Consider the following 42,823-nt stretch of genomic DNA (forward strand, 5'->3'; position numbering starts at 1 on the left):
GGCGCAGGCCGAACTGCTCGCCCGCGACCGGCGACAGACCGTAGACCGCGATGCCGGGCCGGACCAGGTCGAAGTGCGTGTCCGGCCGGGTCAGCGTGGCGGCCGAGTTGGCCAGGTGGCGGTACCGAGGGCGCAGACCGGCGCGCGTCACCATCTCCAGCCCCTCGTGGAAGACGGCGAGCTGGCGGTCGGTGGTGGGGTGGCCGGGCGAGTCCGCGTACACGAAGTGGCTCCACACGCCGACCACCTCGACCAGGCCGTCGGCCTGGGCCTTCGCGGCGGCCTCCAGCAGCGCCGGCCAGTCGGCGACGGTGGCGCCGCCCCGCGCCAACCCGGTGTCGATCTTGAGGTGCAGCCGGGCCGGGCGGTCCGCCCGGCGGCTCGCCTCGATCATCTCGTCGAGCTGGGTGAGGCTGGCGCAGCCGAGGTCGACGCCGACGGTTATCCCGTCGTGCAGCGGCAGCCCGGGTGTGAGCAGCCAGGCCAGCACCGGCGCGGTGATGCCGTCCTGGCGCAGCCGCAGCGCCTCGTCCAGCGTGCAGACGCCGAGCTGGTCCGCCCCCGCGTCGAGCGCCGCGCGGGCGGCGGGCACCATGCCGTGGCCGTAGCCGTCGCCCTTGACCACCGCCATCAGCTCGGCGCTGGTGCCGGCCTTGAGCCGGGTCACGTTCTCCCGGATCGCGTCCAGGTCGACGCGCACCTCCGACTGCCACATGTCCCCAGCCTACTTCCGTCAGTGATCATCAGCGCCCTGAGCCGTGCGGGCGGTGCCCGTCGCCACCCGGGCGTCGCCGCCCGGATCAGCCCAGCCGGGCCAGTACCGGACGCAACGCCGCCGCCACGTCGGGCGCGGTGACCGGACCGCCGCGCGCCGCCTCCCGGCCGGCCAGCCCGTGCAGGTACGCCGCCGCGGCGGCCGCCCGCTCCGGGGCCAGCCCGGCGGCGAGCAGCGAACCGAGCAGCCCGGCCAGCACGTCGCCGGTGCCACCGGTGGCGAGCACCGGCGTGCCGGTCGGGTTCACGTACGCGCGGCCGTCGGGCGTGCCGATGATCGTGTGGTCACCCTTGAGCAGCACCACCGCGTTCATCCAGGCGGCCAGCCGCAGCGCGGCGGCGACCCGGTCCTCCCCCGGCATCTCGCCGCAGAGCCGGGCGTACTCCCGGTCGTGCGGCGTCACCACGATCGGCGCGTCCCGGCCGCGCAGCCGGTCGGCCAGCTTGCCGTCGACGAGCAGCGTCAGCGCGTCCGCGTCGAGCACCACCGGCACCGGCGCGGCAAGCACCGCGCGCAGCTCGGCGGCGGACTCCTCGCCCGTACCGAGGCCGGAGCCGCACACCCACGCCTGCACCCGGCCCGCGTCCGCGACCCGGCCGGTGGCGATCACCGACGGGTGCTGGTGCAGCACCTCGCCCTTGGCGCTCCCGGCGTAGCGGACCAGGCCGGTCGGGCCGGCGAGCGCCCCGGCGACCGAGAGCACCGCGGCGCCGGGGTAGGTGGCCGAGCCGGTGGCCACGCCGACCACACCCCTGGTGTACTTCTCCGACGACGCGCCCAGCTCCGGCCACCAGCCGACCACGTCCGTCTGCTCGATCACCTGGAGCGCCGGGGTGCCGCGCAGCCACGGCGTCAGCCCGATGTCGACCAGCTCGACCTCGCCGGCCAGCTCGGCGGCCGGGCCGACGACCAGCGCCGGTTTGAGCGCGCCGAACGCCACCGTCACGTCGGCGCGGACCGCGCGGGGCCGCCCGGCGTCGGTCAGCGGGACGTGGCCGGTGTCGACAGCGACGCCGCTCGGCACATCGACAGCGACCACCGTGGCGGGCCCACCGTCGCGCCCGCGCTGCCCGGTCAGGCTCGCGGCCAACTGCTCGGCGGTCTCCCGCAGCCCACCGGTGCCGCCGATGCCCACGATCCCGTCGAGCACCAGGTCGGCTCCGGCGGGCGGCCGGTCGACGACGCGCCCGCCGGCGGCACGCAGGGCCGCCAGCCCTTCCGCGTGCGCCCGCCCGGGGCTCAGCAGCAGCGCGGCCACCGCCGCGCCCCGGCGGGCCAGGTGCGCGCCCGCGAAGAGCGCGTCACCGCCGTTGTCGCCGGAGCCGATCAGCAGCAGCACCCGGGCGCCGTAGACCCCGCCCCGGTCACCGAGCAGCAGGGCGCAGCGCCGGGCCAGCCCGGCCGCGGCCCGCTGCATCAGCGCCCCGGGCGGAAGGGTGGCCATCAGGCCCGCCTCCGCCGCGCGAACGTCCGCGACGCGCCATACCGGTCTCATGCCACCCCGTCCCGTTCGTCGCGCCGGCTCAGCGCCCGCCCGCGGCTGTCCCGATCACGGCCTCACCCTACCGGCGGTACGAACCCGGGACCGGCTGACGGAAACGCCCTGTGGAAAACCCCGGCCGTTGTCCACAGGGGTCGGCGGCCGGGTCGCCGGGCGGCCTAGCGTCCCGGTGTCCGGGGCCGGTGGGTGGCGTCGGGCGACGTGGGGAGGTCATGTGGTGGAGAAACCGTTCGACGTCGACCCGGAGCTGCTGCGCGCGGTCGCCCGGGAGTTGGCCGACGACGCGTACCGGCTGGCCACCGGGCCGGGGGCGGCGCCGGAGGCGCTGCTGGTGGCGGCGCCGGACGGCTGGCGGGCCGGGGCGGCGCTGGCCGACCTGGAGTCCGCGGTACGGCGCTGGTCCGGCGCGCTCGGCGCCCGGGTGGCCGACACCGCCGGGGCGTTGCGCCGCGGGGCGGACGGCTACGAGGCGGTGGACGAGCGCGCCGCGCGCCGCCTCAGCGGGGTGCTCCGGTGACCGGCGGCGCTCCCGGGCGGCCCGATCCGAGCTCCGGAGGGCCCGGCGAGGGCCCGGCGGACGTCGGGTACGCGCAGCTCTGGCGGGCCGATCCGGGCGCCTGGTCCACGGCCGGGGTGGCCTGGCGAGGGCTCGCCGGGCCGGTGCGCCGTCGCGCCGACGCGCTGACCGCCCGGATCGGCACGCTCCGGCCCGGGTGGTCGGGTGCCGCCTCGGTCGCGGCCCAGCAGCGGATCGGGGACCTGCGCACCGACCTCACCGACGTGCTGCCCGCCCTGTTCGAGGTCGACCAGGTGCTGGCCGAGTTCGGCGCCCGGCTGGGGGCGGCGAAGGCCCGCCTCGGCGCGGAGGTGGCCCGCGCCGAGTCCGGCGGCCTGCTCGTCGACCGTGCCGGCGCGGTGCGGCCCGATCCGGCCCGCCCGGTGTCCCGGGCCGGTCCGGCGGTGGTGGACGCGCGGGCCGGGATCCGGGGCGCGCTGACACTCGCCGGCGCCGCCGACCGGGAGGCGGCTCGCCGCCTGGCGGAGCTGACCACCGCCACGGTGACCGGCTGGGTCAGCGTCCCGCCCGCGTGGCGGCCGGGCCCCGGCGCCGGGCCGGCCGAGGTGAGCCGCTGGTGGGCCGGTCTGAGCGCGGCCGAGCGGCGCTGGCTGGTCGGGCGGGAACCGGATCGGATCGGCCGCCTCGACGGCGTGCCGGCCGCCGCCCGGGACCAGGCCAACCGGCTGCTGCTCGGCGACCGGCGGGAGCAGTTGCTCGTCCGGCGGCTCGCGCTGCTGCGGCCGCTGCCGGCCGGACCGTTGGAGGCGTCCCGGCGGGTCCGGCTCGCCGGCGTCGAGGCGGCGCTGCGCGGGCTGAACCGGCTGAGCGAGCGGCTCGCCGCGCCCGGGCTGCCGCGGGCGTACCTGCTGGGGCTGGACCCGCGCGGCGACGGGCGCGCGGTGGTAGCGCTCGGCAACCCGGACCGGTCCGCCGCGGTGCTGACCTACGTCCCGGGCATGACCTCGGACCTCGCCGACGCGCCGGACGAGCTGGGCCGGGCCGCCCGGGTGCTGCAGCGGTGCGCGGCGCTGGGGCCGGGCGAGGAGGCGGCGGCGGTGCTCTGGCTGGACTACGACGCGCCCGACTTCCTCACCGAGGCGGCCGGCCCCCGGCAGGCCGAGGACGCCGGGCCGGCTCTGCACCGGTTCCAGGAAGGGCTACGCGCCGCACACGAGGGTTCGCCGGCCCGGCAGACGGTGCTCGGGCACAGCTACGGCTCACTGGTGGTCGGCACCGCCGCCCGGGACCACGGGCTGAGCGCGGACGCGCTGGTATTCGTCGGCTCGCCCGGCGTCGGCGTCGACCACGCCACCGAGCTGCGGATGCGCGCCGGCCAGGTCTGGTCGTCGACCGCGCCGGACGACGTGATCCGGCTGGCGCGTCCGCCGGACGAGCTGGCCCGCCGCGCCCTGCTCGCCGGCACGCCGCTCGGCCCGGCGCTGGCCGTGCTCGACCCGCACGCCGAGCGGCTCTGGTTCGGCGCCGACCCGAGCGCGCCGGGTTTCGGCGGGCGGCGGTTCCCGAGCGCCCCGCACGGTCACACCGGCTACTGGGACCCGGACAACCCGGCGCTGGACGGGATGGCCCGGATCGTGCTGGGCCGATGAGCCGCCCGATGCCGTCCGGCGGCCGTCCCAAAGGATCCGGGAGCCGCCCGGGGCGGGCCGGAGACGGCGCGGTCCCTCCCCCCGGCCGACGGGTGGAGGGACCGCTGGCGAAAAGCGGACTACTCGACGGTGACCGACTTGGCCAGGTTCCGGGGCTGGTCCACGTCGTGCCCGCGGGCGGCGGCGATCTCGGCGGCGAGCACCTGCAACGGCACGGTGGTCACCAGCGGCGCCAGCAGTGTCGGCGTACGCGGCACGTAGATCAGGTGGTCGGCGTAGCGGACCACCGCCTGGTCGCCCTCCTCCGCGATCACGATCGTGCGGGCGCCCCGGGCGCGTACCTCCTGGATGTTGGAGACGACCTTGTCGTGCAACATGCCCCGGCCGACCGGCGACGGCACGATGCAGATCACCGGGGTGCCCTGGTCGATCAGCGAGATCGGGCCGTGCTTCAGCTCACCGGCGGCGAAGCCCTCGGCGTGCATGTACGCCAGCTCCTTGAGCTTCAGCGCGCCCTCCAGCGCCACCGGGTAGCCCACGTGCCGGCCGATGAACAGCACTGTCGGCTCGGACTTCAGCTCGCGGCCCAGCTCACGGACCGGCTCGATCCGGTCCAGCAGCTCCCGCAGCTTGCCCGGCATCTCCTGGAGCTGGGCGACCACCGCGCCCACCTCGTCGGCGAACTTGATGCCGCGCACCTGGGCCAGGTGCAGGCCGATCAGGTAGCAGGCGACGACCTGGGTGAGGAACGCCTTGGTGGAGGCGACGGCGATCTCCGGGCCGCCGTGGGTGTAGAGCACGGCGTCGGACTCGCGCGGGATGGTCGAGCCGTTGGTGTTGCAGATGGCCAGCACGCGGGCCTTCTGCTCCTTGGCGTGGCGCAGCGCCATCAGCGTGTCCATCGTCTCGCCGGACTGCGAGATCACCACGATCAGCGTGGACCGGTCCAGCACCGGGTCGCGGTAGCGGAACTCGCTGGCCAGCTCCACCTCGCAGGGGATTCGGGTCCAGTGCTCGATGGCGTACTTGGCGACCAGGCCGGCGTGGTAGGAGGTGCCGCAGGCGACGATGAAGATCTTGTCGACGTCGCGCAGGTCCTGCTCGCTGAGGCGGACCTCGTCGAGGGCGATCTCGCCGGTCTCGGTGAGCCGGCCCAGCAGCGTGTCGGCGATGGCCTGCGGCTGTTCCTCGATCTCCTTGAGCATGAACCAGTCGTAGCCGCCCTTTTCGGCGGCCGACGAGTCCCAGTCGATGTGGAAGTCGGTGCCGCTGGCCGGCTGACCGTGGAAGTCGGTGATGTCGATGCTGTCCGGGGTGATCAGGACGATCTGGTCCTGCCCCAGCTCGACCGCGTCCCGGGTGTGCTCGATGAACGCGGCGACGTCGCTGGCCAGGTAGTTCTCGCCGTCGCCCCGACCGACGACCAGCGGCGAGTTGCGCCGGGCGCCGACCACCGCGCCGGGGATGCCGGCGTCGACGGCGAGCAGCGTGAACGCGCCCTCCAGGCGCCCGCAGACCACGCGCATGGCGGCGGCGAGGAGCTGCGGGCTGTCGGTCTCGCCGGCCGCGCGCAGGTCGGCCAGCGCGCGGGCGATCAGGTGCGCGGCGCACTCGGTGTCGGTGTCGCTGGCGAACTCGACGCCCTCGTCCTCCAGCTCGGCGCGGAGCTTCGCGAAGTTCTCGATGATGCCGTTGTGGATCACCGCGACGCGGCCGTCCGGGGAGAGGTGCGGGTGGGCGTTGCGGTCGGTCGGGCCGCCGTGGGTGGCCCAGCGGGTGTGGCCGATGCCGGTGGTGCCGTCGCCGATGCCGATCGGGCTGGCGGCGCAGTCCTCGGGGTTGTCGGCCGCCCGCTCGGAGAGGACCTTCTCCAGGTTCGCGAGCTTGCCGGCCTTCTTCTCGGTCAGCAGCTCGTCCTCGCAGACCACGGCGACACCGGCCGAGTCGTAGCCGCGGTATTCGAGCCGCCGCAGTCCGTCAAGCACGATGCCGAGCGCCGGGCGGGCACCGGCGTAACCCACGATTCCACACATGGTCCGCAGCCTAACCGAGTTTCGCTCATCGCGCGTGCTCGGAAGGCCGGTTAACGATCACTGAATTTGAGCGAACCGAACACCGGGATTGCTATGTCGGACAACGCACCAGCCGGGCTCATCTGCCGTTTGCGTACCGGTTCGGGACGTGCCGCGCACCGGGCGGACCGGGTCCACGCGGGTGGGCGCCACGGCCTACATTGGGGCCGGGCTCCGCCCCCGGGCCCATCGTTCCGCGGGCGTCCGCGCCGTACCCCTGTGAGCTGAGCCGATGTCCGAGACGACCCCTTCCCCCGAGCCGACCTCCGGACCGGTCGACCCGACCGCCGCGCCGGTGACCCCGCAGCCCTCCACCTGGACCCCGCCGGACCCGCTGGCCGCTCCGCAGCCGTGGACGCCACCCGAGCCCTGGTCGCCGTCGTCGCCGTCGCCCTGGAGCGCCCCCGGCGCCGGTCACCCCGGTCAGGCGGGCGGCGCCGAGGGGCGGCCGGCGGGCGATCCGGGCCGGGCCGCTCCGGCCGACTCGCCGGGCGCCGGCGACCAGGGCCAGCCCGGGACGCCGGGCGGGCCCGCCAACCCGGACGCACCGCAGTGGCCGGCCCAGGCGGGAGCACCGGGCTGGCCGGCGCAGCCGGGCACCCCTGGCTCGTCCCCACCGCCGGGCGCCTACCAGCCCGGCACGTATCCGCCCGGGCCGTACCCGCCCACCGCGTACCCGCCGGGGCCCTACCCGCCGCCGTACGCGTACCCGGGGATGCCGCCGCGCCGCAGCGGCGGCGGTTGGGCGGTCGGGGTGGTGGTCGGCATCGTCACCGTCCTGGCGCTGATCGTCTGCGGCTGCGTCGGGCTGGCCTTCCTCGGCAGCACCATGGACGACGGGACCGCAGCCGGCACCGGGTACGAGGAGCCGATCTACGGCGAGCCCGGCGACTGGACCGACGACCCGAGCGCGCCCCCGGCGAGGCCGGCGACCACCCCGTCCGGCGGCCCCGGCAAGTACACAGTGCTGTACGAGGTGACCGGCTCCGAGGGCGACGCGGAGGTGCAGTACTACGACGCGAACGGCGACTTCCACCAGCTCAACCTGGTGGACTCGTCCTGGCGGCTGAGGTTCACCACGAACAACCGTGAGCGGGTCCAGATCGTCACCATGCCCGGAAGCGCTGCTGGGTTGACCTGCCGGATAACCATCGACGGCAAGGTCGTCTCCCAGAAGTCGGGAAGGTGGGGCGTGACCTGCTTCGGCTGGTGAGCCCGTGGTGGCGGGCCGTAGGCTCGCAGCCGTGACGACGACCGATCCCCTGGTGGCCCGGATGCGGCCGTTCGGCACCACCGTCTTCGCCGAGATGTCCGCGCTGGCCGTGCGTACCGGGGCGGTCAACCTCGGGCAGGGCTTCCCGGACACCGACGGCCCGCCGGAGATGCTCGCCGCCGCCGCCGAGGCGCTGCGTACCGGCCACAACCAGTACCCGCCCGGCCCGGGCATCCCCGCGCTGCGCGTCGCCGTCGCCGAGCACCAGCGACGGTTCTGGGACCTGGAGTACGACCCGGACGGCGAGATCGTCGTGACGGCCGGCGCGACCGAGGCGATCGCGGCGAGCATCCTCGCGCTGTGCGAGCCGGGTGACGAGGTGATCTGCTTCGAGCCGTACTACGACTCGTACGCCGCCTCGATCGCGCTCGCCGGAGCGGTGCGCCGCCCGGTGACGCTGCGGCCCGGCGCCGACGGCAGGTACGCGTTCGACCCGGGCGAGCTGCGCGCCGCGTTCGGGCCGCGTACCCGGCTGGTGCTGCTGAACTCGCCGCACAACCCGACCGGCAAGGTCTTCACCGCCGACGAGCTGACGACGGTCGCCGAGCTGTGCCGGGAACACGACGTGTACGCGGTCACCGACGAGGTGTACGAGCACCTGGTGTTCACCGACGCCGCCGCGCCGCACGTGCCGCTGGCCACGCTGCCCGGCATGCGGGAGCGGACGCTGCGCATCTCGTCGGCCGGCAAGACGTTCTCCTGCACCGGCTGGAAGGTCGGCTGGGTGAGCGGCCCGGCGCCGCTGGTGGCGGCGGTGCTGCGGGTGAAGCAGTTCCTGACGTTCGTCAACGCCGGGCCGCTGCAACCGGCGGTGGCGGTGGCGCTCGGGTTGCCGGACGCCTACTTCACCGAATTCCGGGACGACATGCAACGCCGGCGGGACCAGCTCGCCGCCGGGCTGGCCGACGCCGGGTTCGGCGTGCTCGCGCCGGAGGGCACCTACTTCGTCACCGCCGACGTCACGCCGCTGGGCGGCCGGGACGGGGTGGAGTTCTGCCGGGCGCTGCCGGAGCGCTGCGGCGTGGTGGCGGTGCCCACGCAGGTGTTCTACGACGACGTGGAGGCCGGCCGCCGGCTGGTCCGGTTCGCGTTCTGCAAGCGGCCGGAGGTGCTGGCCGAGGCGGTGACCCGGCTGCGCGGTCTGCGCGGAAACTGAACCGCCCGCTGGAGGGAGATCCCCAGCGGGCGGGCGGCGTGGCTCAGGCGACCGGGCTGGCGGTGCGGACCTGCTCGGCGATGCGCTCGGCGACCTCGCGCGCGGTGTCCTCGGTGGCCGCCTCGACCATGACCCGCACCAGCGGCTCGGTGCCCGACGGGCGCAGCAGCACCCGGCCGGTCTCGCCCAGCTCCGCCTCGGCGCGCTCGACCTCGGCCCGGACAGCCGGTGCGGCGGCACCGACGGTACGGTCGCCGACCGGCACGTTGATCAGCACCTGGGGCAGCTTGGTGACCACGGCGGCCAGCTCGGCCAGCGAGGTGCCGGTGGCGGCCATCCGCGCCATCAGGTGCAGGCCGGTCAGCACGCCGTCGCCGGTGGTCGCGTACGCGGGCAGCACGATGTGCCCGCTCTGCTCGCCACCGAGCGCCAGGCCGGAGGCGCGCAGCTCCTCCAGCACGTACCGGTCGCCGACCTTGGTCTCGACCAGCCGGATGCCGTGCTCGGACATGGCCAGCCGGAGACCGAGGTTGCTCATCACGGTGGCGACCAGCGTGTCCTGGGTCAGCTCGCCGGCGTCCCGCATGGCCAGCGCGAGGATCGCCATGACCTGGTCGCCGTCGACCTCGTCGCCGTCGGCGGTGACCGCGACGCAGCGGTCGGCGTCGCCGTCGTGGGCGATGCCCAGGTGCGCGCCGTGCTCGACCACTGCGGCGCGCAGCGCGTCGATGTGGTTGGAGCCGCACTCGTCGTTGATGTTGAGCCCGTCCGGCTCGGCGTGGATGGCGATGACCTCGGCGCCGGCCTCGCGGTAGGCGACCGGGGCGACGTCGGCCGCCGCGCCGTTGGCGCAGTCGACCACGACCTTGATCCCGTCGAGGCGGTGCGGCACGGTGCCGACCAGGTGCTGCACGTAGTGGTCGGCGCCGTCGAGCAGGTCGTGCACGCGGCCGACGCCGGCGCCGGTGGGGCGCTTCCAGGCGGTGGTGGCGTTCGCCTTCACCGCCTCCTCGATCCGCATCTCGATCTCGTCGGGCAGCTTGTGCCCGCCGGCGGCGAAGAGCTTGATGCCGTTGTCCGGCATCGGGTTGTGCGAGGCGGACAGCATCACGCCCAGGTCGGCCTTGGCCTCGGCGGTGAGGAACGCCACGGCCGGGGTGGGCAGCACGCCGACCCGGACCACGTTGGCGCCGGCGCTGGTGAGCCCGGCGACCACCGCCGCCTCCAGCATCTCGCCGCTGGCCCGGGTGTCCCGGCCGACCACCGCGAGCGGCGGATGGCTCTTGTCGGTCTCGGCCAGCGTGTGGGCCGCGGCCACCGCGACCGCAAGCGCCAACTCCGGGGTGAGATCCGCGTTCGCCCGCCCGCGTACGCCGTCCGTGCCGAACAACCGGCCCATACCCGCCAACCTCCGTGGAACTGCCGATGAGGAGAGAAACGCGGAACGGCCGGTCCGCCTCCCGGGAAGGGGAAGCGGACCGGCCGTCCGTCAGAAGTACAAGGCGCTTGTGGTGATCAGCGCTTCGAGTACTGAGGAGCCTTGCGGGCCTTCTTGAGGCCGTACTTCTTGCTCTCCTTGACCCGGGCGTCACGGGTCAGGAAGCCGGCCTTCTTCAGGGCCGGGCGGTCGTCGGGCTCGCTGACGATCAGCGCCCGGGCGATGGCGAGCCGCAGCGCGCCGGCCTGGCCGGTGGTGCCGCCGCCACGCAGGTTGGCGATCACGTCGAACGCCTCGGCCTTCTCGGCGGTGACCAGCGGGTCCTTGATGAGCTGCTGGTGCACCTTGCTCGGGAAGTAGGCCTCGAGGTCGCGGCCGTTGCAGGTGATCTTGCCGCTGCCCGGGACGATCCGGACCCGGACGATGGCTTCCTTGCGCCGACCCACGGTCTGGATCGGGCGGTCACCACGGGGCGCGCGCGCGACGGGCGCCGGCGCCTCGGTGGCCTCGGGGGCGACCTCGGTGGCGGTGATGTCGGTCATGCTGCTTCCTTCGCCCGCGCTCACTGCGCGATCTGCTTGATCTCGAACGGCACCGGCTGCTGCGCGGTGTGCGGGTGCTCGGCACCGGCGTAGACCTTCAGCTTCTTGAGAAGCTGACGGCCCAGCTTGTTGTGCGGGAGCATGCCCTTCACGGCCAGCTCGATGGCCCGCTCGGGCCGCTTGGTGAGCAGCTCGTCGTAGCCGACCCGCTTCAGACCACCCGGGTAACCGGAGTGGCGGTAAGCGACCTTGGTCTGGCGCTTGTTGCCGGTCAGCGCGACCTTGCCCGCGTTCACGATGACGACGAAGTCGCCCGTGTCGACGTGCGGCGCGAAAGTCGGCTTGTGCTTGCCACGCAGGAGCGTGGCGGCGTGGGTCGCCAGGCGGCCCAGCACGACATCAGAGGCGTCGATGACGTGCCACTGACGCTCGATCTCACCCGGCTTCGGGCTGTACGTACGCACAGGTCTACCTTGTCTCGTCGTCGGTCTGGGGTCGCGCGCCGAGGTGACCGGGAATACCCAGCCGGACCAGCGCGCACGAACGACCAAGCGTACCTGATGCGGCACGCCTAAGAATGTCGTACAACAGCAGGCAACGATACCCGGCCGCCCGGCGGCAGGTCAAAACGGGGTAGTACCCCGCGTGGCCTGCGCGTTCGCCATGGCGCAGCTCACACGCCGACCAGCGTACGCGGCCCGGGACGCAGGTAGACCACCCAGGTCACCAGGAAGCAGAGCGCGTACCAGGCGATGAATGCCAGGTAGGCGGCGTCAGCCGTGCCGGAGGTCAGGAACGACTGCCGGAACGCCACGTTCACCAGCACCCCGCCCGAGGCTCCGACCGCCCCGGCGATGCCGATCACCGCCCCGGACAGGCGCCGGGCCCGCCGCTGCGCCGCCTCCGGGTCGCCGGTCAGCTCGCTCTCCGCGACGGCCCGGGCCCGGAAGATCGCCGGGATCATCTTGTACGTCGAGCCGTTGCCGATGCCGGAGAAGACGAACAGCGCCAGGAACCCGGCCAGGTAGAGCGGGAACGAGCGCTCCCGGGCCGCGTACAGCACCAGCCCGGCGCCGGCGGCCATGGCCACGAAGTTCCAGAACGTGACCCGGGCCCCGCCCAGCCGGTCGGCGAGCTGGCCGCCCACCGGCCGGATGAGCGACCCGATCAGCGGCCCGAGAAAGGTCAGCCAGGCGGCGTCGACGGGCGTCGGGAACCGCTCGTGGAACTGGAGTTGGAGCACCTGGCCGAAGGCGAACCCGAAGCCGATGAACGAGCCGAACGTGCCCACGTAGAGCAGCGACATCACCCAGGTGTGCGGATCGCGGGCCGCCGCGCGCAGCGCGCCCGGCTCGTTGCGCGCCCCCGGAACGTTGTCCAGCCAGCGGGCCGCGGCCAGCGCGGCCAGCACGATCAGCGGCAGGTAGACCGCCGGCACCAGCCGGGGGTACGCGGCGCCGGCCGTCGCCAGCACCGCCAGCCCGACCAGTTGCACGGCAGGTACGCCCAAGTTGCCGCCACCGGCGTTGAGCCCCAGCGCCCGGCCCTTGAGCCGCTCCGGGAAGAACAGGTTGATGTTCGCCATCGAGGAGGCGAAGTTGCCCCCGCCTACGCCGGACAGGCAGGCCAGCACCATCAACGTGGCGTACGACACCCCGGGCTCGATCAGCACCGCCATCGGCACCGCCGGAACGAGCAGCAGCAACGCGCTCACGATGGTCCAGTTCCGGCCGCCGAAGCGGGCCACCGCCAGCGTGTACGGCAGCCGCAGCACCGCCCCCAGCGCGGCCGGTACGGCGGTGAGCAGGAACTTCCCGGCCGGGTCGATGCCGTACTCGGGGCCCAGGAACAACACGGTCACCGACCAGAGGCTCCACACGGAGAAGCCGACGTGCTCGGCGAAGATCGAGACGTACAGGTTGCGCCGGGCGACCCGGGCGCCCCCGGCGGCCCAGAACGCCGGGTCCTCCGGCCGCCATTCGGTGAGCCGTCCGGCGGTGCGGGCCGACGGCCGGGTCGGTGCGGAAACGAGCGTGCTCACGGGCGACTCCTCCTCGTCGATGACGAGGGGACGCTCTCAGCCGGCGGTTTCCCCGGCGTACCCCGCGCGCGTCGGCGCGGCAACGGAGATCGCACGTCCGCCGGAGGGCGCCGGTGAGGCGGTCACAGCTCCTGGAGGATCCGCAGGGCCCGGCCGACCCGCTGCATGGTCTCGGTGTCGGCCACGTCCACGCACTCGGCGAACCACTTCTTCATCGGTGCGGAGATCCGGTCGGGCATCACCACGTACGGGCCCATCGGCACGGCCAGCGGCGAGTCGCGCAGCAGCGACTCCTCGACCACCTCGGCCACGATCACGATGGGTACCGCAGTGGCGTTGTAGACGTCGGAGCTGATCACCAGACCGAACCGTTCCCGGGCGCCGGAGATGCGCCAGACCTCACCCCTACGCAGCACGCGGACGCCCGCCGAACAGGGCGTCGTCGACGAGCGCGGCCTCCTGGGCGTCGGCCAGGGCGGCGGCTTCCAGGTCCAGGCCGGCACGGCCGACCGCGTCGGCGTGCGCGGTGAAGACCTCGCGCAGCGCCTTCTCCCGGGCGGCCTGGTCCATCCAGGCGGAGAGGGAGAGCCCTTCCCGCTTGGCGAACCGGCGCGCTTCCTCGATCGTCTCGTCGGAGAACGACAGTGTCACCTTGGCGGTCATGCCGGGAAGACTACCCAGCGGTATGACCAGCAGTCATCCTCGTTCCCGCCGATCGCGGAAACGGACAGTGATCAGGGACGCCGGCCGCCGAAGACCGCGAAACGCCATTCCTTGAAGAAGCAGTCCACGTCCACCAGACCCGCCTCGGTCAGCCACCGGCACTGGTCTGCCACCGTGGCCGGCCGGTCGTGCCGCATCCGCTGCCGGGCGCCGGCGATCTCCTCGGCGTCCGAGCCCAGCTCGGTGATCCGCGCCGTCCACACCTCGTCGTAGCGGCGGTCCAGCGCCGGCGTCGGCCCGGCCACCTGCTCGGCGTTGACGAACACGCCGCCCGGCGCCAGCGCGCCCGCGGCCCGCTTGTACAGCGCCCGTTTGCCCTCGTCGTCGAGGTGGTGGATGGCCAGCGCGGAGACCACCGCGTCGTACCGGCCGGCGGGCAGCGGGTCGGCCAGGTCGGCGTGCACAGTGCGGTGCGCCACGCCGCGTTCTGTCAGGTGTCCGGCGGCCACCGCGAGCATGCCGGGGGCGCCGTCCACGAGCGTCAGGCGGACGCCGGGCACGGCCGCGGTCAGCAGCAGGGACAGCAGGCCGGTGCCCGCGCCCAGGTCCAGCACCTCGGGGGTACGCCCGGCGGCGAGCGCGGCACGCAGCGGCGGCGCGGCCACCTCGACGGCGGTGCCGTAGAAGGCGTCGAAGCAGGGCACCAGGCGGCGTCGGGCCTGGTCGTAGCTGCCGGCCACCGCGTCGAACGCGTCCGCCACGCCCATCAGAGCCTCCCGTTATTTGAGACAATTTTCCCACATTGTAAACCCCGCCGGGGACGACGTCACCTACGTGCGGTGTGAAGCGCTCGTGACAGGACCGAAACAGAGCAGACCCGGACCGGAAACCGCCCGACGGCACGCTTTTCCGACATGACAGACGGTGCACGCACGGCGACGCGAACGGGTTCAGGCCCCGCGCAGGCCGCCACGCACTGCCCGTACTGCGCCCTGCAGTGCGGCATGGTGCTGCGCGCCACCGGCGACGGCGTCGAGGTCGGCGCCCGGGACTTCCCGACCAACCGGGGCGGGCTGTGCCAGAAGGGCTGGACCGCCGCCGACCTGCTCGACCACCCGGACCGGCTCACCACCCCGCTGCTGCGCGACCGGCCCGGCGGCGAGCTGCGCCCGGCGACCTGGGACGAGGCGCTCGACCGGATCGCCGCCGGGGTGCGGTACGTGCAGCAGCGCCACGGGCCGGACGCGGTAGCGGTCTTCGGCGGTGGCGGCCTCACCAACGAGAAGGCGTACGCGCTGGGCCGCTTCGCCCGGGTGACGCTGCGGACCCGGCACATCGACTACAACGGGCGCTGGTGCATGTCCTCGGCCGCGGCGGCCGGCAACCGGGCGTTCGGGATCGACAGGGGGCTGCCGTTCCCGCTGGCGGACCTCGGCCACGCGGACACGCTGCTGCTGGTCGGCGCGAACCCGGCCGAGACCATGCCGCCGCTGATGCGGCACGTCACCGACCTGCGGGAACGCGGCGGCCGGCTGATCGTGGTCGACCCGCGCGCCACGGCCACCGCCCGCCAAGCCGACCTGCACCTGCAACCGCTGCCCGGCACCGACCTCGCGGTGGCGAACGCGCTGCTGCACATCGCGCTCACCGAGGGCTGGCTTGACCGGGCGTACGTGGCGGAGCGGACCACCGGCTTCGACGAGGTCCGGCGGACGGTGGCCGGCTACTGGCCGGCGGAGGTGGAGCGGCTCTCCGGCGTGCCGGTGGCCGACCTGCACGCGACCGCCCGCGCGCTGGCCACAGTGGACCGGGCGATCATTCTCACCGCGCGGGGCGCCGAGCAGCACGCCAAGGGCGTGGACACGGTCACCGCCCTCATCAACCTGGCGCTCGCCCTGGGCCTGCCCGGGCGCCCCGGCTCCGGCTACGGCTGCCTGACCGGGCAGGGCAACGGGCAGGGTGGCCGGGAACACGGGCAGAAGGCCGATCAGCTGCCCGGCTACCGGCGTATCGACGACCCGGCGGCCCGCGCGCACGTCGCCGGGGTGTGGGGCGTCGACCCGGACTCGCTGCCCGGGCCGGGGGTGCCCGCGTACCAGCTCCTGGACGCGCTGGGCACGCCGTCGGGCGCGCGGGCGCTGCTGGTGTTCGGCTCCAACCCGGTCGTGTCCGCGCCCCGCGCCGCGCGGGTCGAGTCCCGGCTGCGCGCCCTGGACCTGCTCGTGGTGGCGGACTTCGTCCGCTCCGAGACGGCCGAGCTGGCCGACGTGGTGCTGCCGGTCGCCCAGTGGGCCGAGGAGGACGGCACGATGACCAATCTGGAGGGCCGGGTGCTGCGTCGCCGGGCGCTTCGTGAGCCACCCGCCGGGGTCCGTACCGAGCTGGAGATCCTCGCCGCGCTCGCCGGGCGGCTGACCGACGGCGCGCCACTGCCGAGCGACCCGCGCGAGGTGTTCGCGGAGCTGGGCCGGGCCTCGGCCGGCGGGCCGGCCGACTACGCCGGGATCACCTGGGACCGGATCGACGCCGACACCGGCGTGTTCTGGCCCTGCCCGGACCGGGACGGCCCGGACACGCCCCGGCTGTTCGCCGACCGCTTCCCCACCCCGGACGGCCGGGCCCGGTTCCACGCCGTGACCCACCGGCCGGCCGCCGAGCCGGTGTGCGCCGACTACCCGCTGCACTTCACCACCGGCCGGGTGCTCGCGCAGTACCAGTCCGGCGCGCAGACCCGGCGGGTCGCCGCGTTGCGCCGGGCCGCGCCGGGCGGCTTCGTCGAGCTGCACCCGGACCTGGCGGCACGGCTCGGCGTGACCGAGGGAGCGCCGGTACGTGTGGTCTCCCGCCGGGGTGAGCTACGGGCGCCGGCCCGGCTCAGCACCGCGATCCGGCCGGACACCGTCTTCGCCCCGTTCCACTGGCCCGGCGCGCAACGCGCCAACTCGGTCACCAACGACGCGCTCGACCCGGTCTCCGGGATGCCCGAGTTCAAGATCTGCGCGGTCCGGGTGGAGCCGGCATGAACGAGCGCATCGTCGTCGTCGGCCACGGCATGGCCGGCGCCCGGCTCGCCGCCGAGCTGCACGCACGCGGCGGGGACCACTCGATCACCGTGCTCGGGGCGGAGCCGCACCGCGCGTACAACCGGATCATGCTCTCCACGCTGCTCGCCGGACGCATCGGCGAGCCGGACGTGGAGCTGGTCGAAGCGGTAGGGCCGGGCGTCGAGGTGCACACCGGCGCGGCGGTCACCGCCGTGGACCGCGCCGCCGGCGAGGTGGTCACCGACGACGGCGAGCGACACGGATACGACCACCTGGTGCTCGCCACCGGCAGCCGGGCCGTGGTGCCGCCGCTGCCCGGCCTCGCGCCGCTGCCCGAGCGGGTCGTCCCGTTCCGCACGCTCGGCGACTGCCGGCGGATCCTCGCCGCCGCCGAGGGCGCGCGCCGCGTCGTCGTGCTCGGCGGCGGGCTGCTGGGCCTGGAGGCGGCCCGCGGGCTGGCCGCGCGGGGTCTCGACGTGACAGTGGTCCACCCGGTCGGGCACTTGATGGAACGCCAGCTCGACCCGCCGGCCGGCGCGGTCCTCGCGGGCACGCTCGCCGGCCTGGGCGTCCGGTCCCGGCTCGGCGCGGCGGCCACCGCCGTGACCGCCGACGCCGACGGCGTCCGCCTGCACCTGGGCGACGCCGGGACGCTCGACGCCGACCTGCTGGTGCTCTGCTGCGGGGTACGCCCCGACACCGCGCTGGCCGCGGCGGCCGGACTCGCCGTCGAGCGGGGCGTGGTGGTGGACGACCGGATGCGGACCAGTGACCGGCGGATCTCCGCGATCGGCGACTGCGCGCAGCACGACGGCACGCTGACCGGGCTTGTGGCGCCGGCCTGGGCGCAGGCCCGGGTGGTGGCCGACGTGCTGACCGGCGCGGACCCGCTGGCCCGCTACCGGCCCCGCCCGGCGGTGACCCGGCTCAAGGCAGCCGGCATCGATCTGGCCGCGATGGGCGACGTGGCCGGAACCGGCGAGCCGGGCGGGCCGGTCGAGGAGCTGACCTTCGCCGACCCGGCCCGGGGCACGTACGCCCGGCTGCGCATCCGGGACGAGCGGCTGACCGGCGCGATCCTGCTCGGCGACAACCCGGCGGTCGGCACTGTGGTGCAGCTGTTCGACAGGGGCGCGCCGGTGCCGGCGGACCGGCGTTCGCTGCTGCTCGGCCGGGCGTTCGGCGAGGCGCCGGCCGGGCCGGCCGCGTCCCCGGCGCTGATGCCGGACGCCGCGACCGTGTGCCGGTGCAACGACGTGAGCAAGGGCGCGCTGGTGGCGTGCTGGCGGGCGGGCGCCCGGTCGGCGGCGGCGTTGTCCGCGTCGACCCGGGCCGGCACCGGCTGCGGCAGTTGCCGGGACGCGGTGGCCGGCGTCGCCGCCTGGCTCGCCGAGGCCGACCCGCAGGCGACCGACGCGGTACGCGAGACGGTGGAGGTGGCGTCATGAGTGAGCTGATTGTCGTCGGGAACGGCATGGTGGGGCAGCGCTTCGTCGAGGCGCTGCGGGCCCGGGACACCGGCGGGCGGTGGCGGGTCACGGTGCTGGCCGAGGAGCGGCGTCCGGCGTACGACCGGGTGCGGCTCTCGGCCGTCTTCGACGGGGTGGACGCCGACGAGCTGACTGTGCACACCCCCGACGCCGGAGTGGACCTGCGCCTGGGTGAACCGGCCACCGGCGTCGACCGGGCACGGTGCGTGGTGACCACGGCGGCCGGCGAGTACCCGTACGACGCGCTGGTGCTGGCCACCGGCTCGTACGCGTTCGTGCCGCCGGTCGACGGCACCGATCTGCCAGGCGTCTTCGTCTACCGGACGCTGGACGACCTGGCCGCGATCCGGGAGCACGCCCGGGGCCGCCGCACCGGCGTGGTGATCGGTGGCGGGCTGCTCGGGCTGGAGGCGGCGAACGCGCTGCGGTTGCTCGGGCTCACCACGAGCGTGGTCGAGTTCGCGCCCCGGCTGATGCCGGTGCAGGTGGACGAGGCGGGCGGGTCGATGCTGCGCCGCTACGTCGAGGAGCTGGGCGTCACGCCGTACCTCGGGGTGGCCACCACGGCGCTGCGTCCCGGGCCGGACGGCACGGTGGCCGCGCTCGACCTCGCAGACGGGCGCACGCTGGACGCGGAGCTGGTGGTGGTGGCCGCCGGGATCCGGCCGCGCGACGAGCTGGCCCGGGCGGCCGGGCTGCCGCTCGGCCCGCGCGGCGGCGTGCTGGTGGACGCCTCCTGCCGTACCGCCGACGAGCGGATCTGGGCGGTCGGTGAGTGCGCCGCGGTGGACGGGGTCTGCCACGGGCTGGTCGCGCCCGGGTACGCCACCGCCGAGGTGGTCGCGGACCGGCTGCTCGGCGGCGCGGCCACGTTCCCCGGCGCGGACACCGCCACGAAGCTGAAGCTGCTCGGCGTGGACGTGGCCTCGTTCGGCGACGCGCACGGCGTCACCCCGGGCTGCCTGGACGTGACGTTCACCGATCCGGCCACCCGCGCGTACGCGAAGCTGGTCCTGTCCGACGACGCGCGGACGCTGCTGGGCGGCGTGCTGGTCGGGGACGCGAGCGCGTACCCGGCGTTGCGGGCCAGTGTCGGCGGGCCGCTGCCCGCTCCCCCGCTGGCGTTGCTGGCGCCGGCCGGCGGCGCGGGCGCCGGCGCGGGGGCGCTGCCGGCCGCCGCCCAGGTCTGCTCCTGCAACGCGGTGACCCGGGCCGACCTGGACGCGGCGATCGCCGGCGGGGCGACCGACGTGCCGGCGTTGAAGGCGTGCACCCGGGCCGGTGCGAGCTGCGGCTCCTGCGTGCCGATGCTCAAGCAGCTGCTGGACGCCGCCGGGGTGCGCCAGTCCACAGCGTTGTGCGAGCACTTCGACCTGAGCCGGCAGGAGCTGTTCGACCTGATCCGGGTGCGGGGCATCCGCACGTTCTCCCGGCTCGTCGCCGAGCACGGGCGCGGGAGCGGCTGCGACATCTGCAAGCCGGTGGTGGCCTCCATCCTGGCCTCGCTCGGCGCCGGTCACGTGCTCGACGGCGAGGCGGCGTCACTGCAGGACACGAACGACCACTTCCTGGCCAACCTGCAACGCGACGGCAGCTACTCGGTGGTGCCCCGGATTCCCGGCGGGGAGATCACCCCGGAGAAGCTGATCGCGATCGGCGAGGTGGCCCGCGACTTCCAGCTCTACACGAAGATCACCGGCGGGCAGCGGATCGACCTGTTCGGCGCGCGGGTCGACCAGTTGCCGCAGATCTGGCGCCGGCTCGTCGACGCGGGCTTCGAGTCGGGCCACGCGTACGGCAAGGCGCTGCGTACCGTGAAGTCCTGCGTCGGCGACACCTGGTGCCGCTACGGCGTGCAGGACTCGGTCGGGCTCGCCGTCGCGCTGGAGCTGCGCTACCGGGGGCTGCGCGCGCCGCACAAGCTCAAGTCCGCGGTCTCCGGCTGCGCCCGCGAGTGCGCCGAGGCCCGGAGCAAGGACTTCGGCGTCATCGCCACTGAGGGCGGCTGGAACCTGTACGTCGGCGGCAACGGCGGCTTCCGGCCCCGGCACGCCGACCTGTTCGCCACCGACCTGAGCACCGCCGAGCTGGTCACGCTGATCGACAGGTTCCTCATGTACTACATCCGCACGGCCGACCGGTTGCAGCGCACCGCCGCCTGGATCGAGGCGATGGACGGCGGCCTGGACCACCTCCGGTCGGTGCTCGTGGACGACTCGCTCGGCCTCTGCGCCGACCTGGACGCGGCGATGGCCCGGCACGTCACGAGCTACTCCGACGAGTGGCGCGACGTGCTGGACGACCCGGACCGGCTGCGCCGCTTCACCTCGTTCGTCAACGCGCCCGGCGTGCCCGACCCGTCCATCTCGTTCACCCGGGAGCGGGGCCAGCCGGTGCCGGCGCGGGACGCCGGGCACCGCCGCCAACCCGTAGCGCTCGGACTGCCGGAGGTACGCCGATGAGCCCCGTCGTCACGCTGGACTGGACGCCGGTCTGCCCGCTGGACCGGCTCGACCTCGACCGGGGCGTGGCCGCGCTCGTCGACGGCGTGCAGGTGGCGGTGTTCCGCACCGCGAACGGGCTGTACGCGGTGGACAACCTCGACCCGGTCGGCGGCGCGTACGTCATGTCCCGCGGTCTCGTGGGCAGCCGGGGCGGCGTGCCGACGCTCGCCTCGCCGCTGCACAAGCAGGTCTACGACCTCACCACCGGGCGGTGCCTGGACCTGCCCGGCGTGACGTTGACCCGGCACCGGGTGCGCTGCCGGGACGGCCAGGTCGAGGTGCGGTTACGGCAGGAGCAGTGATGCGCGACGAGCTGGCCGGTTTCACCATCGGGGTCACCGCGGACCGGCGGCGCGACGAACTGGCCGCGCTGCTCCAGCGGCGCGGGGCGCGGGTGGTGCTCGCCCCGGCGCTGCGGATCGTCCCGCTCGCCGACGACACCGACCTGCGTGAGGCCACCCGGGCCTGCCTGGAACATCCGCCGGACGTGCTGATGGCCAACACCGGCATCGGCATGCGGGGCTGGCTGGAGGCGGCCGAGGGCTGGGGGCTGGCCGAGCCGCTGCGCGCCACGCTCGCCCGCGCGTACGTGGTGTCCCGGGGCCCGAAGGCGACCGGGGCGATCCGCGCCGCCGGACTGCGCGAGCACTGGTCGCCGGGCTCGGAGAGCTGCGACGAGGTGGTGGAGCACCTGGTCGCGCGCGGCGTGGCCGGCCACGTGGTGGCGATGCAACTGCACGGTGAGCGGCAACCCGAGTGCACCGACGCGCTGGTGGCTGCCGGGGCCACGGTGATCGAGGTGCCGGTCTACCGGTGGGCGCCGCCGGCCGATCCGGCGCCGCTGCACCGGCTCATCGACCTGGTCGCCGGGCGGCTCGTCGACGCGGTCACGTTCACCTCGGCTCCGGCGGCCGAGGCCCTGCTGCGGGCGGCCGGGGACCGTACCGAGACGGTGCTGGAGGCGCTGCGCGGCGACGTGCTGGCCGGGTGCGTGGGCACCGTCACCGCCGAGCCGCTGGTCCGGCGTGGGGTGCCGGTGAGCGCGCCGAGCCGGGCCCGGTTGGGCGCGCTGGTCCGCACCATCGTCGAGGAGCTGCCCCGGCGCACGGTCTCGGTGAAGGCGGCCGGGCACGTGCTGACGCTGCGCGGCCACGCCGCGGTGGTGGACGGGGAACTGCGCCAGCTCGCGCCGGCCCCGATGGCCGTGCTGCGGGCGCTCGCCGCGTCACCCGGCAAGGTGCTCTCCCGCACCGCGCTGCTGCGTACGCTGCCGCGCGGCGCCGACGAGCACGCCGTGGAGATGGCCGTCGCCCGGCTGCGGGTCGGCCTGAAGGCGCCCCGCGTGGTGCAGACGGTCGTCAAGCGGGGGTACCGCCTGCGGGTCGACTGACCCGCAGGCGGTCAGCCCACCGAGGCCGGGTAGCCGTGCTCGGCCTGGAGGCGGAGCATCGCGTGCTCGACCACTGTCACCAGCACCTGCTTGACCGAGTCGCGCCGACGGGCGTCGCACAGGACCATCGGCACGTCCGGGGAGATGGCGAGCGCCTCCCGGATCTCCTCCATCTCGTAGTGCGGCGCGTCGTCGAAGCGGTTCAACGCCACGACGTACGGCAGCTTGCGGTTCTCGAAGTAGTCCAGCGGCGCGAACGCGTCGGTGATCCGCCGGGTGTCCACGAGCACCGCCGCGCCCACCGCGCCCCGGATGATCTCGTCCCACATGAACCAGAAACGGGTCTGGCCCGGGGTGCCGAACAGGTAGAGGATCAGGTCCTCGGCCATGGTGATACGGCCGAAGTCCATGGCGACCGTGGTGGTCTCCTTGCCCGGCACCTTCGACGGGTCGTCGATGCCCACGCCGGCCGCGGTCATCAGCGCCTCGGTGGTCAGCGGCTGGATCTCGGAGATCGCACCGACCAGCGTGGTCTTGCCCACGCCGAAGCCGCCCGCGACCACGATCTTCGCGGAGATGATCTCCCGGCCGCGGTTCACCCCGTCGGGGTCATAGTTCGCGAAGTCCACTTAGCACCCTTCCAAGCAGGTTCATCCGCGCCGCGAAACCCGTCGCGGGAGCGGCAGTGTGTAGCGTCAGCAGGCCCTCGGCCACCATGTCGGCGACCAGCACCCGGGTGACGCCCAGCGGCATCCGGGTGTAAGCGGCGATTTCCGCCAGCGACTGTGCCCGGCCTTCACAGACCGAGGAGATGCGGTACTTGTCGTGCCCGGCGAACCGCGCCTCGGCCGACTGCGTGGGCGTGCTGGACAGCACCGCCTCGAGCGCGATGTTCTGCAACGGCTCGGTGCGGCCCCGGGTGACCGCGTACGGTCGCACCAGCGCGCCACGCGGATCACGTCGCGGTTCCATCTCGCGATCACCTCCCCTCGTACGGAGCGCAGCGGCTCCGGCTCATGTCGGCGGGCCCGGTCAGGACCGGACGGCGTCCCTCGGCAGCGGGACCAGCGCCTGCCCGACCCGTTCCACGAGCAACGCCATCTCGTAGCCGACCTGGCCCACGTCGCAGCTGCGCGCCGCGAGCACGGCCATCGACGAGCCGTCGCTGATGGACATCAGGAACAGGTAGCCGCTGTCCATCTCGATCACGGTCTGCAGCACCCCGCCGGCGCTGAACATGCGCGCCGCGCCCTCGGTCAGGCTCACCACGCCGGAGGTGATCGCGGCAAGCTGGTCGGCCCGGTCCCCCGGCAGATCCCGGGAGGAGGCGAGCAGCAGCCCGTCCGCGGAGACCGCCACCACGTGGGCGATGCCCGCCACGCTGTCGGCGAAGTTGGTGAGAAGCCAACCCATGTCCTGCATGGCCGCCGGCCTGTTCATCGGTTCGTCTCCTTGGTCGAGGTGCTGTTCAGGTCGGCGCCGGCCGTACGGCCCCGCTGGACGCCACGGTGGTAGGCGGAGAGCAGCCCCCGGACCTCGTCCGGCGTGCGCCGGCTGCGGTCCCGGCCGCTCTTCGGCTCTATCCCACCAGGCACGAGCTGGGCCTGCGGCACCCGCTTGGGCAGGCCGGAACGGGTGGTGCCGCCGGTGGTGGGCTCCGCGGCCCGGCTGGCCCGCGTCCAGCCCTCGTCGGCCGCCGTACGCCAGGCGCTCGGGTCGATGGCGGGAGCGGGCTCGGCGGCGGGTGGCGGCGCCGGGGCTGCCGGTGGCGGCGCCGCGGCAGCCGTGGGCGGCGACGCGACGGCGGGCGACGACGGGGCGGCGTCCGCGGGTGACGCGGCCGGCACGGCCGGTGCGTGGTACGCGGCCGGCGTGCTCAGCCCCGACGCCTGGGCGCCCGGGGTACGGGTGGGCAGGGGCGGGCGAGCCGACGCCGCGGGCGGCGGCACGGCCGGCTGGGCCGGCGCGGGCGGCTCGTCGAAGGTGGGCCGAGTGAAGATCGTGGTCTCGTCCTCTCCGTGCGAACGGAACCAGACCGCCTCCATCTCCCGGAATATCGGGGCCTCGGCCCGCTGCTCGGGACGGGCCACCACGGGCGTCGCCGGGGTGGTCTCCACCGCCGGCGCCGCGGCGAGCGGCTGGTAGGCCGGAGGTGCGACCGGCTGGGCGGCCTCGACGCCCGGCGACCGCTTGGGCAGCGGGTCCAGCGCCGGGTACGCCACCGTCGGCCCGCCGGCCGACCAGCCCGCCCCGGAGACCGGGGCCGGCGTTGCCGGAGGCGCCGGGACCGCCGGCAACGTGCCGGTCGCCCCGCCCAGCTGTACGGCGGGAGTGGTGTCCCGCGCCTCGGCGGGCGCCTGCCACCTGGCGGGCGGGGCGGTGGTCGCCCCGCGCCACCCGTCGGCGAGCGTCGCGGTGGCGGCGCCCCGGCCGGCGCCGGCAAGCGCGTCGGCGACGCCGACCTGGCTCAGCGGTGACTGCTCGACGGCCAGCGGCTGGCGCGGCCGGGTCAGCGGGGCCTGACCACGGTTGGCCGGCAGCACCACTGTCGAGTTCGGCAGCGTGACCTGGGCGACAGTGCCGCCCTCGACGTTGCGGCGCAGCTCGACCCGGATCCCGTACCGGGAGGCGAGCCGGCTCACCACGGCCAGACCCATCAGCCGGAACGCTGCCACGTCGACGGTCGGCGGCGCGGCCAGTCGCCGGTTGAGCGAGTCGAGCTGTTCGTCGCTGAGGCCGAGCCCCCGGTCCTCGATCTGGATCAGCACGTAGTCGCGGATCCGGCGGCCGTCGGCCACCACCGAGGTGTTCGGCGGCGAGAACCGGGTGGCGTTGTCGAGCAGCTCGGCGACCAGCCGGACGACGTCGTTGACGGCGTGGGCGGCCACCGAGATGTCGGTGTCGACGGTGCCGAACTCGATCCGGTTGTAGAGCTCCACCTCGGACTGCGCGGCGCGCAGCACGTCGACCAGGAGCGCGTCGTCGCGACGCGGCACCGCCGAGTCGGCACCGGCGAGCACCAGCAGGTTCTCGTCGTTGCGGCGCATCCGGGTGGCCAGGTGGTCCAGCTCGAACAGCTGCGCGAGACGCTTCGGGTCCTCCTCGGACCGCTCGATCGCGTCCAGCTCGCCGATCATGCGGTCGACCAGGCTCTGCGAGCGGCGGGCCAGGTTGAGGAACATCGCCGAGACGCTCGTGCGCAGCGCGGCCTGCTCGGCCGCCACCCGCACCGCCTCCCGGTGGACCACGTTGAAGGCGACGGCCACCTGGCCGACCTCGTCGCGGTTGGTCAGCTTGATCGGGTCCCGGACCTGCTGGACGATCTCGTCCACGCCGCCGTCGCCGATGGCGTTGACGTTCTGCAGCCGGCTCACCGCGTCCGGCAGGTCGTGGTTCGCCACCGCGAGCGCGCCCTCACGCAGCCGGCGCAGCGAGTCGTTCAGCGACCGGGCGAGCACCACGGCGAGCGTCACCGCGACGGCCAGCGTGATCAGCACCAGCAGGCCCTCCACGACCGCCTGCTGGATCACGTCGGCGCGTACCTCGTCGGCGTCGGCGAGCAGGTCGTCCAGGAGCTGGATCTCCGCCCACCGCATCAGCTCGTCGACCGCGCCGATGGCGTCGGACGCCTCCTGGCGGGTGACGAGCGCGGGCCGCCCGACCGAGCGGGACAGGTCGGCGGCGACCCGGTCGGCGAGCTGGACCGCGTCACCGGACACGGTGCGGTCCACCAGGGCCCGCTGGGCCGGCGTCGCGGACCGGGAGAACGTGAGCAGCGCCTCCTGCTGACCGGTCAGGGTGGCCACGAAGGAGGAGAACTGCTCCTCGTCGATCCGGCCGGCGCCGAGCGCGGTGAAGGCGACCGCCTGCTCCTCGGCCACCTCGGCCTTGGCGTGGGCGAACGCGGCCACCGCGCGGCGGGCATCGGCCAGGCTCTCCGCGCCCGGCTGCTGGGCCAGCGCGTCGCTGTACGCGACCAGGTCGTCCAGGACGATGCCGTAGCGCAGGCTGGCCTCGGCCACCGGCATCTGCGACCGGTCCAGCACCTCCTGGCGCGTGCCGTTCAGCGTGGACAGGTGGGCGTCGATGACCTTGAGCTGGCTGCTCACAGCGCCCGGCACGTCGCCGAGGCGGCGCCGCTCCTCCTGGTACGCCGCGATCCGCTCGTCGGTCTGGCGCACCCGCAGGTTGTACGCGTCCGGCTTCTCGTCCGGCTTGGCCAGGAAGACCGCCGCGGCCATCCGCTCCTTGTGGAGGTCCTGGGTGAGCGCCGAGATGTCGACCGACACGGCCGTCAGCGACCGGACCCGGTCCGCCTCGTACGCGCCCTGACCCACCGAGACGAGTCGGATAGTTGCCAGTGCGATGACAGCCGCGACCGGAACGACCAGGATGAGGGCGAGTTTCGAGCGGATCCGCGCGTCGCGCAGCCTCGGCAGGCGCCGTCGCCGGTTCCGCTGTTCGGCGTTGGGGCTCCCGGGCAGGGTCGTAGGTCCGGTGCTCACGACATCGCCTCCGTCGTTTCTTCCACGCGCGACCCACTGACCCGTGCCTGGTGCAGCGGCCAGCGCCACGCGCGGCACGGCCGCGATTTCATCAGACGAGATCGTGTTTGGGAAGCCGCAGGGAGGCAGGAAACGGTCGGGGTCGGCGCAACCCGTGATCCGATCACCTAATACCTTCTTTTCTCCAACCCCCTGATCAGGGGATGTCACTCCAGAGTGGTCACACGCTTCTGTGCAGTAATTGTCAGTTAATGTTCCGTGTCCCCAGCATGTGGGATGGCTGTCCCGAAACAGCACTCGAGATCCCGGCTTGACCACAGGCCCCGGCATTGGCAAGGTTTTGCAGGCTTCGCGCACACCGTACGGCACACCAATCCCGTTCCTCCACTGAGGACGGACTAGCGGCGGTGATCGGGCGTCGGCCCGCGCCGCACCTGGAGGACTGAGTTGAGCCCCATCCGCTCCGCGAGCATCGCGGCGCTCGCATCGGCCGTGCTGGCCACCACGCTCACCGGCTGCGGGATCGGCGGGGAACCGCAGGACACCAGCCCCATCGTCATCGCCGCCGACCTGGAACTCTCCGGCGCGTCCGCGCCGGTCGGCAAGGTGTACCAGCGGGCGCTGGAACTGAAGGTCGAGCAGTTGAACTCGTCCGGCGCGCTGGGCGGCCGGAAGATCGATCTGCGGGTCAAGGACAACCGCTCCGACGCTGCGGAGTCCTTGCGGAACATCAATGATTTCAGCGGCGACTCACGGGTGAGCGCCGTCATCATGGGCGGCTGCAACGAATGCGCGGTGGGCGCGGCCCGCACCATCGGCGAGAAGCGCATTCCGACGATCGCACTGGCCTCCTCGAGCGCGGTCACCGAACCGGTGGGCGAACGGCGATATGTCTTCAGGCTCGCCCCGAACGCCGCCGACAGCGCCGCCGCGCTCGCCACCGAACTGGACCGGCGCGACATCCGCAAGGTCGCGCTGCTGCACAGCGCCGACGGTTACGGCCAGGAAGGGCTCACCGCGCTGCGCCGGGAACTGGAAAAGACCACGGTGCGGCTGGTCGGCAACGAATCGGTGCGGCTCACCGACACCGAGGTCGGCACGCAGGTCAACGAATTGATCGCCGCCAAGCCGCAGGCCCTGATCCTCTGGACCACGCCGGAGCAGGCGACGCTGGCCGCGACCACGGCCCGGCAGAGCAAGTTCCGCGGGTCGCTGTTCTTCGACGCCGCGGCCGCCGGCGACCTCTTCCTGGGCCCGTCGGCCCGCTCCACCGAAGAGGCCACGCTGATCTTCACGCAGACCATGGTGATCGACGACGTGATCGCCACCACACCGGCCAAGGCGGCGCGCCGGCAGTGGTTCCAGGAGTACACCGCCCGCTTCGGCGGCTACAACGGCTTCTCCTCGTTCGCGGCCGACGCGGTCCAACTGATCGTGGACGCCGAGCAGCGCGCCGGTGGCGAACCGGGCACTGTCGACCGGGACGCGCTGCGCGACGTGCTGGAGACCTCGCAGCTGGACGGGCTGTCCGGGCCGATCCGGATGACGCCGGACAACCACTCCGGGTTGATGCCGCAGGCGTTGACGACGCTGGTGGCGCGTGGTGGGCGTTGGCGGCTCGCTGGATAGTCGCTGTGGGGGGTGTCGCCCCCGGCACAACCGGCTCCGGGCGGTCAAGCTTGATCCCTGCGCCGGTTGCGCCGGGGGCGACACCTTCGTGGTCGGCTGCGACCCGTGGGTTGAGGTTTCCTTCTGGGTTCTCGGCCGACGTCGGGTTACCTGGTTGTGGTCAGCGGGCTGAGGTGGTGGCCTTCACCCAGGGCAGGGCCAGGCGCTCGACGAGGCTGAGGGCGGCGTAGAGCGCGATGCTCATCAGGGCCACCAGCACGATCGCCGCCCAGGCGGTGGCGGTGTCGCCGACGCCGTTGTACTGCAGGATCTGGTAGCCCAGACCGGGACGGTCCGAGTAGAACTCGCCGATCACCGCGCCGATCGCGGCCAGCGGCATGGCCACCTTGAGCCCGACGAAGATCTGCGGCAGGGCGGACGGGAAGCGCACCTTGCGGAACGACTGCCACCACGAGGCGTTCAGCGACCGGCTCAGCTCCGCCAGGTCCGCCGGCGTGGTGGTCAGGCCGGTGGCGGTGGAGAGCACGATCGGGAAGAAGCAGAGCAGGAACACCATGGTCAGAATGGGTTTCTGACCCCAGCCGACGGCCACCACCAGCAGCGGCCCGAACGCGATCTTCGGGACCGCGTTCACGGCCACCAGCAACGGCGCGAACATCCGCTCGACCCGGCGGGACGCGGCCAGCGCCATCCCGATCAGCACCCCGGCGGCCGACGAGAGCAGGAAGCCGAGCACTGTCATCCAGGTGGTGATGCCCAACGCGGGCAGCAGCACGTCGGTGGCGTTCGCGAGGGACTCCCCCACCGCCTGCGGCGGCGGCAGCGCGGCCGGGTGCACCAGGTTCAGCCCCGAGGTGACCAGCCACCAGCCGGCCACCGCGATCACCAGGCCGAGCGCCGGCAGCCCGACCGCAGCCGGACGTACGGCGAACCCGCGCCGGACCGCCGGGCGCGGCTGCGGCGCCTCCGGCCGGGCCTCGGTCAACTGTGTCAACGTGTCCTCCTCTCTGCGCCGGTCGGTGCGACCGGCACGGGAAGGGGGTGCGCCCCGCCGGGTGTCCGGCGGGGCGCACCCCCGTTGGCCCGAGCGGACCGGTCAGGCCTTCGGCGCGAGGTCGAAGTCGATGATCTGGTCCGGGGTGAGGTCCTGCTTGAGCGCGCCCGCGCCCTTCAGCAGGGCGATGCTCTTGGCCACCCGGCCACTGTCCAGCGTGCCGATCGCAGTGCCGGAGTTGCTCGACCGGACGTACGCGGCCATCAGCTGAAGCTCGGCGGAGGCCGCGGCCGGGACGGCGGCCGGCACGTTCTTCTTCAGGATCTCGGCGGCCTCGTCCGGGTTCGCCAGCGAGTACTCCAGGCCCTTGAGCAGCGCGGCGGTGAACTTCTTCACCATCTCCGGCTTCTCCTTGGCGAGCTTCGTGGAAGTGATCAGCGCGTTGCCGTAGAGGTCCTGCATCACGTTGCTGTACGGCAGGATGACCGGCTTCTTCTTGGTCACCGTCTCCACCGTCGGCTGGCCGACGACGAACTGGCCGATGCCGTCCACCGAGCCGGAGCCGAGCATCGGCATCAGGCTCTGCGCCTCACCGTTGACCCAGGTCACCTTGCTGCCGTCGATGCCGGCGAGCCGCGCGTACGTGGGGAAGAGGTTACGCACGACGGAGCTGGGGGTGTCGGCGAGCTTCTTGCCCTCGAGGTCCTTCGGGGTGGCGATGTTCTTGCCCTCGACCGTGACGATCGCGGCCATGGTGCGCTGCTGGATCGCGGCCACCGCCACGAAGTCCTTCGCCAGGCCGTTGCCGAGCTGGAGGATGCCACCGGTCAGGTCGATCGGGCCGAACTGGGCCTGCCCGCCGGTGATGGTCTGGATGACGGAGCCGGTGCCCTGGCCGGGCTTGATGTCGACGTCGAAACCGGCCTCCTTGAAGAAGCCCTTGTCCTTCGCCACCCAGGCGTAGGAGTCACGGCCGAAGTTGCCGAACGAGGTGAGGTACGTCACCTTTTCCAGCGCGCCGCCGTTTCCGCCGCCGCTCTCGGACTTGTCCGAGTCGCTGCTGCAGCCGCCCACGAGGGCGAGGGCGGTAGCCAGAGCCGCGGCGGCGACCGTACGGGTCAGCCTTCTCATCAGTGCACCATGTCCTTTCCGACCAGGACTTTCTCGCCGGTCGGGTCGTGGGTCCGACGGGGCCGGCAGGAGGGTTGGGCCGACTGGACCGTCGTGAGGGGACTCTTCGCGCGCAACAGCGTACGAGAAGGCGGATGGCGCGCTCCCTCCGTCCCGGTTGCGGAACGGAAACGAAGTTGCGTGACGGAAAGCGGACTGACGTCCACCCCGGACAGTGCTATAAGCACCGTCCGCTACGCTAGCCCGGCTCGCATTCGGATGACGTGGAAGGGAGCCGGCGGAAGATGATCCGACTGTCCGGGGTGTCCCGCACCTTCGACGGCCGATCCGGGCAGGTGGAGGCGCTGCGCGGCATCGACCTCGACGTCGCCGAAGGCGAGTTCGTCGCCGTACTCGGCCGGTCCGGCTGTGGCAAGTCCACGCTCCTGCGCATGATCGCCGGCCTGCTCCCGGTCAGCGGCGGCGAGATCACCGTGGCCGGTACGCCGATCACGAAGCCCCGCCGCGACGTGGCCATGCTGTTCCAGCGGCCGGCCCTGCTGCCCTGGCGCACGGTGCTGGACAACGTGCTGCTGCCGGTGGAGATCTTCGGCTGGCGCCGGGCCGAGCACCGCGACCGCGCCCGCCAGCTGCTGGAGATGGCCGGGCTGGGCGGCTTCGAGAAGCGGCTCCCGCACGAGCTGTCCGGTGGCATGCAGCAGCGCGTCTCGCTCTGCCGGTCGCTCATCGGCTCACCCCGGGTGATGCTCATGGACGAGCCGTTCTCCGCGCTCGACGCGCTCACCCGCGAGGAACTCTCCGGCGAACTCCAGCGGGTGCACATGGAGACGAAGGCCACGATCGTCTTCGTCACCCACTCGATCGACGAGGCGGTGCTGCTCGCCGACCGGGTCGTCGTGCTCAGCCCGCGCCCCGGCCGGATCCGCGAGGTGGTCGAGGTGAACGTCCCCCGGCCCCGCACGCTCGGCCGGCACGAACACCTGGCCGACGTCGCGCGGATCAGCGCCGAGCTGCACGAACTGCTGATGGAGCGGGACGCCCCCGGCGTACCCGTGGGAGGACGGTGACCATGCGGGTCTCGGTCTTCACCGAACCCCACCGCGGAGCGGACTACGACGACCAGCTCCGGTTCGCCCGGCTGGTCGAGGAGACCGGCTTCGAGGGCTTCTTCCGGGCCGACCACTACCGGGCGATGGGGGACGAGCCGGCGCTGCCCGGCCCCACCGACGCCTGGCTGACGCTCGCCGCACTGGCCCGGGAGACCTCCCGGATCCGGCTCGGCACGCTCGTCACGTCCGCCACGTTCCGGCTCCCCGGGCCGCTCGCCGTCATGGTCGCCCAGGTCGACCGGATGAGCGGCGGCCGGGTCGAGCTGGGCATCGGCGCCGGCTGGTACGAGCGTGAGCACACCGCGTTCGGCATCCCGTTCCCGCCGGTCAGCGAACGCTTCGACCGGCTCGCCGAGCAGCTGGAGATCGTCACCGGGCTGTGGCGCACCCCGGCCGACGAGACGTACAGCTTCACCGGCGAGCACTACCGCCTGGTCGACGCGCCGACGCTGCCCAAACCGGTGCAGCAGCCCGGCCCGCCGGTGATCGTCGGCGGCCGGGGACCGAAGCGCACCCCCGAGCTGGCCGCACGCTACGCCGACGAGTTCAACATGCCGTTCAAGAGCGTGGCCGAGACCGCCACCGCGTACGACCGGGTCCGGGAGGCGTGCGACCGCACCGGCCGGGACGCCTCCGGCCGGGCCCCGCTGACACTCTCCGCCGGCATCGTCGTGGCGATCGGACGCACCGACGCCGAGGCGCAGCGCCGGGCCGCCCCGCTGCACGTCACGAGCGCGCTGCCGCCGGAGGACCCGGTGGTCGGCTCCCCCGCCCAGCTCGTGGACCGGATCGGCGAGTTCGCCGCGATCGGGGCCACCCGGGTGCACCTGCGCCTGATCGACTTCGACGACCTCGACCACGTGGAGCTCATCGCCGCCGAGGTGCTCCCCCGACTGGACGGACCACGATGACCGAACTCTCCGCCGACCTCGAACTCGGCCCGGTGGGCCAGGAGATCGTGTACGAGAACGACCGGGTACGGGTCTGGCACATCCGGCTGGAGCCGGGTGAGCGGCAGCCGCTGCACCGCCACGACCACCCGTACCTGGTGGTGGCGGTCCAGGGCGCGAAGAACGTGGTGCAGACGATCGACGGCACCACCATCGACGCCGACGAGCCGACCGGCGGCGTCGTCTACCGGGATCCGGGCGCGGTGCACATGCTGACCAACGTCGGCGACACCACCTACCTCGCCCGCCTGGTCGAGCTGAAGTAGCCACGCCGGCAGGTTCGCCGCGCCGCGCGGCGGCAAGGTGGCGATCGGGGGCACCGGGCCGTAACGTGCCGGACATGGCCTTTCGGACGTGGGGCAGGCTGCTGCTCACGGCGCTCGGAGTGAGCGTACTGGCCGGGGCCGGCCAGTTGGGCATCGCGTACGGCTTCGGAGTCGTCCGCCTCGACGGCGCGTTCGTCGACGCCTCGGTGAACAGGTGGCCCGCCCAGCTCGTCTGGGTGGGCTGGTTCGCCGTGGTCGCCACGGTCGCCGGAGCCGTCCTCACCGAGCGCTTCGCCCGCCGCGACGACCTCCCCGGCGGCACCACCGAACTGCTCTCCATCGCCGGCGTCAGCGCGCTGGGCGCGACGGTGGTCGCCCCGCTGTGCATGCAACCGGCCCGCGCGGCCGAGCTGGCCGGATCCGTCGACCCGGTCTGGGCCGCCGGTGTCTGCGCCGCGCTCGGCGCGGTGGTCGGCGCGGGCGCGGCGATCGCCGTACTGCTGAAGCCGCCGTTCGGCTGGGGTGTGGCGATCACCGCCGGGATCGTCTGGCTGCTGGCGCTGCTGTCCGTCGCGCCCACCATCGTCTCGGACCGCCCGCTGGCATCCGTCCGGCTCGGCGTCCTCGAACCGTCCTGGCTGGACCCGGCGGCCGCGCAGCGCCTGTCCATGCTGCTGCTGCCCACGCTGGCCCTGCTCGCCGGTGGCGCGGTCGGCGTGCTGGCCCGCCGCGCCGGATGGCCGCCGCTGGTCGGCGGCGCGGCCGGCGCGGCCGGTCCGGTGCTCGTCGCGTTCGCCTACCTGACGGCCGGCCCGGGCGCGGCGACCGACAGGTACCAGATCGCGCCCTACTACGGCGCGCTGATCGCTGTCGTCGCCGGTGCGCTCGGCTCGACCGCCACCACGATGCTGCCCCGGCCGGTTGCCGCCGACGGCGATCCCGACGCGGTCGAGGCCACCGACATCCTCGCGCCGCTGCCGCACTCGGCCGCTCCGGGCGTACCGGCCGCGCCGCCCGTGCCTCCGGTGACGAGCGGCGCCGCCGCGCCCGCGCACTGGAACTGGCCGGAGCCCGGCGGCTCGGCCACGGCGACGGCTCCGGCCGGTACCGATCTTCCCGGCGCCGGCCGGCCGGCCCTCGCGGATCTGCCCGCCGCCGAGCAGCCGACCGCTGCGGAACGGCCGGCGGGTGAGCGCCCGGCCGTCGCCGACACGAGCCACGGCCAGCCCATGCCGGGTCTGCTGCCCCCGGGGCGCCGGACCTCGGCCATCGACGTCCTCGCCGCGGGCCGCCCCGACCCGGTCGCGGGTCCGGGCACGGTCACGGTCACGGGCACGGGTCCGGGCACGGGCACGGGTCCGGGCACGGGCCACGCGGACAGCACCGGCGAGGCGGCCACCACGGACCGTCCGGCCGCTCCCGACCCGGCCGCCGGTTCCGAAGCCGCCGATGGAGCGTCCGGGCAGGCCACCGGCATTCCGGCCGACAGCGAGACCGCTACCGGCACCGGCACCGGCACCGGCACCGGCACGGACGATGCCGCACCGGCGCCGGAAGCGGCGGCGACCACGCCACGGGTGACCCGGCCGCGCCGTACCCGCGCGGGCCGGTCCAGCGGGACTACCGACGGGCCGGTGTCATCCGCCGACGGCACAGCACCCCGCCCCGGAGACGTCACCACTCCCAGCGCCGGCGCGGGCACCACCGCGAAGGACGCATCACCGGCCACCGCCGACAGCCACGTTCCCGGCCCGCGTACGGACAGCGGCGCCCTCGCCGGGCCGGTCACGGCCGACGCGGGCAGTGACGCCCCCGCCGCGCCACCGGCCGAAGCCCCCGGAGACACCGGCGCGGCCGGCCGCGCCGCACGCCCCCGGCGTACCCGCACTCCGAAGGCGCCGCGCGCCACCGGTCCGGCCTCCCCCGGCCCGGCCGAGACCGCGCCGACGACACCGGGCGGCCGAACCGAAGCTGCGCCGAGCGGGGGAGCCGACGCCGAGCCGACCCCCCAGGCCACGAACCCGGACCGGGACGACACGAGCACCGACTCGAACGTGGTGGCGCCGACCGGGCGTACCGGACGCGACTTCTTCTTCGACGACCCGGCGCCCGCCCCGTCGACCCGGCCGCGGTTCGCGATGTTCGAGGACGTGACCGGGCAGCCCGGCGAGGTGCGCCCGGCCTGGCCGATCACCCCGGCGGGCCGGCCGCACCGCGCGACCGCCGAACCGGACACGCCGGCCCGGGACGCCGCGGACGCGGTCGCCCCGGGCGAGCCGGCGCCGCGTCCCCGGCACCGTGGTCTGCCCGAGCCGGGTGCGAGCACCGGTTGGGACGCGCTCGCCACGAACGCCCGCCCGGCGGGGCCGCTCGCCCGGCCGGAGGCGGGGATGCCGCTCGCCCGGCCCGAGGCGGCGACTGCCGTACCGGGCGAGGCGGGTGCCGCGCCGTCGGAGGCCACGGAGACGGAGGCGGACTCCCGGCGCGGGCGGCACTCCGGACCGGACGACGCCGACGCGCCCGCCGGGAAGTCGAAGGCCCGGCGCGGCCTGTTCCGGCGCAACCGGGCCAAGGATGAGCCGGAGCCGGCCGAGCGTACGGCCGAACCGACCACCGCGGCCGACGACGAGTACGTGGACTGGGTCGCCGGTCTCGCCTCGGACGACAACGCCGACGACGCCCGCTCGCTGCGTACCGGGCGGCACCACCGCGACTGAACGAGCACCGGGGCGGGCCGGGACACCAGGCCCGCCCCGGCTCCGGTCACGCCAGTGGCAGGTAGACCCGTGACCCGCCGGCGACGAACTCCTCCGACTTGTCGCGCATGCCCCGCGCGGCGTACTCCTTCAACTCCTGCGTGATCTTCATGGAGCAGAACTTCGGGCCGCACATCGAGCAGAAGTGCGCGGTCTTGGCGGGCTCGGCGGGCAGCGTCGCGTCGTGGTACGCCCGTGCGGTCTCCGGGTCGAGCGCCAGGTTGAACTGGTCTTCCCAGCGGAACTCGAACCGGGCCTTGGAGAGCGCGTCGTCCCACGCCTGCGCGCCGGGGTGCCCCTTGGCCAGGTCGGCCGCGTGCGCGGCGATCTTGTACGCGATCACGCCCGCCTTCACATCGTCGCGGTCGGGCAGCCCGAGGTGCTCCTTCGGGGTGACGTAGCAGAGCATGGCGGTGCCGAACATGCCGATCATCGCCGCGCCGATCGCCGAGGCGATGTGGTCGTACGCGGGCGCGACGTCGGTGGTCAGCGGCCCGAGCGTGTAGAACGGCGCCTCGTGGCACCACTCCTGCTGGAGGTCCACGTTCTCCTTGATCTTGTGCATCGGCACGTGCCCGGGGCCCTCGATCATCACCTGGACGTCGTACTCCCAGGCGATCTTCGTCAGTTCGCCGAGCGTGCGCAGCTCGGCGAACTGCGCCTCGTCGTTGGCGTCCGCGATGGAACCGGGGCGCAGGCCGTCACCGAGGGAGAACGTCACGTCGTACTTCGCGAGCAGCGAACACAGCTCCCGGAAGTTGGTGTAGAGGAAGTTCTCCTCGTGGTGCGCCAGGCACCAGGCCGCCATGATCGAGCCACCCCGGGACACGATGCCCGTCACCCGGTCCACCGCCAGCGGCACGTACGGCAGCAGCACCCCGGCGTGCACGGTCATGTAGTCGACGCCCTGCTCCGCCTGCTCGATGACGGTCTCGCGGAACACCTCCCAGCTCAGCTTCACCGGGTCACCGCCGACCTTCTCCAGCGCCTGGTAGATCGGCACCGTGCCGATCGGCACCGGCGCGTTCCGCACGATCGCCTCGCGCGTCTCGTGAATACGCTTGCCGGTGGACAGGTCCATCACGGTGTCCGCGCCCCACCGCGTGGCCCAGGTCAGCTTCTCCACCTCCTCGGCCACCGACGAGGTGACAGCCGAGGTGCCGATGTTCGCGTTGACCTTCACCAGGAACGCCTTGCCGATGATCGCCGGCTCGCACTCCGGGTGGTTCACGTTCAGCGGCAGCACGGCCCGACCGGCCGCGATCTCGTCCCGCACGAACTCCGGCGACACCGACTCCCGGATCGCCACGAACTCCATCTCCGGCGTGACGATCCCGGCCCGCGCGTACGCGAGCTGAGTCGGACGGGTTCCGGCCAGCGGCGTACCGGCGCCGCGTACCGGGGCGACGTCACCGCGCTCGGCGATCCACGGCCCGCGCAGCGCGGGCAGCCCCACCTCCGGGTCGGAGCCGGGACCGGAGGTGTCGTAGAGCCGTACCGGTGGGTTGTCCCCGGTCAGCGGCACCTCGGCGAACGGCACCCGGATGTCCGGGCGTGACCCTTCCACGTACACCTTGCGACGTGCCTGCATGACAGCCTCCCTGTCGCTCATGCGGACCAGCCGAAGTGGTCCAGCGGGCCGCGTCCCGCGCCCAGCTCCCAGGTCCGCGCGCCGGTCAGCGCGCGGGTGACGTACTCCTTGGCGACCGCCACCGCGACCGGCACCGCGTCACCCGCGGCGAGCCGGACCGCGACGGCGGCCGAGAACGAACAGCCGGTGCCGTGGTTGTGCCGGGTGTCCACCCGGGGCGCGCGCAGCAGCCGAGTGGTTCCGCCGCCCGACAGGACGTCCACCGACTCGCCGTCGGCGTCCACGTCACCGCCGGTCACCACCACGAACGCCGGTCCGCGCGCCGCCAGCGCCTCGGCCGCCGCCACCATTTCCTCGACCGTGCCCACCGGGGCTCCGGTGAGGGCCGCGGCCTCCGCGCAGTTCGGCGTCGCCACTTCCGCGTACGGCAGGAGCCGCTCGACCGCCTCCACCACGCCGAGCCGGTGCCCACTGGTGGCAACCAGTACCGGGTCGACGACCAGGTGTGGCAGCCGCCCGGCCCGGGCCGCCTCGGCCACCGCGTCGGCGACCGCCGGGGTACCGAGCATGCCGCTCTTCACGGCCCGCACGTCGAAGTCGCCGAGCACGCTGTCCATCTGGTCGCGCACCGTCTGCGGGGGCAGCGGCAGGACGGCGTCCACGCCCCTGGTGCTCTGCGCGGTGACAGCGGTGAGCACGCTCGTGCCGTACGCGCCGAGCGCGGCGAACGTCTTGAGGTCGGCCTGGATGCCGGCGCCTGCTCCGGAGTCGGAGCCGGCGATGCTGAGAACTGTTTTCGGCGTCACTGGTCTTCTCCGGTGGTTTGACGGCTGCGGCCGACAGTGGTTGCGGTTCGGGGCTGCGGCCGACCGTGCCCACTCCGGGCGGTCAGGCTTGATCCCTCCGTGGGCACGGTCGGCCGCAGCCCTGTCGCGTGCGGGCTTGCGTCGGATCGCGCGGGGTGGGTGCGCGCCAAGTGGGTGGCCGCCTCCTGGAAGGCTCTGCCCAGCGTGGTGGCGGTTTCTCTCGGGTCGTCCGCGCGCATGATCGCGCCCAGCACGGCTACTCCGGCGGCGCCCGCCTCGACGCATGCGTGGACCTGGTCCGGGTTCTCGATGCCGCCCAGCGCGAGGACGGGCACGGGGCTGACCGCGATCAGCTCGCTCAATCCGCCCGGTCCCAACACAGGGCCGTAGCCGGGTTTTGTCTTTGTCTCGTAGAGCGGGGACAGGGTGGCGTAGTGCTCGGTGGTGAGGCGGGCCAGCTCGGCGGTGTCGTGGCAGGAGCGGCCGACCAGGCCGACGGCGGGCGGCGGGTACGGGCCGGCAGCCGGTAGGTGCACCGCGTCCCCGTCGAGCGGGTCGGGTCCGGCGACGACGAGCGCGCCGCCCGCGTCGGCGAGGATCGCGCGCAGGTCGACGGCGAGCGCGAGGCGTTCGGCGCGCGGCAGGTCCTTCTCCCGCAGCACCACCCACCGCACTCCCCCACCCACGGCAGCCGCGACCACGTCGACGAGCGCCCCCCGGGCCACCCGCCGATCGGTCAGCAGCACGACCCCGCTCGGCCCGCCCTGGATCTTGGTACGCGGCCGCCCCTCGGGGGGCGCCTCCGTACCAAGATCCGCTACGCGTGAGGCGGTCACAGGTCGGGCCGTCCCTCGTCGGGGGTGGACGGCAGGGCGTGGAAGCGGCGGGTGATGCGGCCGGCGCCGTACGCCAGGCGGCCGGCCTCGACCGCGTAGCGCATCGCCGTGGCCATCGCGACCGGGTCGGCGGCCCGGGTCACGGCGCTCGCCAGCAGCACCGCGTCGCAACCCAGCTCCATGGCGAGGGCGGCGTCGGAGGCGGTGCCGATGCCCGCGTCGAGCACCACCGGCACGTCGACCGCCTGCCGGATCAGCCGGATGTGGTGCGGGTTGCCGATGCCCAGCCCGGAGCCGATCGGCGACCCGGCCGGCATCACCGCCGCGCAGCCCACGTCGGCCAGCCGCCGCGCGAGCACCGGATCGTCCGACGTGTACGGCAGCACGGTGAACCCGTCCGCGACCAGCTCCTCGGCGGCGCGCAGCAGCTCCACCCCGTCGGGCAGGAGCGTGCGCTCGTCGCCGATCACCTCAAGCTTCACCCAGTCGGTGTCGAACGCCTCCCGGGCCAGGTGCGCCGTCTTCACCGCCTCCACAGCGGTCCGGCAGCCGGCGGTGTTCGGCAGCAGCCGTACGCCGCACCGCTCCACCAGGTCGAGCAGGCCACCCGACCCGCCGGGCGTGGTGTCGACCCGGCGCAGCGCCAGCGTCACCAGCTCGGTGCCGGCCGCGCGGATCGCCGCCTCCAGCACGTGCAGGTTCGCCGCGCCACCGGTGCCGAGGATGAGCCGGGAGCCGAACCCGACCCCGCCGATCTCAAGCGTGGACATCCTGCTCACCCGCCCTGGGTGGCGCTGAGCACCTCGACCCGGTCGCCGTCGCGCAGGACGCTCGCCGACCAGCCGCCGCGCGGCACCACCTCGCCGTTCACCGCCACGGCGAGCCCGCGCTCCCGGTCGGTGACGGTGCGGACCACCTCGGCGACGGTGACGCCCTCGGGCAGCGTCCGGCCGGTGCCGTTGACGATCAGTTCCACGTGCGCTCCTTCCCGAAGCGGTCCGGGGTGAAGGGGGCGAGCGCGGGATCCGGCTCGCCGGTGACGATCAGCTCGGTGACCAGGTCGGCGGTGACCGGGGTGAGCACGATGCCGTGCCGGTGATGTCCGGTCGCGGCGAGCACACCCGGCTGCCCGGGCAGCGGCCCGATGATCGGCGCGTTGTCCGGCGTACCGGGGCGCAGCCCGGCGACTGCCTCCACCAGCTCGTACTCGACGAGTTCCGGCACCAGCTCCGTGGCGGCGCGCAGCAGTGTCAGCACGCCACCGGCGGTGACAGCGGTGTCCGCGCGCTCCTCGACCGTCGCCCCGACCACGACCTCGCCGCTGTCCCGGGGCACCAGGTAGACCGGCTCGCTGTCCGCGTACCCCCGGATCACGTGCCGGAAGCCCGGCGGACCGCCACCCGGCGCGCGCAGCCGCAGCACCTGGCCCTTCACCGGGCGGACCGGCAGGCCGGTCAGCGCCGCCGCGCCGCAGCCGGCCGCGACCACAGTGACCCGCGCGTCCACCTCGGACAGCGCGCCGACGCGCGCCGGGCGCAGCTCCACGCCGGCGCGTTCCGCGGCCGTGCGCAACGCGGCGACCAGCCGCCGCGGGTCGACCTGGTGATCACCGGGGGCCACCGCGCCGCCGCGCACGCGCGGCGCCAACGCCGGCTCGCGGTCGCGCAGCTCCGACGGGCGCAGCGGCGTGATCGGCAGTTCCAGGCCCTGCTGGTACGACCACAGCCGCCTCGCCTCGGCCAGGTCGTCGGCGGTGAGCCCGACGACGAGCGTGCCCTCGGTGCGATAGCCGATGTCGACGCCGCTCGCCTCGGCCAGCTCGGTCGCGAAGCCGGGCCAGCGGGCGGCGGACTCGACGAGCAGCGCGGTGAGTTCGTGCTCACCGAAGTACGCCTCGGCGACCGGCGACAGCATCCCGGCGGCCACCGACGACGCGCCCGACCCGGGCCGGTCGTCGTGCACCACCACGCGCAGTCCACGTTGCGCGCACCGCCACGCGATCGCCCACCCGACAGGCCCGCCCCCCACCACCGCCACGTCGTTAAGGAAGGGCCCCCTGTTAACGCCTCCGGTAGAGGAAGGGCCCCCTGTTAACACGTCAGGGCCCGCAGCAGCTCGGCGGTGGCGTGCGCGGGATCGGCTGCCCCGCTGAGCGCGCCGACCACCGCCACCCCGTACGCCCCGGCGGCCCGCAGCTCCGGCACGCTCGAGGCGGTCACCCCGCCGATCGCGATCACCGGCACGGTCACCGCTTCGGCGACCGCGCGTATCCCCTCGGGGCCGATCGGTTCCGGCAGGCCGGACTTGGTGGTGGTGACGTGGCACGGGCCCACGCCCAGGTAGCTCGCGCCCGCGTCCACCGCGGCCCGGGCGGTCACCGGTTCGCGGGCGGTCGCCCCGAGCACCGCGTCCGGGCCGAGCACCCGGCGCGCGGCACGCACCGGCAGGTCGTCCGCGCCGACGTGGCCACCGGCGGCGTCCACCGCGAGCGCCACGTGCAGCCGGTCGTTGACCAGGCACTGTGCTCCGTACGGCCGGCAGGCGTCGACCACCAGCCGGGCCAGCTCGTACGCCTCCCGGTCGGTGGCGTCGTCCTCCACGCGCACCTGCACGACGAGGTCTGCGCCCGCCACGGGCAGTGCGGCACGCAACACGGCGAGCGGGTCACGCCCCGGCCGGGTGTCGGTGATGAGATGCAGTCGTCCCAGGGACAGCACGGCAACGCTCCTCCCTGCGCCGGCATTACCCGGATCAGGTTCGACGGTCGGGGGCTCCCAGCCCCCCTCTCAGCCCGGTCCGCACCGGGCTCCCGTGGGTCACTTGCGGCCTACCGTACGACGCCTCCAGCCCGTACGGAAGCCCGGGTGAGGTTTTTCCCAGGAACCAGCCGTCCGCCGGATCGGGGCAGCGGGTGACCGTCCCGTCACGACACGCTGCCTGGGTGTCCGTTCCCGCCCGTGTTCCGCGCCGCCTGGAGATCCTGCCGTTCCGGGGCAGCGACGCCGTCTCCGAAGGGCTACTCACCTGGACGATGCTGCGCGGGCAGACCTGGATCCGCCTGCTGCCGGACGTGTACGTGCACCGCGACGGGTACCGCGCCGACGACCACCGGATGTGGTGCGAGGCGGTGGCGTTGCGCCTGCCGCCGGGTGTCGTGCTGGCGGGGCGCAGCGCCGCGTGGTTGTTCGGCGCGGACGTGCTCCCCCGCGACGCGCCGGTGACAGTACTGTTGCCGACTGCTGCGCGGCTGCGACCGCACCCACGGTTGCGGTTGGTCCGGTCACCGCTGCCGGAGCGGGACCGCACCCTCGTCGGCGGGCTGCCGGTCACCACGCCCCTTCGCACGGCGTTCGACCTGGGCCGGCAGGGCTCACTCGCCGAGGCGTTGGTCGCCGTCGAGGCGCTGCTGCGTCGCCGGGCCGTGAAGCTGCCCGCCCTGCGGGCCTACGCCGCCGCCCGGCCGGGCTGGCCGGGCGCTCCGCTGTTGCGCGAGGTGCTGGCGCTGGCCGAGCCGTTGAGCGAGTCCCCGATGGAGACTCGCCTGCGGCTGCTCCTGCTCGACGCCGGCCTCGGCCCGCTCACCGCTCAGCACGAGGTACGCGCCGGTGGACGCTTCGTGGCCCGGGTGGACCTGGCCTGGCCGGCGCTCCGCATCGCGGTCGAGTACGACGGCGACCACCACCGCGAACGGGCTCACTTCCGCCGGGACGTGGCTCGCCTGAACGCGCTGCGCGCGGCCGGGTGGCTCGTGCTCCGCTTCACCGCCGACGACGTGCTACGCCGGCCCGACGCCACAGTGGCCCTGGTGCGCCAGGCCTTGGCAGAACGTCGTGCCACCGAGGCGAACCACTGATCCGCGCCCGCCGCCACGAGCCTCACCCCGCTACGCCCCCGGCCCGCCACACGTCACCGCTGGCCCCCATTTCGCCACCTACCACCCACCGGACCACCCACCACCCACCGGGCCCCCATTTCGCCGCCCGCCACCCGTTGGGTCCCCGGCTCGCCACCCGTCGAGCCGCCCGAGACACCACGGGCGTCAGAGGCCCGCCCGCAAACACCCATCGTGTTCCACTCGTCGTGAGCGCTGCCTGTGGGTGGCACGCCATGGGTGCCTGACGCGTGGGCGAGCCTTGATGGGGCGCAGGCCGCGCGGGCGCACCCCCAACCGAGGGCGCACAGTCCACGTGCGGGC

General features: G+C 74.2%; 38 protein-coding genes and 1 riboswitch (1 of these 39 only partly in view). Of the genes, 15 read left to right on the top strand and 23 right to left on the bottom strand.

Annotation, left to right across the window (positions count from 1 at the left end; all coding sequences use genetic code 11):
• Positions 1-715 carry the 5' portion of an alanine racemase gene (alr, locus tag DQE82_RS29370; protein ID WP_043328305.1) on the bottom strand. It extends 404 nt beyond the left edge of the window, so the window shows 715 of its 1,119 coding nt (coding positions 1-715); it begins with the start codon at positions 713-715; its stop codon lies off the left edge, out of view.
• A gap of 85 nt (positions 716-800) precedes the next feature.
• Positions 801-2,270, bottom strand: a complete 1,470-nt coding sequence (locus DQE82_RS29375; protein WP_043328303.1) for an NAD(P)H-hydrate dehydratase — start codon at positions 2,268-2,270, stop codon at positions 801-803.
• Positions 2,271-2,493: 223 nt separating this feature from the next.
• Here DQE82_RS29375 and DQE82_RS29380 point away from each other — a divergent pair, with 223 nt between their 5' ends.
• Both DQE82_RS29380 and DQE82_RS29385 read left to right on the top strand, forming a co-directional pair.
• Complete coding sequence (locus tag DQE82_RS29380) at positions 2,494-2,793, top strand: type VII secretion target (protein ID WP_233514819.1); 300 nt, start codon at positions 2,494-2,496, stop codon at positions 2,791-2,793.
• A complete protein-coding gene (locus DQE82_RS29385; RefSeq protein ID WP_113974769.1) occupies positions 2,790-4,442 on the top strand; it encodes an alpha/beta hydrolase in 1,653 nt (550 codons plus the stop codon). Before DQE82_RS29380 ends, DQE82_RS29385 begins: the two co-directional genes overlap by 4 nt.
• A gap of 119 nt (positions 4,443-4,561) precedes the next feature.
• On the opposite strand, the gene glmS is transcribed toward DQE82_RS29385, so the two are convergent.
• Positions 4,562-6,475, bottom strand: a complete 1,914-nt coding sequence (gene glmS, locus DQE82_RS29390) for a glutamine--fructose-6-phosphate transaminase (isomerizing) (RefSeq protein ID WP_064446591.1) — start codon at positions 6,473-6,475, stop codon at positions 4,562-4,564.
• A 271-nt stretch (positions 6,476-6,746) separates the two neighbouring features.
• Here glmS and DQE82_RS29395 point away from each other — a divergent pair, with 271 nt between their 5' ends.
• Positions 6,747-7,727, top strand: a complete 981-nt coding sequence (locus DQE82_RS29395; RefSeq protein ID WP_113974770.1) for an MmpS family transport accessory protein — start codon at positions 6,747-6,749, stop codon at positions 7,725-7,727.
• 31 nt (positions 7,728-7,758) lie between these two features.
• A complete protein-coding gene (locus tag DQE82_RS29400; protein ID WP_113974771.1) occupies positions 7,759-8,943 on the top strand; it encodes a pyridoxal phosphate-dependent aminotransferase in 1,185 nt (394 codons plus the stop codon).
• Between the two features lie 43 nt (positions 8,944-8,986).
• Here DQE82_RS29400 and glmM read toward each other — a convergent pair whose 3' ends face one another.
• The 7 genes from glmM to DQE82_RS29435 all read right to left on the bottom strand — a co-directional run bounded on the left by glmM (position 8,987) and on the right by DQE82_RS29435 (position 14,394).
• Positions 8,987-10,342 (bottom strand): phosphoglucosamine mutase, encoded by a 1,356-nt coding sequence (gene glmM / locus DQE82_RS29405; protein WP_030501566.1) that lies wholly within the window; start codon positions 10,340-10,342, stop codon positions 8,987-8,989.
• 116 nt (positions 10,343-10,458) lie between these two features.
• Entirely contained in the window at positions 10,459-10,923 is a 465-nt protein-coding gene (gene rpsI, locus DQE82_RS29410; protein ID WP_030501567.1) for a 30S ribosomal protein S9, read from the bottom strand.
• Between the two features lie 20 nt (positions 10,924-10,943).
• Complete coding sequence (gene rplM, locus DQE82_RS29415; protein WP_013288574.1) at positions 10,944-11,387, bottom strand: 50S ribosomal protein L13; 444 nt, start codon at positions 11,385-11,387, stop codon at positions 10,944-10,946.
• A gap of 209 nt (positions 11,388-11,596) precedes the next feature.
• On the bottom strand, positions 11,597-12,964 hold the full coding sequence (locus DQE82_RS29420) for an MFS transporter (protein ID WP_043328294.1): 1,368 nt from the start codon (positions 12,962-12,964) through the stop codon (positions 11,597-11,599).
• A gap of 122 nt (positions 12,965-13,086) precedes the next feature.
• A complete protein-coding gene (locus DQE82_RS29425; RefSeq protein ID WP_043328292.1) occupies positions 13,087-13,380 on the bottom strand; it encodes a type II toxin-antitoxin system PemK/MazF family toxin in 294 nt (97 codons plus the stop codon).
• Positions 13,370-13,627, bottom strand: coding sequence for a DUF6364 family protein (locus DQE82_RS29430; RefSeq protein WP_030501570.1), 258 nt, complete (start codon positions 13,625-13,627; stop codon positions 13,370-13,372). The genes DQE82_RS29425 and DQE82_RS29430 overlap by 11 nt, the downstream gene beginning before the upstream one ends.
• Before the next feature lie 71 nt (positions 13,628-13,698).
• Positions 13,699-14,394 (bottom strand): class I SAM-dependent methyltransferase, encoded by a 696-nt coding sequence (locus DQE82_RS29435; RefSeq protein ID WP_104113839.1) that lies wholly within the window; start codon positions 14,392-14,394, stop codon positions 13,699-13,701.
• Positions 14,395-14,541: 147 nt separating this feature from the next.
• Between DQE82_RS29435 and DQE82_RS29440 the strand changes: the two genes are divergently transcribed.
• Genes DQE82_RS29440 through DQE82_RS29460 form a run of 5 tightly spaced genes read left to right on the top strand, consistent with a single transcriptional unit; the run spans position 14,542 to position 22,055 of the window.
• Positions 14,542-16,650, top strand: coding sequence for a molybdopterin oxidoreductase family protein (locus DQE82_RS29440; RefSeq protein WP_113974772.1), 2,109 nt, complete (start codon positions 14,542-14,544; stop codon positions 16,648-16,650).
• The gene (locus tag DQE82_RS29445; RefSeq protein WP_113974773.1) at positions 16,647-18,119 is read left to right on the top strand and encodes an FAD-dependent oxidoreductase; all 1,473 of its coding nucleotides are present in this window, start codon (positions 16,647-16,649) and stop codon (positions 18,117-18,119) included. The genes DQE82_RS29440 and DQE82_RS29445 overlap by 4 nt, the downstream gene beginning before the upstream one ends.
• Positions 18,116-20,623: a nitrite reductase large subunit NirB gene (nirB, locus tag DQE82_RS29450; RefSeq protein ID WP_113974774.1), complete on the top strand. Its 2,508-nt coding sequence runs from the start codon at positions 18,116-18,118 to the stop codon at positions 20,621-20,623. The genes DQE82_RS29445 and nirB overlap by 4 nt, the downstream gene beginning before the upstream one ends.
• Complete coding sequence (gene nirD / locus DQE82_RS29455) at positions 20,620-20,967, top strand: nitrite reductase small subunit NirD (protein WP_043328283.1); 348 nt, start codon at positions 20,620-20,622, stop codon at positions 20,965-20,967. The genes nirB and nirD overlap by 4 nt, the downstream gene beginning before the upstream one ends.
• Positions 20,967-22,055: a uroporphyrinogen-III synthase gene (locus tag DQE82_RS29460; RefSeq protein ID WP_064446600.1), complete on the top strand. Its 1,089-nt coding sequence runs from the start codon at positions 20,967-20,969 to the stop codon at positions 22,053-22,055. Before nirD ends, DQE82_RS29460 begins: the two co-directional genes overlap by 1 nt.
• A gap of 11 nt (positions 22,056-22,066) precedes the next feature.
• Here DQE82_RS29460 and DQE82_RS29465 read toward each other — a convergent pair whose 3' ends face one another.
• From DQE82_RS29465 to DQE82_RS29480, 4 genes are read right to left on the bottom strand one after another with little or no spacing between them, the layout of a single operon-like run.
• Positions 22,067-22,684 (bottom strand): ATP/GTP-binding protein, encoded by a 618-nt coding sequence (locus DQE82_RS29465; RefSeq protein WP_030501577.1) that lies wholly within the window; start codon positions 22,682-22,684, stop codon positions 22,067-22,069.
• Entirely contained in the window at positions 22,665-23,027 is a 363-nt protein-coding gene (locus DQE82_RS29470) for a DUF742 domain-containing protein (protein ID WP_030501578.1), read from the bottom strand. The genes DQE82_RS29465 and DQE82_RS29470 overlap by 20 nt, the downstream gene beginning before the upstream one ends.
• A gap of 60 nt (positions 23,028-23,087) precedes the next feature.
• Positions 23,088-23,495 (bottom strand): roadblock/LC7 domain-containing protein, encoded by a 408-nt coding sequence (locus tag DQE82_RS29475; protein ID WP_013288588.1) that lies wholly within the window; start codon positions 23,493-23,495, stop codon positions 23,088-23,090.
• Complete coding sequence (locus tag DQE82_RS29480) at positions 23,492-26,560, bottom strand: sensor histidine kinase (protein ID WP_113974775.1); 3,069 nt, start codon at positions 26,558-26,560, stop codon at positions 23,492-23,494. The genes DQE82_RS29475 and DQE82_RS29480 overlap by 4 nt, the downstream gene beginning before the upstream one ends.
• Positions 26,561-27,007: 447 nt before the next feature.
• Between DQE82_RS29480 and DQE82_RS29485 the strand changes: the two genes are divergently transcribed.
• Positions 27,008-28,189: an ABC transporter substrate-binding protein gene (locus DQE82_RS29485; protein ID WP_043328278.1), complete on the top strand. Its 1,182-nt coding sequence runs from the start codon at positions 27,008-27,010 to the stop codon at positions 28,187-28,189.
• Between the two features lie 160 nt (positions 28,190-28,349).
• Here the strand turns inward: DQE82_RS29485 and DQE82_RS29490 are convergent, their stop codons facing one another.
• Positions 28,350-29,183, bottom strand: coding sequence for an ABC transporter permease (locus tag DQE82_RS29490; RefSeq protein WP_104113834.1), 834 nt, complete (start codon positions 29,181-29,183; stop codon positions 28,350-28,352).
• A gap of 102 nt (positions 29,184-29,285) precedes the next feature.
• Entirely contained in the window at positions 29,286-30,314 is a 1,029-nt protein-coding gene (locus DQE82_RS29495) for an ABC transporter substrate-binding protein (protein WP_043328275.1), read from the bottom strand.
• Positions 30,315-30,598: 284 nt separating this feature from the next.
• Between DQE82_RS29495 and DQE82_RS29500 the strand changes: the two genes are divergently transcribed.
• The 4 genes from DQE82_RS29500 to DQE82_RS29515 all read left to right on the top strand — a co-directional run bounded on the left by DQE82_RS29500 (position 30,599) and on the right by DQE82_RS29515 (position 35,356).
• Complete coding sequence (locus DQE82_RS29500) at positions 30,599-31,381, top strand: ABC transporter ATP-binding protein (RefSeq protein ID WP_064446604.1); 783 nt, start codon at positions 30,599-30,601, stop codon at positions 31,379-31,381.
• A 2-nt stretch (positions 31,382-31,383) separates the two neighbouring features.
• Positions 31,384-32,334: an LLM class F420-dependent oxidoreductase gene (locus tag DQE82_RS29505; protein ID WP_113974776.1), complete on the top strand. Its 951-nt coding sequence runs from the start codon at positions 31,384-31,386 to the stop codon at positions 32,332-32,334.
• Complete coding sequence (locus DQE82_RS29510) at positions 32,331-32,639, top strand: cupin (protein WP_069087953.1); 309 nt, start codon at positions 32,331-32,333, stop codon at positions 32,637-32,639. The genes DQE82_RS29505 and DQE82_RS29510 overlap by 4 nt, the downstream gene beginning before the upstream one ends.
• 74 nt (positions 32,640-32,713) lie before the next feature.
• Positions 32,714-35,356, top strand: coding sequence for a hypothetical protein (locus DQE82_RS29515; protein ID WP_113974777.1), 2,643 nt, complete (start codon positions 32,714-32,716; stop codon positions 35,354-35,356).
• 46 nt (positions 35,357-35,402) lie between these two features.
• Here the strand turns inward: DQE82_RS29515 and thiC are convergent, their stop codons facing one another.
• The 7 genes from thiC to thiE all read right to left on the bottom strand — a co-directional run bounded on the left by thiC (position 35,403) and on the right by thiE (position 41,345).
• Positions 35,403-36,986, bottom strand: coding sequence for a phosphomethylpyrimidine synthase ThiC (gene thiC / locus DQE82_RS29520; protein WP_113974778.1), 1,584 nt, complete (start codon positions 36,984-36,986; stop codon positions 35,403-35,405).
• A gap of 17 nt (positions 36,987-37,003) precedes the next feature.
• Entirely contained in the window at positions 37,004-37,792 is a 789-nt protein-coding gene (gene thiD, locus DQE82_RS29525) for a bifunctional hydroxymethylpyrimidine kinase/phosphomethylpyrimidine kinase (RefSeq protein WP_113974779.1), read from the bottom strand.
• Positions 37,789-38,562 (bottom strand): thiamine phosphate synthase, encoded by a 774-nt coding sequence (locus tag DQE82_RS29530; RefSeq protein ID WP_113974787.1) that lies wholly within the window; start codon positions 38,560-38,562, stop codon positions 37,789-37,791. Before DQE82_RS29530 ends, thiD begins: the two co-directional genes overlap by 4 nt.
• A gap of 62 nt (positions 38,563-38,624) precedes the next feature.
• Positions 38,625-39,398, bottom strand: coding sequence for a thiazole synthase (locus tag DQE82_RS29535; protein ID WP_043328260.1), 774 nt, complete (start codon positions 39,396-39,398; stop codon positions 38,625-38,627).
• Positions 39,399-39,403: 5 nt separating this feature from the next.
• A complete protein-coding gene (gene thiS, locus DQE82_RS29540; protein ID WP_013288601.1) occupies positions 39,404-39,604 on the bottom strand; it encodes a sulfur carrier protein ThiS in 201 nt (66 codons plus the stop codon).
• On the bottom strand, positions 39,595-40,725 hold the full coding sequence (gene thiO / locus DQE82_RS29545) for a glycine oxidase ThiO (protein ID WP_199496156.1): 1,131 nt from the start codon (positions 40,723-40,725) through the stop codon (positions 39,595-39,597). Before thiO ends, thiS begins: the two co-directional genes overlap by 10 nt.
• Positions 40,719-41,345, bottom strand: coding sequence for a thiamine phosphate synthase (gene thiE, locus DQE82_RS29550; RefSeq protein WP_113974781.1), 627 nt, complete (start codon positions 41,343-41,345; stop codon positions 40,719-40,721). Before thiE ends, thiO begins: the two co-directional genes overlap by 7 nt.
• Positions 41,340-41,451: riboswitch (TPP riboswitch) on the bottom strand. Its footprint overlaps the gene before it by 6 nt.
• 118 nt (positions 41,452-41,569) lie before the next feature.
• On the opposite strand from thiE, the gene DQE82_RS29555 reads away from it, so the two are divergent.
• Positions 41,570-42,481: a DUF559 domain-containing protein gene (locus DQE82_RS29555; RefSeq protein WP_113974782.1), complete on the top strand. Its 912-nt coding sequence runs from the start codon at positions 41,570-41,572 to the stop codon at positions 42,479-42,481.
• The last annotated feature ends 342 nt before the right edge of the window (positions 42,482-42,823 follow it).

It is taken from the genome of Micromonospora sp. LHW51205 (assembly GCF_003315815.1).
Classification (GTDB): Bacteria; Actinomycetota; Actinomycetes; order Mycobacteriales; family Micromonosporaceae; genus Micromonospora; species Micromonospora chalcea.

Coding starts and splice junctions, on each gene's coding strand:
- nirB (WP_113974774.1), top strand. CDS start 18,116: ATGAGTGAGCTGATTGTCGTCGGGAACGGCATGGTGGGGCAGCGCTTC.
- DQE82_RS29515 (WP_113974777.1), top strand. CDS start 32,714: ATGGCCTTTCGGACGTGGGGCAGGCTGCTGCTCACGGCGCTCGGAGTG.
- DQE82_RS29395 (WP_113974770.1), top strand. CDS start 6,747: ATGTCCGAGACGACCCCTTCCCCCGAGCCGACCTCCGGACCGGTCGAC.
- DQE82_RS29510 (WP_069087953.1), top strand. CDS start 32,331: ATGACCGAACTCTCCGCCGACCTCGAACTCGGCCCGGTGGGCCAGGAG.
- DQE82_RS29470 (WP_030501578.1), bottom strand. CDS start 23,027: ATGGAACCGCGACGTGATCCGCGTGGCGCGCTGGTGCGACCGTACGCG.
- glmS (WP_064446591.1), bottom strand. CDS start 6,475: ATGTGTGGAATCGTGGGTTACGCCGGTGCCCGCCCGGCGCTCGGCATC.
- thiC (WP_113974778.1), bottom strand. CDS start 36,986: ATGCAGGCACGTCGCAAGGTGTACGTGGAAGGGTCACGCCCGGACATC.
- DQE82_RS29495 (WP_043328275.1), bottom strand. CDS start 30,314: ATGAGAAGGCTGACCCGTACGGTCGCCGCCGCGGCTCTGGCTACCGCC.
- nirD (WP_043328283.1), top strand. CDS start 20,620: ATGAGCCCCGTCGTCACGCTGGACTGGACGCCGGTCTGCCCGCTGGAC.
- DQE82_RS29435 (WP_104113839.1), bottom strand. CDS start 14,394: ATGGGCGTGGCGGACGCGTTCGACGCGGTGGCCGGCAGCTACGACCAG.
- DQE82_RS29535 (WP_043328260.1), bottom strand. CDS start 39,398: ATGTCCACGCTTGAGATCGGCGGGGTCGGGTTCGGCTCCCGGCTCATC.
- glmM (WP_030501566.1), bottom strand. CDS start 10,342: ATGGGCCGGTTGTTCGGCACGGACGGCGTACGCGGGCGGGCGAACGCG.
- DQE82_RS29505 (WP_113974776.1), top strand. CDS start 31,384: ATGCGGGTCTCGGTCTTCACCGAACCCCACCGCGGAGCGGACTACGAC.
- DQE82_RS29445 (WP_113974773.1), top strand. CDS start 16,647: ATGAACGAGCGCATCGTCGTCGTCGGCCACGGCATGGCCGGCGCCCGG.
- DQE82_RS29375 (WP_043328303.1), bottom strand. CDS start 2,270: ATGAGACCGGTATGGCGCGTCGCGGACGTTCGCGCGGCGGAGGCGGGC.
- DQE82_RS29430 (WP_030501570.1), bottom strand. CDS start 13,627: ATGACCGCCAAGGTGACACTGTCGTTCTCCGACGAGACGATCGAGGAA.
- DQE82_RS29460 (WP_064446600.1), top strand. CDS start 20,967: ATGCGCGACGAGCTGGCCGGTTTCACCATCGGGGTCACCGCGGACCGG.
- rpsI (WP_030501567.1), bottom strand. CDS start 10,923: ATGACCGACATCACCGCCACCGAGGTCGCCCCCGAGGCCACCGAGGCG.
- DQE82_RS29440 (WP_113974772.1), top strand. CDS start 14,542: ATGACAGACGGTGCACGCACGGCGACGCGAACGGGTTCAGGCCCCGCG.
- DQE82_RS29500 (WP_064446604.1), top strand. CDS start 30,599: ATGATCCGACTGTCCGGGGTGTCCCGCACCTTCGACGGCCGATCCGGG.
- DQE82_RS29475 (WP_013288588.1), bottom strand. CDS start 23,495: ATGAACAGGCCGGCGGCCATGCAGGACATGGGTTGGCTTCTCACCAAC.